The following is a 56,176-nucleotide window of genomic DNA, read 5'->3' as shown; positions in this document are numbered from 1 at the left end:
AGTTCGTGAGAAACCTGAAGGGAACCGACTCCGACATCGAGTACGGCAACCTGCTGACCGTGCCGCTGGAGGGGGGCTTCCTCTACATCGAGCCGGTGTACACCCGCGGTGGCACGCAGAACTATCCGCTGCTGCGCAAGGTCGCCGCCTCGTACGGGTCGAAGACCGTCTTCGAGAACAGCCTCGGAGAGGCGCTCAACGCGGTCTTCGGGGTGACGGACTCCGGCACCACCCCGCCGGAGACCACCAGACCGCCGGGCACCACGGAGCCGCCGGCCACCGGTGACGCGGCGCTGAAGAAGGCGATCGCGGACGCGCAGAAGGCCTACTCCGAGGGCGAAGCCGCCCTGAAGGAGCAGGACTGGTCCGCCTACGGCAAGGCTCAGGCGGATCTGCAGGACGCCTTGCAGCGTGCGGCGGCCGCCCAGCCCAAGTCGGGCAGTGCGAACGGCGCGGGCGGCGCGAAGGACAGCGCGAAGGACGGCGCGAAGGACGGCGCGAAGGCCACGGACAGTGCGACCGGCTCGGACGAGAAGGGCAAACCGGCCGGCACCGACACCAGTGGCTGAGTAACCCGGTAAAGGCTCACCCCCGCGTCGTGGTACGGTTTCCACACAACGACGCGGGGTGGAGCAGCTCGGTAGCTCGCTGGGCTCATAACCCAGAGGTCGCAGGTTCAAATCCTGTCCCCGCTACTGAAAGACGAAGGCCCGGATCCTTTCGAGGATCCGGGCCTTCGTCGTGCTGTGGTGACTTTCTTGTGCAAGGTGCGTGAAGTGCGGTTCGCGGGGCACGAGTTGGCTCCGAACGTGTTTGACTTATCTCTCTGTGGGCATGTCGACAAAACGCTGAAGTGACCTCACTGGCCGCGATATACCAGGTGTACGCGGGTTGCAGGTGGTGCGACGATGGTATTTATGGGGGACAGGGCAACTCTGTTGGAGACAGGGCGGTTTGTGCAACATCGCGTTGATCGACCATTCAATGCGATGAATGCGGCTTTTGGTGGTGCTGCCGCGGGGAACAACGAGACCACTGACACACCTGAGGCACCCGATACACCTGAGATCATCAAGGCGACCGAGACTGCCGAGACTGCGGGGTGTGCCGCGACCGTCGAGAGCACGGAGTTCACAGAGAACACGGGAAGCGCTGGGGCCGACGGGAACACCGGGGCCGCAGGGGCCACGGCGACTTCCGGGAGCGCCGAGAGCGAGGAGAGCGAGGAGAGCGCCGAGAGCGAGGAGAGCGCCGAGAGCGAGGCGCGTCACCGCCGCGCCGCCGACGCCGGGGACACCGCATCGATGAGCGTCCTCGGCGCTCTGCTGCTGCGCCGGGGCGACCTGGACGGCGCCGAACCCTACCTGCGCGGGGCCACCGCGGACGGTGACCGGGCCGCGGCCAACAACCTGGGCGTCCTCCTCCACCAGCGCGGATACGTCGACGACGCGGCCGGCTGGTGGCGCATCGCCGCCGTCGCGGGCTCCGCCGCCGCCGCGCACGCCCTGGGCCGTCACTACCGCGAGCGCGGCGACGAGCCCGGTGCCGAGTACTGGCTGCGGCAGTCCGCCGAGCAGGGTCATGCGCTGGGTGCGTACGCCCTCGCCGACCTGCTGGAACACCGCAGCGACGTCGGTGCGGAGCGCTGGCTGCGGGCCGCAGCCGAGCAGGGGCACCGGGAAGCCGCGTACCGCCTCGCGCGCATGCTGGACCGCAACGCCGGCGACGACCCGCACGACGCCTTCGGCCGCCCGGGACTGGGCCCCGGCGCGGGCGAGCGGCCCGGTGCGTCCGGCCGTTCCGCGGTCCGCAGGGACGACGGCCCGGTGGCGGGCCCGGCGACCGGGCGCGTGGGCGAGGCCGAGCAGTGGTACCGGCAGGCCGCCGCGCGGGGCCACCGGCGGGCCGCCCTGCACCTCGGCGCCATCCTCGAACAGCGCGGCGAGCCCAAGGAGGCCGGCCGCTGGTACCTCATCTCCGCGAAGGCGGGCGAGGCGCGCGCCGCCTGCGCGCTCGGCTTCCTGATGCGTGACGCGGGTGACGAGGAGAGCGCCGCCGTGTGGTGGCTGCGCGCCGCCCAGGACGGCGACGGCAACGCCGCCAACGCCCTGGGCGCCCTGCACGCGGCCAGGGGCGAGCAACAGACCGCCGAACGCTGGTACCGCGCCGCCATGGACGCGGGCGATGTCAACGGCGCCTACAACCTCGGCCTGCTGTGCGCGGCCCAGGACCGTACGCCGCAGGCCGAGCAGTGGTACCGCCGTGCCGCGTACGCGGGCCACCGCGAGGCGGCCAACGCGCTGGCCGTGCTCCTGCTGCAGGCGGGCGACGCGACCGGCGCCGAGCCCTGGTTCTCCAAGGCGGCCGAGGCGGGCAGCGTCGACGCGGCCTTCAACCTCGGCATCCTGTACGCCGGGCGCGACGAGGACCGTGCGGCCCTGATCTGGTACGAGCGGGCCGCGGCGGCCGGCCACACCGAGGCCGCCCTCCAGGTCGGCATGGCCCTGCTGCACCGGGGCGAGGAACAGGAGGCGGAGCGCCATCTGCGCTGCGCGGCGGGCGGCGGCAGCGCGGAGGCCGCATTCCGGCTGGCCGGGGTGCTGGACTCGCGGCAGCCGCCGCCCGGCCCGCCCGCGCTCGGTGAGCCGATGCCGGAGAAGACCGAGTGCGAGGAGTGGTACGAGCGGGCCGCCGAGCAGGGGCACCGCCGCGCCCAGGTGCGGGTCGGGATGCTCGCGGCCGCCCGGGGCGACGTGGACAGCGCCGCCCGCTGGTACCGCGAGGCCGCCGAGTCGGGCAGCCGCAACGGCGCCTTCAACCTCGGGCTGCTGCTCGCCCGCGAGGGCAGCGAGCGCGAGGCCGCGCTGTGGTGGAGCCGGGCCGCGAACGACGGGCATGGGCGGGCCGCCCTGCGCCTCGCTCTGCTGGCCGCCCGCCGCGGCGAACTCACCGAGGGGCAGCGCTGGTGTGCGCGGGCGGTCGAGCTGGGCCCGGCGGAGGTCGCGGAGCGGGCGGCCCGGCTGCGGGAAGCGCTGCACCAGGAACTGACCGCGTAGGGGAGAAACCGGCCGGGACGGCCGCCGGGGCATCGTGCGAACGGTGCTCCGGCGGCCGTCCCCGCGGGCCGCCGGAATCGATTTGCGCTGGTCGGCAGCGGTGACGTACAGTTCTAAACACAACGACGCGGGGTGGAGCAGCTCGGTAGCTCGCTGGGCTCATAACCCAGAGGTCGCAGGTTCAAATCCTGTCCCCGCTACTGAAGACAGAAGGCCGGATCCTTTCAGAGGATCCGGCCTTCTGTGTATACGTCGTATGCGTCAGAGCTTGTGGCCCACAGCCTCCGCGTACATCGCCCGGTCGACGGCCTTCGCCTCCGGCACCGGGGCGCCCTTCGAGACGCCGGAGTCGGCGTACGCCTCCTGCAGCCGGTCCGTCGTGCCCTTCCGTATCTCCCAGTCCATCCGCATCGACGGGGTCGACCGCAGCGTGGTCTCGTCGGTCTTCATCAGCCTCGCCAGCTCGGTGACGAAGCCGGGATCGGACTTGTAGTCGCCGGCGAAGTAGGTGTTCACGGTCCGGATGTAGGCGCGGAGGAAGGCGACACCCGCGTCCGGGTCCTTGTTCAGCAGTGTCGGCCCGAAGAGCAGGCCGCCGAGCGGCTCACCGACGGGCTGGCCCCCCAGGAACGCGTACCTCCTGTCGCCGTCCACCTTGCGCCAGATCGGGTCGAGCAGCCAGGCCGAGTCCACGCCGCCGTTCTGCAGCGCGGTCAGCACGTCCGCGGAACCGAGCTGCTGGAAGCTGATCCTGTCGAGGCCGCCGCCGTGCTTCTTCAGGGAGGTGTCCATCGGGTACGCGATGACCGACCCCTTGCCGATCATGGTGCCCAGCTTCCGGCCCGCCATCTCGACGTGATCGGCGTTCTCACCGTCCTTGAGACGCACCCACAGGCCGCTCTTCGAGGTGGGGTCGGGGGAGAAGTTCCCCGCGACCCACTTGATGTCGAAGCCGCCGTTGATGCCGTTCATCACGGCTGCCTCGGGAGCCGCCCACTGGGCGTCCACGTCGCCCTTGGCCAGCAGCGGCAGGGCGTCCGGGGTGGGCAGCACCTTCAGTTCGACGTCCAGCCCCTCCTTCGCGAACTCGCCCTTCGCCACCGCGACCTGGAGCGGAGCCACGTACTCCGCGCTCAAGGTGCCGGTGGCCACGGTGATCTTCCGTCGCTTCGCCAGGGGCCGGGCCGCCGGGGCGCCCTTGTCGCAGCGGGCCGCCTTCCGGTCGGGGGCGAGTTCGGCCGGGTCGGTCCAGCTGCCGGCGCCACAGCCCGCGACGGGCGTGACGGCGCGCGGCGCGGCGGCGGCACCGTCGCCGCCGGAGTCGGGCCCGGCGCAGCCCGCCGCGCCGAGCAGGGATGCCGTGACGAGCACGACGATGCGGGTCAAGGGGGTGTGTGTACGCACAGTGCCTCCGTACGAAGAGCGTGGGGAGCCGTTCAGGAGCGGCCGGGGCCGCGGTCGCGCGGGGCCCATGGCGTGAGCAGCCGCCCGGCGATCCGCACCACTTCGGAGAAGACGACACCGAGGACCGCCACACACACGATGCCGACGAACATCACGTCGTTCCGGAACAGCGCCCGGGAGTCGAAGATCAGATGGCCGAGACCGTCGGCCGCGGCGATCTGCTCGGAGGCGACGATGACGAGCACCGCCACTCCCGCCGCGATCCGTGCCCCGACCAGGACCGCCGGCAGCGACGCGGGCAGCAGCACATGGCGGAACATCTGCCAGGTCGAGGCGCCGAAGACCTGACCGGCATCACGGTGGCCGGCCGGCACGGCGAGCACGGCCGCCATGGTGGAGATCCAGACGAAGAAGAAGACGGTCGCGGCGACCAGGGCGATCTGCGGGCCTTCGCCGAGGCCGAACATATTGAGGAAGACCGGCAGCAGGGCCAGCTTCGGCACGACGTACAGGGCGTCGAGCAACGGCTCCAGCGCCGCCCGTACGAGGGAGAGCGAGCCCATCAGCAGGCCGAGCGCGTATCCCGCGACGGTGCCGATCGCATAGCCGCCGAGGACCCGCTTGAGCGTGGCCCATACGTCCGGCCACAGTTCACCGGCGCCCGCCCGGTCCCAGCCGTCCGCCAGGATGGTGGAGGGGGCGGGGTAGACCCGGGCGTCGATCCAGGACTGCGCGGCGGCCAGCTGCCAGAGCAGCACGAGGAGCAGCGGTACGGCGACGGCGAGCGCGATCTCCAGGGCGCGGCGCCTGCGGTGGGTGCGTGCCGGATGCAGCTCCTGCGGGCCCGGTCTGCGGACCAGGACGCCCTCGTCGGGCTTCGTGGCGTTCGCGGTGACGGTCATGCCGGGACCGCCTCCCGGTGCACCTCGCCGCGCAGAAGCTCCCACAACTCGCTCTTCAGCGCGGTGAACTCGGGTGCCGACCGGACCGTGCCGGTGCGCGGCCGGCCGAACGGCGGGCGGCGCTCGGCGATGATCCGCCCCGGTCTGGCGGACATCACCAGCACCCTGTCCCCGAGCACGATCGCCTCTTCGAGGCTGTGGGTGATGAAGAGGGTGGTGGTACGGGTGGTCTGGGTGAGGTCGAGCAGCTCGTCCTGGAGGATGGTGCGCAGCTGGGCGTCGAGCGCCGCGAACGGCTCGTCCATCAGCAGTATCTCGGGTTCGACGGCGAGGGCGCGGGCGATCGCGACCCGTTGCCGCATCCCGCCGGAGAGGGCGGCCGGATACGCCCCGGCGAAGTCGGAGAGGCCCATCCGGGCCAGCCAGTCGTGCGCCCTGGCATCGGCCTCCTTGCGCGGTACGCGCTGGATGTCGAGGCCGAACCGGACATTGGCGAGCACGGTCTTCCAGTCGTAGATGCCGTAGTCCTGGAAGATCATCGCCGCCGGGCGGGACGCGCCCGTACGGATGGACAGCTCGCCGGAGCTGGGACGGAGCAGCCCGGCGGCGATCCTGAGCAGGGTGGACTTGCCGCAGCCCGACGGGCCGACGACGCAGGTGAACTCGCCCGGTGCGATGCGGAGATCGAGCGGGCCGAGGGCGGGCAGGGCCTTGGCGCCGCGCCCGAACGAGCGGGTGAGTGCGTCGGCGCGGAGTTTGGGGCTGGTGGCTGCGGTGGCGGGCGGGGTCGGGTGCGGATCTCCCACGGGTCTCTCCTCGCGCGTATCGAGGTGCGGATCCGCCGCGGGGCGGACGTGATCGCCGCAGACGATATGACTACCCGTCAGATTCGGGAAGGGGGTGCGCATGTGCCGGTGGCGGGGAGGGGTGTCGTCCGCTGCGGGGATCCATGCGGAAGGCCCCGGTGCGGAAGGTGTCCGCGCCGGGGCCTTTGTTGCTCGCTCGGATCAGCTTGTCGCCGCGCAGGTGGGGCAGATACCTCGGTAGGTGACCTCGACGTCGGACACCGTGAAGCCGAAGCGTTCGTCGCTCGGCAGGTCCGCCATCGGGTCGCCGGCCGGGTGCACGTCGCGGATCGTGCCGCAGAGCGCGCAGACGAGGTGGTGGTGGGGGCGGTGTGCGTTCGGGTCGTACCGCTTGGCGCGGCGGTCCGTGGAGACCTCGATGACCTCACCGAGCGACACCATCTCGCCCAGTGTGTTGTAGACGGTGGCGCGGGAGATCTCGGGCAGCTTGGCCACGGCCCGCGCGTGGACCTCGTCGGCCGTCAGGTGCACATGGTCCCCGTCGAGGACCTCGGCCACGACGCGTCGCTGCGCAGTCATGCGCCAGCCGCGTCCGCGAAGTCGTTCCAACAGGTCACTCATAGAAACAAGCCTAACAGTGAAGGGACCAGGTCCCGAACGGGTGTGACTTTGGATGTTCACTTGACTTGGACTAAGTCCATTGTAGGATCGACATCGGCATAAGCCAAGGGACAGGCTGTGCAGGACAAGACGAATGTGCAGGAACGACGCAGGAGGCGCACGTGACGCAGGGACCGCTCACCACGGAGGCCGGCGCGCCGGTCGCCGACAACCAGAACAGCCAGACCGCGGGCGTCGGCGGTCCCGTCCTGGTGCAGGACCAGTCGCTGCTGGAGAAGCTCGCGCACTTCAACCGTGAGCGCATCCCGGAGCGCATCGTGCACGCCCGCGGCGCCGGCGCGTACGGCACGTTCACGCTGACCCGCGACGTCTCGCAGTGGACCCGGGCGAAGTTCCTCTCCGAGGTCGGCAAGCAGACCGAGACCTTCCTGCGCTTCTCGACCGTGGCCGGCAACCTCGGCTCGGCCGACGCGGTGCGCGACCCCCGCGGTTTCGCGCTGAAGTTCTACACCGAGGAGGGCAACTACGACCTCGTCGGCAACAACACCCCGGTGTTCTTCATCAAGGACGCCATCAAGTTCCCGGACTTCATCCACACCCAGAAGCGCGACCCGTACACCGGCTCGCAGGAGGCGGACAACGTCTGGGACTTCTGGGGTCTGTCGCCCGAGTCCACCCACCAGGTGACCTGGCTCTTCGGTGACCGCGGCATCCCGGCGACGCTGCGCCACATGAACGGCTACGGCTCGCACACCTACCAGTGGAGCAACGAGGCCGGCGAGGTCTTCTGGGTCAAGTACCACTTCAAGACCGACCAGGGCATCGAGAACCTCACCCAGGACGAGGCCAACAAGCTCGCCGGTGAGGACCCGGACAGCCACCAGCGCGATCTGCGCGAGGCGATCGAGCGCGGCGACTTCCCGTCCTGGACGGTGCAGGTCCAGATCATGCCGGCGGCCGAGGCGGCCGCGTACCGCTTCAACCCGTTCGACCTCACCAAGGTGTGGCCGCACGCGGACTACCCGCCGATCGAGATCGGGAAGCTGGAGCTCAACCGCAACCCGGAGAACATCTTCGCCGAGGTCGAGCAGTCGATCTTCAGCCCCGCGCACTTCGTGCCGGGCATCGGCCCGTCGCCCGACAAGATGCTCCAGGGCCGCCTCTTCGCCTACGGGGACGCCCACCGCTACCGCGTCGGCATCAACGCCGACCACCTGCCGGTGAACCGTCCGCACGCCACCGAGGCGCGCACCAACAGCCGGGACGGCTACCTGTACGACGGCCGTCACAAGGGCGCGAAGAACTACGAGCCGAACAGCTTCGGCGGTCCGGCCCAGACCGACCGCCCGCTGTGGGAGGCCACCACCGTCTCCGGCGAGGTCGCCACGCACGTGGCCCCGAGCCACGCCGAGGACAACGACTTCGTACAGGCCGGAAACCTCTACCGGCTCTACTCCGACGACGAGAAGGCCCGGCTGATCGACAACCTCGCCGGGTTCATCGCCAAGGTCTCGCGCGACGACATCGCCGAGCGCGCGATCAACAACTTCCGCCAGGCGGACGGCGACTTCGGCAAGCGTCTGGAGGCCGCGGTCCAGGCCCTTCGCGGCTGATCCGGACGGCTGTCGTCGGCGGTGGGCCGGTCTCCTCTCCGGGGGAGACCGGCCCACCGGTCGTTCACCGGGGGCTCAGACGATGAGTTCCGCCTGGTGGCGGCGCCTGGCGGGCGCCCAGCAGCGCAGGATGTCACGGACGGAGACGATGCCCACGGGCCCGTGGTCGTCCAGCACGATCAGGTGGCGGAACCCGCCGTGTGTCATGGCCTCCGCGGCCTCGGCCAGGGTCCAGGTGGGTGCGGCGAAGACCACGTCGGTGGTGGTGTGGGTGGCGGCGGTCTCGACGTCCGGATCCTGTCCGGAGCCGACCGCGTTGAGGATGTCGCGTTCGGTGAGGATGCCGAGCCCGCTGTTGTCCTTGTCGAGGACGACCGCGGCCCCGATGTGGCGGACCGACATCAGCCGGGCGGCCTGGCGGAGCGTATGGGCGGGCCCGATGGTGAGGACCAGTGTGCTCATGGCGTCTCGGACGAGCATGAAGGGAGCCACCTCCTTGGTGAAAGGGCGCGTGAGCCGATTCACAAATTCACAAGCGGGGGGACTCTCAGAGTTGCACCGATGCGCGGACGGGACAAGAGGGGTGAACCGCCCGAAAGGCGTGCGCCGGTGCGCGACGCCTTTCGGTGACGGGGTGCGGCCGGGCGGGCCGGTTCGGCGACGCCGGTTCGGTCGCGCCGTTCAGCAACGCCGTTCAGCAGTGCCGGTTCAGTAGCGCTGGTTCAGATAACCGAGCAGCTCGTGGTGGAGCAGTCCGTTCGAGGCCGCGGCGTTGCCGCCGCCCGGACCGGAGACCCCGTCCAGGCTGGTGAACTGCCCGCCCGCCTCCTGGACGATGATCGCGTTGGCGGCCATGTCCCAGAGCGAGAGCTCCGGCTCCGCACAGATGTCCACCGAACCCTCGGCGACCATCATGTACGGCCAGAAGTCGCCGTACCCGCGCGTGCGCCAGCAGGCCCTGGTCAGATCCAGGAAGCCGTCGAGCCGGCCCTGCTCCTCCCAGCCGCTCAGCGACGCGTAGGCGAACGAGGAGTCCGCGATCCGCTCCACCTTCGAGACCTGCATCCGGGTCGCGGAGGTCAGGCTGCGGCCGGAGAACGCGCCCGCCCCCTTCGCCGCCCACCAGCGCCGGTTCAGCGCGGGGGCCGAGACCACGCCGACCACCGGCTGGAAGCCGTCCTCGCCGGCCTCCATCAGCGAGATCAGCGTCGCCCAGACCGGGACGCCGCGTACGTAGTTCTTGGTGCCGTCGATCGGGTCGACGACCCAGCGCCGGGGGCCGGTGCCCTCGATCCCGAATTCCTCGCCCAGAATCGCGTCGCGCGGGCGGGCCCGATGGAGGTGGCCGCGGATCAGCTCCTCGGCGGCCTTGTCGGCCTCGCTCACCGGCGTCATGTCCGGCTTGGTCTCGACCTTGAGGTCGAGAGCCTTGAACCGGTCCATCGTCGCCGCGTCGGCGGCGTCCGCCAGCACATGGGCAAGGCGCAGATCATCGTGGTAATCGGGCATGCCGTCACAGTATCGACCGAAGGTGAACGGAGCCATACGTCCCGGAGCCGCGCGGACCATTGACAGTCCCCGGCAGCGGGCCGACGCTGGGACGCGGAGCCCTCGGCGCGGGAGGCGACGATGCCCACAGCGCGGGAAGCACTGCTGGACGCCGCCCTCTCGGCGCTGGCGACCCTGCCCTGGACCTCGGTGCGCATGGTCGACGTGGCGCACGCCGCGGGCGTCTCCCGGCAGACCCTCTACAACGAGTTCGGCGGCAAGGAAGGCCTGGCCCGTGCCCTGGTCCGGGACGCCGCCGACCGCTATCTGACCGGTGTCGAGCAGGCCCTGGGATCGGCCGACGGCACGGAGGACAGGCTGGCCGCCACCGCCGCCTGGACCATCCGGATCGTGCGCACGAACGCGCTGATCAGGGCCTTGCTCACCGGATGCTGGCACGAACGGTTACCCCGCCCCGCACACCGCACGGCCGGGGGCGCGTCCTCGGCGCCCGGCCGGCGCCGCGCCGAACCCGGGCCGCCGACCCCCGCCGAGCTGCTCCATCGGGCCGGTGAACGGGCGATGGCCGCCCTCGACGGGGAAGGCCGACCGTGCGACCCGGAGACCCTGGCCGTGACCTGCGAGATCGCGCTGCGGCTCGCCCTGAGCTACGCGCTGGTCCCCGCATCCGAGGAGGCGGCGCAGGGAGAGGCGGCACCACTGGTCCGCCTCGTGGCGGGGAGGGGAGCGGTCAGTGGGACGAGCCCGAGAGCTGGAGCCCGATCACCCCGATGATCACCAGGGAGATCGAGATCAGCTTGAGGGTGGAGACCACGTCGTCGAGGAAGACCATGCCGTAGATCGCGGTGCCCGCCGCACCGATGCCGGTCCACACCGCGTAGGCGGGACCCACGTCGAGCTTCTTCAGCGACATCGTCAGCAGACCGAAGGAGCCGAGCGCGAAGACGCAGAACGCGATGGTCGGCCAGAGCCGGGTGAAGCCGTGCGAGAGCTTCAGACAGACGGCGAAGCCGGTCTCCAGAAGTCCTGCGACCACGACCAGCAGCCACGCCATCGTCAGTGCCCTCCCGCGTCGGTGACCGCCTTGCCACACTGGGTGTGATTATGCATTTACCTGCGGCGCCGGATCGCAAACGTGCCCCGGTCAGTCGCCTTCGCGCCGCTCCCGCGTGGACAGCAGCCGGTGCAGCGAGTCCAGCCGGGCCGGATCGGCATGGCCGTCCGCCACCCAGGCGACCAGGGCGCATTCCGGTTCATGGCTGTCGTGGGTGCAGCCGCGCGGGCACTCCTCGGTGCCGGGCTCCAGGTCGGGGAAGGCGTGGATCACCCGGGACGGGTCGATGTGGTTGAGCCCGAAGGAGCGGACGCCGGGGGTGTCGATCACCCAGCCGCGGTAGTCCGGCAGCGGCAGCGCCAGCGCCGAGGTGGTGGTGTGCCGGCCGCGGCCGGTGACCGCGTTGACCACGCCCGTCGTACGCCGCCGGTCCTTCGGCACCAGCGCGTTGACCAGCGTGGTCTTGCCCACTCCGGAGTGCCCGACGAAGGCGGTGACCCGGTCGTTCAGCTGCTCGCGGACCCGGTCGGCCGCGTCGCCGTTCTCCAGCTCCTCGCGGCTGGTCACGATGAACGGGACGCCCAGCGGGGTGTATGCCTCCAGCAGCTTGTCCGGGGAGGCCAGATCCGACTTGGTGAGGACCAGGAGCGGGGAGAGCCCGCCGTCGTACGCGGCGACCAGACAGCGGTCGATCATCCGCGGCCGGGGTTCCGGATCGGCCAGTGCGGTGACGATCGCCAGCTGGTCGGCGTTGGCGACGACCACCCGCTCGTACGGATCGTCGTCGTCCGCCGTCCGGCGCAGCACCGAGCGGCGCTCACCGATGCGGACGATGCGGGCGAGGGTGTCCTTGTCACCGGAGAGATCCCCGACGAGGGAGACCGTGTCACCCACCACGGCGGCCTTCCGGCCCAGCTCACGGGCCTTCATCGCCATGACCGTACGACCCTCGACAAGACAGGTGAGACGGCCCCGGTCGACGGTGAGGACCATGCCCTCCTCGGCGTCCTCGTGCTTGGGCCGGATGTTGGTACGGGGCCGGTTTCCCTTGCGGTTCGGGCGGACCCGGATGTCGTCCTCGTCGGGGTTCTTGCCGTAGCGGCGCATGTCTCAGGCCCCGAGCATTCCGGTCCACATCTGCGGGAAGTCCGGCAGGGTCTTGGCGGTGGTCGCCACGTTCTCGATCTCCACTCCGGGGACGGCGAGGCCGATGATCGACCCCGCGGTGGCCATCCGGTGGTCGTCGTACGTATGGAAGGTACCGCCGTGCAGCGGCCGGGGCCGGATGTGGAGGCCGTCGGCGGTCTCGGTGACATCGCCGCCGAGCTCGTTGATCTCCTTGGTGAGCGCGGCCAGCCGGTCCGTCTCGTGCAGCCGCAGATGGGCGACACCGCTCAGGGTGGACGGGGAGTCGGCCAGCGCCGCGACCGCCGCGATGCCCGGGGTCAGCTCGCCGACCTCGCCGAGGTCGACGTCGATGCCGTGGATACGGCCCGAACCGGTGAAGGTGAGGCCGTGCTCGGTCAGCTCGCAGCTGCCGCCCATCGCCGTGAAGATCTCCCGCAGCGCGTCGCCCGGCTGGGTGGTGCGCTCGGGCCAGTCCGGGATCGTGACCCGGCCGCCGGTGACCAGCGCGGCCGCGAGGAACGGCTGGGCGTTGGAGAGATCGGGCTCGATGGTCAGATCACGGCCGAGCAGGGCGGAGTGGGAGACCCGCCAGACGTTCGGCTCGCCGCCCGTCTCCGGCTCGTCGACCTGTGCGCCGACCGCCCGCAGCATGTCGACGGTCATCCGGATGTGCGGCATGGAGGGGAGCCTGGCGCCGGTGTGGCGCACCTCCACCCCCTGGTTGAAGCGCGGCGCCGACAGCAGCAGCGCCGAGACGAACTGGGAGGACGAGGAGGCGTCGATCGCCACCGGGCCGCCGTCCAGCGCACCGCCGCCGTGCACCGTCATCGGCAGCGAGCCGCGCCCCTCGTCGTCGATCCGGGCGCCGAGCACCCGCAGCGCGTCGATCACACCGGTCAGCGGGCGCTCGTACGAACGCGGGTCGCCGTCGAAGCGGATCGGGCCGTCGGCGAGCGCCGCGACCGGCGGCAGGAAGCGCATGACCGTGCCCGCGTTGCCGACGTCGACCGTGGTCGGGCCGTGCAGACCGGCCGGGATGACCCGCCAGGCCTCGCCGGAGCCGTCCGGGCCCACGCCCTCCTCGATGCCGACGCCCATCGCGCGCAGCGCCTCGGCCATCAGCAGGGTGTCTCGGGAACGCAGCGGGCGGCGCAGCCAGCCGGGCTCGGCGGCCAGCGCGGCGAGGACGAGCGCGCGGTTGGTGACCGACTTCGATCCGGGCACGGTGACCGTCGCGTCGACGGCCCCGGTCGCATGCGGGGCGGGCCAGAGAGCGGGGTGCACGGAGCTTTCGGTCATGGACCTCACTTTAGAGCGTCCGGCGAGCACGGCAGCTTTCGCGGGGCCCCGCCGCCACCGGCCCTCACATGCCGAGCAGCCAGCGCCCGCCCCCGATCAGTGAACAGAGGGACACCGCGTGGAAGAGGAAGAGCCAGAGCGCGGCCGGTACGTCCGTCAGCCGCGACAGCTGGTCCGCGTCCGAGTCCGGCGCACCGCCGTACCGCCGCTTGGACTGGAGCTCGAAGGGCGGGCGCACGCCGCCGAGCAGCAGGAACCAGACCACGGTGTACGCGAACAGCGCCTGCCAGGCGGGTGAGGCCAGCCAGGACACCAGCAGGAAGGCCGAGCCGGTGAGGATCACCGTCAGCGCCCCGTACACATTGCGGATCATCACCAGCATCACCGCGAGCAGCGCGGTGGACACCCACAGCAGCAGGGTGATCCTGCCGTCGACCAGCAGCCACGCGCCGCCCAGGCCCAGCAGCGGCGCCGCGGTGTAGCCGGCGGCCGCGGTGAGGATCATGCCGATCCCGGTCGGCTTGCCGCGGCTGACGGTCAGGCCGCTGGTGTCCGAGTGCAGCCGGATGCCGGACAGCTTGCGTCCGGTGAGCAGCGCGATCAGCCCGTGCCCGCCCTCGTGCGCGATGGTGATCGCGTTGCGGGACAGCCGCCATATCGGGTTCGGCACGACGGCGATCAGCGCGAGTGTGCCGGTCACCACCACGAGCCACTGCTCGGGGGCGGGCTGGGTACCGAACACGCGGTCCCACAGATTGCCCAGATCGGTGCTGTTCATGACGTGGGCGTCTCCTTGCGGTTCGGCTTGCGGTATCGGGTCCGGCCGGCGTGGCGGTCGTGGCAGTCTGGCACTTATGTGCGGACGGTATGCAGCGAGTCGGCGGCCCGAGGACCTGACCGGACTCTTCCGGGTCGAGAAGTGGGAACCGGCCGAGGCCCTGGCGCCCGACTGGAACGTGGCGCCCACCAAGGAGGTCTACGCCGTACTTGAGCGTCCTGTGAAAGACGCAGACGACCCGCGTCCGGTTCGCCAGATGCGGGCACTGAAGTGGGGACTCGTACCGTCCTGGGCGAAGTCCCCGGAGGGCGCCGCGCGGATGATCAACGCCCGTGCGGAGACCGTCCACGAGAAGCCGTCCTTCCGCCGCCCCTTCGTCTCCCGGCGCTGCATCCTGCCCGCCGACGGCTACTACGAGTGGGTCACCGGCGCGGACGAACGGCAGCTGGAGGAGAAGGGGAAGAAGAAGCGCCCGCGCAAGCAGCCGTACTTCGTGACGCCCGCCGACGGATCGGTCTTCGCGATGGCCGGGCTGTACGAGTTCTGGCGCGACCGGACGCTGCCGGACGACCACCCGATGGCCTGGTGGGTGACCTGCACGGTGATCACGACCGAGGCGGAGACCACCCCGCTCGCCGTGGCCCCCGCCGACGGCCCCGCCACGCTCGCCGACATCCACCCGCGGATGCCGCTGATGCTGACCCCGGACCGCTGGGACGCCTGGCTCGACCCCTCGCGCACCGACGCCGAGGAGCTGAAGGGGCTGCTCGCACCGTCGCCGGGCGGGCTGATGCGGGCCTATCCGGTGGCCACGGCCGTCAGCAACGTCCGCAACAACGGCCCCGAACTGCTGGAAGAGCTGGCCGCGCCGGAGGTGGGCACACTCTTCTGAGCCCCGGGCGGGGAGGATGGGGCACGTGAGTACTACGGAGACGGGCCGCCGGCCCGAGGCGGAAACGGTCGAAACGGTCGACACCGATGCCGGACCGGCCAGGATCAGCTGGTTCCCCGCGACGGGCACGGCGAAGACCGGGAGCGCGCGGCTGGTGCTGGCCCTCGGCCATGGCGCGGGCGGCGGCATCGAGGCCCGCGACCTCCAGGCCCTGGCCGCCGCGCTGCCCGCCCACGGGGTCACCGTGGCCCTGGTGGAGCAGCCGTGGCGGGTCGCCGGGAAGCGGCTCGCGCCCGCCCCGAAGACCCTGGACACCGGATGGCGGGGGCTGTGGCCCGCGCTCACCGCCGCAGGGGCGCCCGTCGTCGCGGGCGGGCGGAGCGCCGGGGCCCGGGTGGCCTGCCGGACCGCCGCGGAGCTCGGTGCCCACGCCGTCCTCGCGCTCGGCTTCCCGCTGCACCCGCCGGGCAGGCCCGAGAAGTCCCGCGAGGACGAGCTGCTCGGCACCGGCGTGCCCACGCTCGTCGTGCAGGGCGGCCACGACCCGTTCGGGCGGCCCGCCGAATTCCCGCCGGGGGAGTACGAGATCGCCGAAGTGCCCTACGGCGACCACGGGTTCGCCGTGCCGAAGAAAGCCGGTCCGGGCCAGGACGAGGCGATGGCCATCCTGACCTCCGCCGTGACCGGCTGGCTGGCCGCCCTCGTGTGACGTACACCCCGGGAATGTTGCGCGGGGGGCCACTGTTGTCGGTGTCATCGGTACATCAACGTCGTACGTGGAGAGGGAGTCCGTCGCATGGGTTCGACCATCTGCCCGCGCCGCTCGAACGCCGCTGACCTGGAGTGGACGGTGCTGCATGCGGCCAGGACCACTCCCGAGCGGGGCCCGGGCGGATCGGAACGACAGCCCGTCTCGAAGCAAGGTCGACTATTCTCCGATTCGAGCGGGTCCGGTTTCGGCTCCGCCACAGCGTTGGAGGAGGTGGGTCCGGTCACTGGGACCGACACAGGGACCGACGACGGCCGTGCACAGGAGACGCCCGCCGAGCGCAACGCGCGCTTCGAGCGGGACGCGCTCGGTTACCTCGACCAGATGTACTCGGCCGCGCTGCGCATGACGCGCAACCCCGCGGACGCCGAGGACCTGGTCCAGGAGACCTATGCCAAGGCGTACGGCTCCTTCCACCAGTTCCGTGAGGGCACCAACCTCAAGGCGTGGATGTACCGCATCCTCACCAACACGTTCATCAACTCGTATCGCAAGAAGCAGCGCGAACCCCAGCGCAGCGCCGCCGAGGAGATCGAGGACTGGCAGCTGGCGCGTGCCGAGTCGCACATGTCGACCGGTCTGCGCTCCGCGGAGTCGCAGGCGCTCGACCACCTGCCCGACTCCGACGTGAAGTCCGCACTGCAGGCGATCCCCGAAGAGTTCCGCATCGCCGTGTATCTCGCCGATGTCGAGGGCTTTGCCTACAAGGAGATCGCGGACATCATGGGGACTCCCATCGGTACGGTGATGTCCCGACTGCACCGGGGCCGCCGCCAGCTGCGCGGCATGCTGGAGGACTACGCCCGTGAGCGCGGGCTCGTCCCGGCCGGTGCCGGAGAGTCGGACGATCGGAAAGGCTCGGGCTCATGAGCTGCGGAGAGCCGCACGAGACGGACTGCTCGGAAGTCCTCGATCATCTCTATGAGTTCCTCGACCACGAGATGCCCGACAGCGACTGCACCAAGTTCGAGGTGCACTTCGAGGAGTGCTCCCCGTGCCTGGAGAAGTACGGCCTGGAGCAGGCGGTCAAGAAGCTGGTGAAGCGCTGCTGCGGCCAGGACGACGTGCCCAGCGATCTGCGGTCCAAGGTCATGGGCCGGATCGATCTGATCCGCTCGGGGCAGGCCGTGCCCGAGCAGGACGTGACGGCCGCGGCGAGCGAACAGCCGACCGCCGCCAAGGAGTGACACCCGGCGGCCCGGCCGTACCGGCCACCACCGCAGAATCACCCGAATGTGCTAATCGGGCTCATTGAAGCTCGACTGCTCGCGCAACTCGCTAGCGTGGCGCCTCCATTGACCATGTCGGAGGGCGGGCCGAGCGGGTGAGAGCCACACGCGGGGCGGCGCGCGCGTACATTCCGGCGGTCGCGGGGGGCGCCCTGTGGTGCGTGCTCCCCGCCCTGCACAGCGGCGGGGGGACTCCGTGGGTCACCGTCGCACTGCTCACCGGGCTCTACCTGGTCTGTGAACTCCCGGGCCGTCGGCCCTTCTTCGGCAGCTCCGTGCCGATCCGTGCCGGATCGTTCTTTCCGCTGCTGCTCGCCGCCGCCTTCCTGCTGCCGCCCGCTGCCGCAGCCCTGGTCGCCGTGCCCGGTTCGCTGGTCGGCCGGGTGGAGCGGCCGCCCGCCACCGCGCGGCGCGTCTGGCGGGCCGCGCAGCTCGCCGTCACGGTCTGGGCGGCCTCGTCCGTCCACGGACTCCTCGGCGGCGCCGCCACGCTCGGCGGCCCCGGCCGGCTCCCCGACCTGCCCCGCGCGATCCTGCCCGCCTGCGGCGCCGCTCTGGCCTTCAGCCTCGTACTGACCGCGCTGGACGGCTCCATCCTGGCCGCGGCCGAACGGCTGCCCCTGCGGCGGGCCTGGAGCGGGCTGCTGCCCCGCTCGCTGGGAGCGCACCTGGTGCACGGACTGGCCGGGCTGATGATGGCGGTCCTGTGGCGCGGTCCGTACGGTCCGCTCTCCGCGCTCATCGTCCTGCTGCCGATGTACATCTCCTGCTGGGTCTTCGCCCAGTACCACCGCGAGCACGCCGCCCACCGCGCCACGATCAGGGCGCTGGTGCAGGCCGTCGACATCAAGGACACGTACACCCGCGGTCACAGCGAACGGGTCGGGCGGGCCTCCGTCCTCATCGCCCGCGAGCTGGGCATGGACCAGGACCGCCTGGAGGTCGTCCGCTTCGCCGGCATCCTCCACGACGTCGGCAAGCTCGGCGTCCCCACCCGGGTGCTCCGCAAGGACGGGCCGCTCACGCCCCAGGAGCGACAGGTGATCGAGCTGCATCCGGAGTACGGGCACGAGATCGTCCGCGGCATCGGCTTCCTCGGCGAGGCGAGGGCCGCGATCCTGCACCACCACGAACGGCTCGACGGCAGCGGCTATCCGTACGGGCTCAGCGGGCGCGAGATCCCTGAGTTCGCCCGGGTGGTCGCGGTGGCGGACGCCTTCGACGCGATGACCTCGACCCGGTCGTACCGGCGGGGGAGACCGGTGCCGGCCGCGCTGGAGGAGCTCGAGCGGTGCGCGGGCACGCAGTTCGACCCGCAGATGGTCCGGGCGCTGGCGCGCGGTCTCGAACGGCACGGCTGGTCGGCGGCGACGCGGTCCGTGACGGCGGACGAGCCGGGGCTCCCGGGGCCCCGGAGCGGGAGCGCGAAGGCCGTCCCGGGCCACCCCCGGCCGTCCGGCCGACTCGACCGCGTACCCCCTCCGCAGCCGCCGGCCGACGGGCTCGGCGCGGCGCCCGGTCCGCAGTCGGCCGCGGACCGCCGCGGATGACCCGGGCCGGGACACAGCAGCCCGCCGTCCTCGGCGTCCGCGCCGCCGCGGCCCTCCTCGCCGCCGCCGGACTCGCGCACACCTTCTGGTACGGCCTCCACGACCCCGGCCACGCCCTCGCCTTCGGGGTGCTCATCACGGTGGGCGAACTGGCCCGCTGGGGCGCGCTGCCCGGGGAGCGCGAGCCCGCACCGCTCGGAGCCGCCGGAGCGCTCGCGTACGCCCTGCTCGGCCGCAGCGGCGGCGGACCGACCTCGCACGGCGTCCTCCAGGTGGTCGCCGTGCTCGTCGCGGCCCAGCTGGTCGCCTGTGTGCCCCATGTGGCGCGCGGCGCCGGACCGGCACTCGACCGGGTGGCCCGCCGCATCCTCACCGTCGCCTTCGCCGCCGTCTGCTTCCAGCCCCTGTACAACAGCGGCCGCGCCGGGAGCCGGTTCGGCGAGGGTCCGTCGTACGTGCTCGTGCTGCTCCTGATCCTCGTCCTGACCGCGCTGTGCGACGCCGTGCTCGCGGCCCTGCTGCTGCGCTCGCGCACCCGCCACCCCTACCCGCCGCTCCTGCGGGACGAGCTGCGCGGTCTTCTCGGCATCGGGTCGGCGGTCTGCGCGACCGGGGTGGTGATGGCCCTCGGGGTGGCCGTCGCCGGGCTGTGGGCGCTGCCCGTCCTGTGCGTACCGCTGCTGCTGACCCAGGTCTCGTTCCGCCGGTTCGCCGCCGTGCGCACCACCTACCGGCAGACCATCGCCTCGCTCGCCAGGTCCACCGAGATCGCCGGGTACACCCCGCACGGGCACGCCCGCAGGGTCGCGGTGCTCTGCCGGGCCGTCGGCCGCGAGCTGGGGCTCTCCGGGAGCCGGCTGACCGTGCTGGAGCACGCCGCCCTCATGCACGACATCGGCCAGCTCTCGCTGGTCGACCCGGTCCCGGACGGGGCGACGGCCACCCTGCCCGCCGCCGAGCAGCGCCGCATCGCGCTGCTCGGCGGGGCCGTGGTCCGCCAGACCGGGGTGGACACCGAGGTCGCCGTCGTCGTCGAACGGCAGGCCGACCCCTATCGCGAGCAGCCGTTGTCCGCCAGGATCGTCAGGGTCGTCAACGCATACGACGACCTGTGCGGGGAAAGTCTCACCGGGCCGCTGGGCGCACTGGAACAACTCAGGCTCGGGACCGCCCACGACTATCAGCCCGAAGTCGTGGAATCACTGGCCAGGGTCCTGGCCCGGGGCGCTCCGGCCCCGGTCCTGCCCGGGTAACCCATGGGTAATGAGCGGGCGTCCGGCCCGGCATGGTTGGATGCGAAGAAGAGCGGAAAACGAGGGTGTCCAGTCGGGACAGGCGGGAATCGTGAGGATCTTCGGGAAGGTACGGCATCGGCCCTCCGCCTCTTGGCGGCAGGCCACGGACCGCGCGTTCACGCTGATCGGCGACGGCCGGTACGAGGACGCGGGCGCGCTGCTGACACGTGCGGCGGACCTGGAACCCTGGCTCTCGGAGTCGTGGTTCAACCTGGCGCTGCTGCACAAGTTCCGGCATGACTGGGAACAGGCGAGAGCCGCCGGCCTGCGGGCCGTCGCGCTGCTCGACAAGGAATCCGGCGCTCCCGACTGGTGGAACGTCGGGATCGCCGCCACCGCGCTGCAGGACTGGCCGCTGGCCCGCCGGGCCTGGCAGGCGTACGGCCTGAAGGTGCCCGGCGCCGGCCAGCACACCTCGGCGGCCAACAGCGAGCCGGTCGGCATGGAGCTGGGCAGTGCCGCGGTACGGCTGTCGCCGGAGGGCGAGGCCGAGGTGGTCTGGGGCCGCAGGCTCGATCCGGCCCGGATGGAGGTGCTCTCCATTCCGCTGCCGTCGTCCGGCCGCCGCTGGGGCGAGGTGGTCCTGCACGACGGGGTGCCGCACGGCGAGCGGGTCACCGCGGCCGGGCCCTCGTACCCCGTCTTCGACGAGATCGAGCTGTGGGCGCCGTCCCCCGTGCCGACCTGGGTGGTGCTGCTCGAAGCGGCCACCGAGGCGGACCGGGACGCGCTGGAGCAGCTGGCCTCCGACGCCGGGTTCGCCGCCGAGGACTGGTCGTCCTCCGTGCGGCTGCTCTGCCGGGCCTGCTCGGAGAGCCGGATGGAGAGCGACGAGGGCGACGGCGAGCACCTCGACCCGCACGACCACAGCGAGCCGGGGCATCCGGGCCCGCTGGGCCACCGCACCTCCGGTGAGCTGTGGGTGCCCGAGCGGGAGTGCGGGATAGCGGCGCCGGCCGGGCTGGTGCGCGGTCTGCTGGACGGCTGGGTGGCGGACAGCCCGGACAGCCGCGAGTGGCGGGATCTCGAAGAAGTCTGCTGACCGGTGCCCGTAGGCTGTACGGGCACCGGTCGCGGTGCTCGGGTGCCCGGCCCCGGACGAGTGGACGGCCGGGTTTCAGGTAGGGCCGGGCTTCAGGCCCAGGGCCCGGTTTCAGGTTTGAGGAAGGCGTACTGCGGACATGGCGCAGCAGGAGACGGACGAGCAGATCAGCGTCGACGACGAGGGTTTCGTCGTGGACACCGAGGACTGCGAGGCGCGCGAGGCGGCGCATCGCGAGCGCGGCACCTCCCGTCCGATCACGGTCGTGGGCAACCCGGTGCTCCACAAGGAGTGCAAGGACGTCACCGAGTTCGACGACGAGCTGGCCCGGCTGATCGACGACATGTTCGCGAGCCAGCGGACGGCGGAGGGCGTGGGCCTGGCCGCCAACCAGATCGGTGTCGACCTCAAGGTCTTCGTCTACGACTGCCCGGACGACGAGGGCGTGCGGCACGTGGGCGCGGTCTGCAACCCGGTGCTGGAGGAGCTGGCGCCCGAGGACCGGATCCTCGACGACTCCAACGAGGGCTGCCTCTCCGTCCCGACGGCGTACGCCTCGCTGGCCCGCCCGGACTACGCGGTGGTCCGCGGACAGGACGCCGAGGGCAACCCGGTCAAGGTCCGGGGCAGCGGCTACTTCGCCCGCTGCCTCCAGCACGAGACGGACCACCTGTACGGCTACCTGTACATCGACCGGCTCTCCAAGCGGGACCGCAAGGACGCGCTGCGGCAGATGGCGGAGAACACGCCGCGCTACGAGGTCGTGCCGAACGACTGAGCGCACACCCGGCCTCACCGGTGGGCCCGGCCTCCTCGCTGTCCCGCGAGGGGCCGGGCCCATCGGTTTTCCTTCCCGGGCGCCGCGTCAACTGCCATTCATCCGTGGGCAGTTGACGCGCGTCGACTCGTCCGACAAGCTCTCTGACCACACTTCCGTCACAGCGGGGAGCCCCACATGATCAGACGTACCGCACGACTCCTGCTCGGCCTTGTCATGACCATGGCATTCGCCTTGGGTGGTGCCGTGGTGACCGCCGGCACCGCACAGGCCGACGGCTGCTACACCTGGACCCGCACCATGTCCCCCGGCGCCACCGGCAACGACGTCGTCCAGCTCCAGATCCGGGTGGCCGGCTACCCCGGCTACAACTCCGTGCTCGCCATCGACGGCTCGTACGGACCGGCCACCACCGCCGCCGTCAAGCGCTTCCAGGCCGCCTACGGCCTCGCCGCCGACGGCATCGCGGGCCCGGCCACCCAGGCCAAGATCTACGAGCTCCAGGACAACGACTGCACCCCGGCCCACTTCACCTACGCCGAGCTCAACCACTGCAACAGCACCTGGGCGGGTGGTGCCGTCGCTGCGGGAACGGCCAAGGCCAACGCGCTGAGCACCATGTGGAAGCTGGAGGCGCTGCGCCACGCGCTCGGTGACCGCCCGATCACCGTCAACAGCGGCTTCCGTTCGACGTCCTGCAACAGCGCGGTCGGCGGGGCCTCGAACAGCCGTCATCTGTACGGCGACGCGGCCGACCTGGGCGGGATCGCCTTCTGCACCCTGGCCCAGCAGGCCCGCAACCACGGGTTCAACGGGATCCTCGGCCCGGGTTACCCGGACCACAACGACCACGTCCACGTGAACCAGGGCCCCAGCCACTTCTGGTCCGCGCCCAACTGCGGCATCTGACACACGGGTGGGGCCCGCCGGCACCGGCGGGCCCCACCTCTGTGCGGGACGGTCAGGAGGACTTCACCGTCAGCCGCGTACCGCCCGTCGTCTGGACCGCGGCGCCGTCCCCGGCCCGCTCCGTCAGGTGCAGCTGCGAGATGGCGTTGCGCAGGGTCAGCGCCCCGGCCGAGGCGTCCAGCTGCCAGCGCTGCGTACGCGCCGTCGCCGAGCAGCCGGCCAGCGACAGCTCGGCCCCGACCTCCAGCGGGGCGCCCAGGTACTTCTTGCCGCGCACCGCGTCCAGGCACTGGTCCGTCCCGGCCGGGCGCACCGTGTAGTACCCGTCGGCGGTGGCCGTCAGCGTCCAGGAGGCCGTGCCGCCACGGACCAGGAAGACTCCTGAATCCGCCCCCGGGGCGAGGCCCTTGGCGCCCGCGGTCAGCCGGTACGTGCCGTCGGGGAGCGGGGTGCGGTCGGTGTTCGACCACCCCGGCGCATGGCCGATCCGCCGCGCCAGCGCCTCGAAACCGTCGTACGTCGCGCTCGGCCTGGGGCCGCCCCAGGTGGCCTGGGCCAGGAACCGCAGCGGCATGAAGGTCTTCGCCTCCACCTCGTTCTCGGTCTCGGCCGCGGCGCTGTCCGGCCACAGGCTGATCTTGGCCCCGGTGAGGTTCGCCGCCGTCGCGGGCAGGGTCTCGCCCTCGAAGCGCAGCGGGGTCCAGTCGCTCTCGTAGAGCTCCCGGGTCCGCGTGGTGTAGCCGCCGCGCACCAGGTAGAGCGCGTAGGCGGAGTTCATGACCGGCCGGCCCTCGGCGAGCAGCGCGGAGGGCTTCTGGATGCTGCCGCCGCCCAGCCAGTGCTCGACGGTGATGTCACGGTTCAGCGGGACCACACCGTTCCTGCCCGCCAGGCCGTCGTTCCAGATCCGCAGCGACCGGCCGCCGGCCCTCACATGCTCGTCGACCTGGTTGATGAAGTCGACGAAGAGGTCGTCGGGGGTCGCCTTCGCGCCGAACCTCGCGGTCGCGGCGGTCTGCAGCTGCGGATAGTCCGGGTAGGAGGAGCCGATCATGTACTCGTCCGCGCCCATGTGCCAGGAGCGGGTGCCCCACACCTCCAGCGCCTCGTCGACCATCGAGGTGTAGTACGCGAGCGCCTCGGGCCGGGAGATGTCGAGCCGGGGTGGGGAAGAGACCCCGTTCCTGTCCTTGAGCTGGAGCTCCGGGTGGTTCTCCAGATAGGTGTCCATGTGGCCGGGGGAGTTGATCTCCGGCACCAGCTCGATGTGGTACTTCTTCGCCAGCGCCGCCAGGGCGCGTACCTGTGGCTTGGTGTAGTAGCCCCAGAACGCCGACGCCGGGTCGGTGTCGCTCCTGACCTTGGCCTCGATCCACAGCTGGTTGAGCTTCTGGGACGCCATGTCCTTCATCAGCCGCTCGAACCACGGGAGCGACACGTTGATGTAGCAGGCGCAGACGCCCACACCGCGCTCCCGGTACGCCGGCACGTCGGTGGCCGAACCGCGCGCGGCCCTGCCGTCGTCGTTCAGCAGCTGGAGGACCGTCCGGGAGCCGTAGAAGACACCGGTGGAGGTCGCGGCCGTGACCGTGACCCGGTCGCCGACATCGAGCCGGTAGCCCTCCGCGCCCAACGATCCCTTCAGGGACGGGTCCTGGCGCAGCACGACATCGCCGGGACGGGCCGCCGCGAGGCCCCGGGACACCGAGGCCCGCCCGGTGGCCAGCTCACCGGCGAAACGGCGCGCGTCGGCGGTCGTACGGCTGTCGCGCACGCCCTCCAGCACGATCCGCGCCCGGTCGGTCAGGGTGAACTCGCCCTCCCCGGGCTGCCACTGCCGCAGCGAGGGCAGCACTTCGGGCGGGGGCGCTGCGGCGGGGGTGGTCTCGGCCGAGGCGCTCTGCCAGGGCAGCAGCGCGGCGGTGAGCGCGGCCACCACGGCCCCTGTGGTCCTTCGCCCGGTCCTTCGTCCTGTCTTCCGTATGTCCATGCGACCGACCCTGCTGGGCCGGCCGGGCCGCGGTCCATGGACGGGAGTGGCGAGCGGTTGGACGATTGATCCGACGTCAGATCTGCTGCGGCTCAGGCCGCTTCGACGATAGCGCCTGGACCGCGGAAGGTGCGGCGGTACGCGTTCGGCGTGGTGCCCAGGGAGCGTACGAACTGGTGGCGCAGTGCGGCGGCGGTCCCGAAGCCGGTGCGCCCGGCGATCGTATCCACGGTGTCATCGGATGTCTCCAGCAGATGCTGGGCCAGTAGCACCCGCTGGCGCAGCAGCCAGCGGTACGGAGTGGTACCCGTCTCCTGCTGGAAGCGTCGGGCGAAGGTGCGCGGCGACATGTGTGCCTGGGCGGCGAGCTGCTCGACGGTCATCTCCTGGTCGAGGTGGCGCTCCATCCAGACGAGCGTCTCGCCGACGGTGTCGCAGGGGGTGCGGGGCAGCGGCCGCTCGATGTACTGGGCCTGGCCGCCGTCCCGGTGCGGCGGCACCACCATGCGGCGGGCGAGCGCGTTCGCGGCGTCGGGGCCGTACTCCTGCCGGATCAGGTGCAGACAGGCGTCGATCCCGGCCGCCGTGCCCGCCGAGCTGATGACCTGGCCCTCGTCCACGTACAGCACATCGGGCTCGACGACGGCCCGCGGGTAGCGGCGGGCCAGCTCCGCGGCGTGGCGCCAGTGGGTGGTGCAGCGGCGCCCGTCCAGCAGTCCGGCCGCGCCGAGGACGTACGCGCCGGAGCAGACACTCATCACCCGGGCACCCCGGTCCACGGCCCGGCGCAGGGCGTCGAGGGCCTCTTCGGGGTACTCCCGGTCCGCGAAGTGGCTGCCGGCCGGCACGGCGATGAGGTCGGCCTCCTCCAGGCGGTCGAGGCCGTACGGCGTACTGATGGTGAAGCCGGCGTGGGTCCGGAGCACCGGGCCCTCGGCGGAGACCACGGCGAAGTCGTGGACCGGCAGGCCCTGGTCGCTGCGGTCGAGTCCGAACACCTCGCACAGCACGCCCAGTTCGAAGGGGTGGACCTCGTCGAGCAGCAGAACGGCGACATTTTTCAGCATGGCGCCAGTGTGGCAGTAATTCGATGCTCCATGACAGTCCTGCCACTGCCGCGATCCGTCCGCGCGGACGAGAGTAGAGCCATGAACACATTCCAGAACGTCCTGGGCATAGCCGCACTTATCGCCCTCGTCCTGCTGCCCGCCCTCGCCGGGCTCGCCCGCGAGCGCCGCATCGACCGCGAGCTGCGCGCCGCGGAACGGGCCAGGAGCGACGGACCCCCGGAAACGGCGGACGCCGCGCGGCCGGTCACGGCTGCGCGGCGCCCCCACCTCGGAAGCTGGGCCAGGATCTAGGCCCTACGGACTAGAAGTCGTCGTCGAAGGCGACCGAGCCCTCCACCGCCACCTGGTACGCGGACGGCCGGCGCTCGAAGAAGTTCGTCAGCTCCTGCACGCCCTGGAGCTCCATGAACGAGAACGGGTTCTCGGAGCCGTAGATCGCCGGGAAGCCCAGCCGGGTGAGCCGCTGGTCGGCGACGCACTCCAGGTACTGCCGCATCGACTCGGTGTTCATGCCGGGCAGCCCGTCGCCGCACAGATCGCGGCCGAACTGCAGCTCCGCGGCCACGGCCTCCTTCAGCATGTCGGTGACCTGCTGCTGGAGCTCGTCGTCGAAGAGGTCCGGCTCCTCCTTGCGGACGGTGTCCACGACCTCGAACGCGAAGTTCATGTGCATCGTCTCGTCACGGAACACCCAGTTGGTGCCCGTGGCGAGACCGTGCAGCAGACCCCGCGAGCGGAACCAGTAGACGTAGGCGAACGCGCCGTAGAAGAACAGCCCCTCGATGCACGCCGCGAAGCAGATCAGGTTCAGCAGGAACCGGCGGCGGTCGGCCTTCGTCTCCAGCCGCTCGATCTTCTCGACCGAGTCCATCCACTTGAAGCAGAACTGCGCCTTCTCACGGATGGAGGGGATCTCCTCGACCGCGTCGAACGCGGCGGCGCGGTCCTCCGGGTCGGGCAGATAGGTGTCCAGCAGCGTCAGATAGAACTGGACGTGCACGGCCTCCTCGAAGAGCTGCCGCGACAGGTACAGCCGCGCCTCGGGGGAGTTGATGTGCTTGTACAGCGTCAGCACGAGGTTGTTGGAGACGATCGAGTCGCCCGTCGCGAAGAACGCGACCAGCCGGCCGATCATGTGCTGCTCGCCGGGGGACAGCTTGGCGAGGTCGGCGACGTCGGAGTGCAGGTCGACCTCCTCCACCGTCCAGGTGTTCTTGATCGCGTCGCGGTAGCGCTCGTAGAAGTCCGGGTAGCGCATGGGCCGCAGGGTCAGTTCGAAGCCCGGGTCGAGCAGGTTCTTCTCGGAGTTGGTGGTGCTCATTACTGGCAGGCCTCGCAGGACTCGGGGTTTTCGAGGGAGCAGGCGATCGCGTCCGCGTCGGGCGCCGAAGCCTGCTGTACGGGAATGGGGGCGGCGGTCGCGGCCTGGCCGGAGGCGGCACGGGCGATCCGGGTCGCCGGGCGCGAGCGCAGGTAGTACGTCGTCTTCAGCCCCTGCTTCCAGGCGTACGCGTACATCGAGGAGAGCTTGCCGATCGTCGGCGTCTCCAGGAACAGGTTCAGCGACTGGCTCTGGTCCAGGAACGGCGTACGGGCCGCCGCCATGTCGATCAGACCGCGCTGCGGGATCTCCCACGCAGTGCGGTACAGCGCCCGTACCTCCTCCGGGATCCAGGCGAAGCCCTGCACCGAGCCGCTGGCGTCGCGCAGCGCCTCACGGGTCCGCGCGTCCCACACCCCGAGCTGCTTCAGCTCATCGACCAGATACGCGTTGACCTGGAGGAACTCACCGCTGAGCGTCTCGCGCTTGAAGAGGTTGGAGACCTGCGGCTCGATGCACTCGTAGACCCCCGCGATCGAGGCGATCGTCGCCGTCGGCGCGATGGCGAGCAGCAGCGAGTTGCGCATCCCGCTCTTCGCGACGCGGGCGCGCAGCGCCTCCCACCGCTCGGGCCAGTTCAGCTCGGTGTCGTAGTGGTCGGGGTGCAGCACACCGCGCGCCGCCCGCGTCTGCGACCAGGCGGGCAGCGGTCCGGACCGCTCGGCGAGCTCGCAGGACGACTCGTACGCGGCGAGCATGATCCGCTCGGAGATCTTCGTGGAGAGCGCGCGGGCCTCGGGGGAGTCGAAGGGCAGCCGCAGCTTGAAGAAGACGTCCTGGAGGCCCATGGCGCCCAGACCCACCGGGCGCCACTTCGCGTTGGAGCGGCCGGCCTGCTCGGTCGGGTAGAAGTTGATGTCGACGACCCGGTCCAGGAAGGTCACGGCGGTGCGGACGGTGGCGTCCAGACGCTCCCAGTCGATGGAGTCGTCGGCGACGAACGCGCCGAGGTTGACCGAGCCCAGGTTGCAGACCGCCGTCTCGCCGTCGTCGGTGACTTCGAGGATCTCGGTGCACAGGTTCGAGGAGTGGACGACGGTGCCCGGCTCGGCGGTCTGGTTCGCGGTCCGGTTGGAGGCGTCCTTGAACGTCATCCAGCCCTGGCCGGTCTGCGCGAGGGTGCGCATCATCCGGCCGTACAGCTCGCGGGCCGGGATCGACTTGCGGGCCAGCCCCTGGGCCTCGGCGGCCCGGTACGCGGCGTCGAACTCGTCGCCCCACAGGTCGACGAGGCCGGGTACGTCGGCGGGCGAGAACAGCGACCAGTCGCCGTCCGCGTCGACCCGGCGCATGAACTCGTCCGGGATCCAGTGCGCCAGGTTGAGGTTGTGCGTACGCCGCTGGTCCTCGCCCGTGTTGTCGCGCAGCTCCAGGAACTCCTCGATGTCCGCGTGCCAGGTCTCCAGGTAGACGGCGGCGGCGCCCTTGCGGCGGCCCCCCTGGTTGACCGCGGCGACGGAGGCGTCGAGCGTCTTCAGGAACGGCACGATGCCGTTGGAGTGCCCGTTGGTGCCGCGGATCAGCGAACCGCGCGAGCGGATGCGGGAGTACGAAAGGCCGATGCCGCCCGCGTGCTTGGAGAGCCGGGCCACCTGGTGGTAGCGGTCGTAGATCGAGTCGAGCTCGTCCAGCGGGGAGTCCAGCAGATAGCAGGAGGACATCTGCGGGTGCCGGGTGCCGGAGTTGAAGAGCGTGGGGGAGGAGGGGAGGTAGTCGAGCCGGCTCATCAGCCCGTACAGCGCCGCCACTTCGTCCACGGCGCGCTGCGAGTCGTCCTCGGCGAGCCCGGACGCGACCCGCAGCATGAAGTGCTGGGGCGTCTCGACGACCTGGCGGGTGTGCGGGTGGCGCAGCAGATAGCGGCTGTGCAGGGTCCGCAGTCCGAAGTAGCCGAAGCGGTCGTCCGCGCCGTCGGCGAGCGAACGCTCCACCAGCGCGTCGAGGGCGGCCGCGTGGCGGGCGACGAACCCGGCGGTACGGTCGGCGATCAGGCCCTCGCGGTGCCCGACGGCGACCGAGGCGGAGAAGGAGACCGCGCCCTGGCCGGCCGCCTCGTCCGCGATGGTGAGGGTCAGGAGCCGGGCGGCGAGCCGGGAGTAGGCGGGGTCCTCGGAGATCAGGCCCGCGGCGGCCTCGGTGGCCAGTGAACGCAGCTCCGCCTCGTCCGCCCGGGCGCTGCGGCCGCGCAGCGCGGCGGCGGCGACCCGGCCGGGGTCGGTGTCGGGCAGATCGGCGGTGAGGGCGGTCAGGGTCCGCAGCAGCGCGGTCCCCGGTCCGTCCTGTGCGACTGCCTCGGACTCGGCTGCTGCGGACGCGGCGACTGAAGCCGGATCGGCTGGCGCGATGGTCACGTGGTGCTCTCCCTCGCTCGGCTCGGGGCCGGCGGGGAACGGGGCAGCCCTGCGGACGCGCAGACCCGGGGCAGGGCAGCGCTCCGCACGGCGTCCACCGGCCCAACCGCGAGGCCCGGACGTCTGGGCATCCGGTTCGGTCGAGCCGGATGCGCTGCCGGCAGGTCATCGGACTGACTCGGGGGTGCACAAAAGCGCACTGAATACACCGTTGCGGGACAGTTCCGGATTCGCACCGGATTCCCCTGCGGCGACAGCGAGGAAGAGCATACATGTGGGGGCTGCCCGATGAGGCAGCCCCCACATGTTGTGTCGCACCGACCGGGTCGGGCCCACAGAACGAGCCGTAAGGCCCTTTCCCGGGCCGGCCGACCCGATCACGCCGACGGCCCGCCGCGCCCCGCTGGAGGGGGCTCGACGGGCCGTCGACGGGCCGTGGGCGCGGGTCGTCAGTGGCCGCCCGGCGCCCCCGCCGTGGCCGGCGGGAGTTCCTTCTCGACGCCCGGGTCGCCCGCGTCGGCGGTGTAGTCGGCCGGGGAGGTCTCGTCGATCCCGGCGGGCGCCTTCATGGCGTTCAGGACGAAGGTCAGCACCACCGTCACGACCACGTTCAGCACGAACGCGGTGAGGCCGATGTAGCCGATCTCGCCGATGCCGGGGATCTCCGCGGACGAGCCGCCGAAGTGCTTCTGGGTCGGCGAGGCGACCCCGTACGCGGCCACCGTCCCGTACACCATGCCGACCGCCCAGCCCGCGAGCAGCGCCCAGCGGTGGAACCAGCGGGTGAACAGGCCGCCGACCAGGGCCGGCATCGTCTGGAGGATCCAGATGCCGCCGAGCAGCTGGAAGTTGATCGCGACCGTCTTGTCCATCGTGAGGACGAAGGCGAGCGCGCCGACCTTGACCAGCAGCGAGACCAGCTTGGAGACCTTGGTCTCCTGTTCCGGGGTCGCGTCCGGCTTCAGGAAGTCCTTGTAGATGTTGCGGGTGAAGAGGTTCGCCGCGGCGATCGACATGATCGCGGCGGGCACCAGCGCGCCGATGCCGATGGCGGCGAACGCGACGCCCGCGAACCAGTCCGGGAACATGGTCTCGAACAGCTGCGGGATGGCCAGCTGCCCGTTGTCCACCTTGATCCCGGCGGCGATGGCCATGAAGCCGAGCAGCGCCAGCAGACCCAGCATCAGCGAGTACAGCGGCAGGATCGTGGTGTTGCGCCGGATCACGTTGCGGCTGCGGCTGGAGAGCGTCGCCGTGATCGAGTGCGGATACATGAACAGCGCCAGCGCCGAGCCCAGCGCCAGGGTGGCGTAACCCCACTGGCCCGCCTCGCCCGGCGCGAGCGCGCCACGCGGTTTGCCGGTGGCCGGGTTGGTCTGCGAGAACGCCTCGCCCGCCTTGGCGAAGATGTCGTCGAAGCCGCCCAGCTTGATCGGGATGTAGATGATCGCCACCGCGATGACCAGGTAGATCAGCCCGTCCTTGACGAAGGCGATCAGCGCGGGTGCCCGCAGCCCGGACGAGTAGGTGTACGCGGCGAGCACCGCGAACGCGATCAGCAGCGGCAGGTCCTTGACGAACCAGTGGGTGTTCTCGCCGCCGCCGACGCCCATCACGTCCAGCACCGCCTGGATGCCGACGAGCTGGAGCGCGATGTACGGCATCGTGGCGAGGATGCCCGTGACGGCGACCGCCAGCGACAGGCCCTTCGAGCCGAAGCGCCCGCGCACGAAGTCCGAGGTGGTGACGTACCCGTGCTTGTGCGAGACCGACCAGAGCCGCGGCAGGAAGGTGAAGATCAGCGGGTACACCAGGATGGTGTACGGCACGGCGAAGAAGCCGGCCGCGCCCGCCGCGTAGATCGCCGCCGGAACGGCGACGAAGGTGTACGCGGTGTACAGGTCGCCGCCGAGCAGGAACCAGGTGACCCAGGTGCCGAACGACCGTCCGCCCAGGCCCCATTCGTCGAGGCTCGCCTCGTTCTCGGCCTTGCGCCAGCGCGCCGCCAGGAAGCCCATGACCGTGACGGCCACGAAGAAGAAGATGAAGACGCCGAGCGCGACGCCGTTCACGCCGTCCTTCACGCCGGCTCACCTCCCTTGCGGGCGCGCTGGTCACGCTGCCACAGCTTGTACGCGGTCATCGTGAGCGCGGTGGAGATCAGCACCCAGAGCATCTGGTACCAGTAGAAGAACGGAATGCCGATGAAGGTGGGGTCCACCTTCGCGTACGAACTCACCCAGAGCATCGCCACGAACGGCGCGACGAGACAGAGGGCGATGACTACCCGCACCGGTGTGACGGCGGGCGGTTTTCCTTCTGGGCCTGCTGGCATGCGGCGACTCCGTCCCCTCGCTGATCACCTTGTAATGCGCAGGAAATCTAGGGGAGGCTTCCGGTCACCGTCACCCCCTGTCCGCATTGCGGTCCGGCAACGGTCCCCTGAGCGGGTACTTCTGTTCGTGATCCCGCCAGGTGTACGGCAGTTGGTCCGTACTGGGATGTGCGAAAGGCCCCCGCGGAGAGATGCGTTCCGCGGGGGCCCCGGGGGGTGGTCCGGGTTCAGTCGGTGGGCCGCTTCAAACGCGCCACGAACTTGTACCGGTCGCCCCGGTAGACCGAACGCACCCACTCCACCGGCTCGCCCTGTCCGTCGAGCGAGTGCCGGGAGAGCATCAGCATCGGCAGGCCCACGTCCGTGCCGAGCAGACCGGCCTCGCGCGGGGTGGCGAGGGAGGTCTCGATGGTCTCCTCGGCCTCGGCCAGCCGCACGTCGTACACCTCCGACAGGGCGGTGTAGAGGGAGGTGTACTTCACCAGCGAACGGCGCAGCGCGGGGAAGCGTTTGGCCGAAAGGTGTGTGGTCTCGATCGCCATCGGCTCGCCGCTGGCGAGCCTCAGCCGCTCGATCCGCAGTACCCGGCCGCCGGTGGTGATGCCGAGCAGCCCGGCGAGGGTGTCGTCGGCCGTCACATAGCCGATGTCCAGCAGCTGGGAGGTCGGTTCGAGACCCTGGGCGCGCATGTCCTCGGTGTACGAGGTGAGTTGCAGGGCCTGCGAGACCTTCGGCTTGGCGACGAAGGTGCCCTTGCCCTGGATGCGCTCCAGCCGGCCCTCGACGACCAGCTCCTGGAGCGCCTGGCGCACGGTGGTGCGCGAGGTGTCGAACTCGGCGGCCAGGGTCCGCTCCGGCGGCACGGGGGTGCCCGGCGGCATGGTGTCCGTCATGTCGAGCAGATGTCGCTTCAGCCGGTAGTACTTCGGGACGCGCGCCGTACGCGTGGCCGCGCCCGTCTCGTTCTCCGTACTGCCCCCGTCGGCACCCATGGTCCGCCTTCCCGACGCTTGCGTTGCTGCCGTCACCGGCTCCTCCGTCTGTCGCGGCTCACATGGTGGCACGGTCCGGTCACGGCTGGTCGCCCTCCCTTAGGTGTCGGTCCTATAACGGACGCGAGTGCACTTCTTATACACCCTTGACACCCCTAAAGGTCTAGGCCAAGCTCCCGGTACTGGTCTAAACCATTAAAGACCAGGTCCAGCCCCAGCAGTACTCGTCGAATGTCTTCGCGGTGGGCGGGGTTGCAGTATCCCTGAGGAGGGTTTGGCGTGAAGCGCAAGCTCATCGCGGCGATCGGCGTCGCGGGCATGATGATCGGCCTTGCGGCGTGCGGGTCCGACGACGGCGGTGACAGCGGCAAGAAGGCCGGTCCGGACGCGTACAAGGGCCAGACCCTGACCGTGTGGACGATGTCCGGCTCGAACCCGGACGGGTGGACCAAGACGGTCACCGAGGAGTTCGAGAAGAAGACCAAGGCCAAGCTGAAGATCGAAGTCCAGGACTGGAACGGCATCCAGCAGAAGGTCACCACGGCCCTCTCCGAGTCCAACCCGCCGGACGTCCTGGAGATCGGCAACACCCAGACCCCGGCGTACGCCAAGACCGGCGGTCTCGCCGACCTCGGTGACCTGAAGAAGGAGATCGGCTCCGCCTGGGCCGACGGCGTCAACCAGCCCTCCATCTACGACGGCAAGCAGTACGCCCTGCCGTGGTACGTGGGCAACCGCGTCGTCATGTACAACAAGAAGGTCTTCAAGGACGCCGGTATCACCGAGACGCCGAAGACCCGCGCCGACCTCTTCAAGGCCTTCGAGGCCATCGAGAAGAAGGGCGCCGCCGAGCCGATCTACCTGCCCGGCCAGAACTGGTACTTCTTCGACGGCCTGCTCGTCGGCAAGGACGTCTCGCCGGTCAAGAAGGAAGGCGACAAGTACGTCTCCAACCTGGCCGACCCCAAGGTCGCCGAGGCCATGGACGTCTACAAGCAGTACCAGGCCTTCTCCAAGGCCCCCAAGGACAAGGACGAGGCCACCCCGCAGCAGGCCGAGGTCTTCGCCAAGGGCAAGACCGGCGCCATCATCGCGATGGGCTACGAGGCCGGCACGGCCATCAAGGCCAACCCGAAGATCAAGGACGACATCGGCTTCTTCACCATCCCCGGTGAGACGGCCGACAAGCCCGAGGGCGTCTTCCTCGGCGGCTCCAACCTCGCCGTGGCCGCGGGCAGCAAGAAGCAGGACCTGGCCAAGGAGTTCCTGAAGATCGCGCTCTCCGAGCAGAACGACGGCGCGCTCATCAAGGAGGCCGGCTGGTCCCCGAAGAACGACGCCATGCAGAAGTACACCGTCGGCCAGCCCGCCGCCGAGGCCGCCGGTCCGGCCGCCGCCAAGTCCGGTGGCACCACGCCGCTGATCCCGGAGTGGGCGCCGGTCGAGAACCCGCCGAACCCGATCAAGACCTACATGACGCTGGTTCTCCAGGGCAAGTCGCCCGCCGAGGCCGCCAAGCAGGTCGAGGGCGAGCTCAACAAGCGCCTCAGCCAGCAGCAGTAGTCGCAAGCAGCGCGTCCCGCGCCGGGGCGGCGGGTCCCGACCCGCCGCCCCGGTCGTACGCACCGTTCCGTGTAGGGCTTTGTTGGAAGAGATGGCGAGCATGGCAGTGCAGACCGATCCCTCGGATGTGGCCAAGACGGCCGCAGTCCGCGGGCAGGACGGGAAACCACCCGTCGGGCAGCACGGGGGAAGCAAGCGGAAGCCGGGTATCGGCGCCGCGCCGTACCTGTTGATGATTCCCGCACTCGCGGTGACGGCGCTCTTCCTCGGGTACCCCCTGGTGAAGAACGCCATGCTGTCGTTCCAGAACCTCAATATGGGACAGCTGATCCAGCATGTCACCGAGTGGAACGGCTTCAAGAACTACCAGGAGATCCTCACCGGTGAGGACTTCTGGAAAGTCACGCTCCGCACGATCGTCTTCACCGGCGTCAACGTCGTCCTGATCATGGTCCTCGGCACCCTGGTCGGACTGCTGCTCGCCCGGCTCGGCAAGAAGATGCGGCTCACCCTGATGGTCGGCCTGGTGCTCGCCTGGGCGATGCCGATCGTGGCCGCGTCCACCGTCTTCCAGTGGCTGTTCGCCTCGCGCTTCGGCGTGGTCAACTACGTGCTGGACAAGCTCGGCTGGCACTCGATGGCCGACTTCAACTGGACCGGATCGCAGTTCTCCACCTTCTTCGTGGTCACGCTGATGATCGTCTGGCAGTCCATCCCGTTCGTGGCGATCAACCTGTACGCGGCGACCACGACGATCGCCAAGGAACTGTACGAGGCCGCCTCGCTCGACGGCGCCGGCGTCTGGAAGAGCTTCACCTCGGTGACGTTCCCGTTCCTGCGGCCCTTCCTCTACGCCACGACCTTCCTCGAAGTCATCTGGGTCTTCAAGGCATTCCCGCAGATCTTCACCATCAGTGAGGGCGGCCCCAACCGTCTCACCGAGACCCTGCCGATCTACGCCTTCGTCGAGGGCGTCGGCAACCAGCACTACGGCATGGGCGCGGCGATCTCGCTGCTGACCATCCTGATCATGCTGGGGCTGACCTCCTACTACCTCCGCATCGTTCTCAAGCAAGAGGAGGACGAGCTGTGAAGCGCTCACTGTTCGGCCGCATCTGGCCCAACGCGACGGCGATCGTCCTCTTCGCCGCCCTGGTCTTCCCCGTCTACTGGATGTTCAGTACGGCGTTCAAGCCGACCGGCGACATCATCACCGAGACGCCGGTCTGGTTCCCGACCGAGGTCACGTTCGAGCACTTCAAGACGGCGTACCACGCACCGAACTTCCTGACCCTGGTGAGGAACTCGCTCACCGTCACCCTGGTCGCGGTGGCGTTCTCGCTGATCATCGCGCTCTTCGCGTCGTTCGCGCTGGCCCGGATGCGGTTCAAGGGCCGCAAGGGCATGATCCTGGTCTTCATGATCGCCCAGATGGCGCCGTGGGAAGTCATGGTCATCGCGATCTACATGCTGGTCCGCGACGCGGACATGCTCAACAGCCTGGTCCCGCTGACCCTCTTCTACATGGTGATGGTGCTCCCCTTCACGATCCTCACGCTGCGCGGCTACGTTGCCGCGGTGCCCAAGGAACTGGAGGAGTCCGCCATGGTCGACGGCTGTACCCGCCCGCAGGCCTTCGTCAAGGTGATCCTGCCGCTGCTCGCCCCCGGCCTGATGGCCACCTCGCTCTTCGGCTTCATCACCGCCTGGAACGAATTCCCGTTGGTCCTGATCCTCAACAAGGACCCCGAGGCCAAGACGCTCCCGCTCTGGCTCTCCCAGTTCCAGAGCCAGTTCGGCGACGACTGGGGCGCCACCATGGCGGCGGCCTCGATCTTCGCCATCCCGATCCTCATCCTGTTCGTCTTCCTGCAGCGCAAGGCCGTCAGCGGCCTCACCGACGGTGCCGTGAAGGGATAACGCCGCCCATGACCACCCTGATATCCGCCACGGACACCGTCACCCGCGACGCACTCGCCGTCCTGCAGCCCGGATTCACCGGCACCACCGCCCCGGACTGGGTGCTGCGCCGGGTCGACGAGGGCCTCGCCTCCGTCGCCCTGTTCGGCCGCAACATCCGCACGCCCGAGCAGGTCACCGCGCTCACCGCCCAGCTCAGGGCCGAGCGCGAGGACCTCCTCGTCGCGATCGACGAGGAGGGCGGTGACGTCACCCGCCTGGAGGTGCGCACCGGCTCCTCGTTCCCCGGCAACCTCGCCCTCGGCCACGTCGACGACCTCGACCTGACCCGCGCGGTCGCCCGGGAGCTCGGCCGCCGGCTCGCCGAGTGCGGCGTCAACCTCAACTGGGCGCCGTCCGCGGACGTCAACTCCAACCCGGGCAACCCGGTCATCGGCGTACGGTCCTTCGGCGCCGACACCGAGCTCGTGGCCCGGCACACCGCCGCGTACGTCGAGGGCCTCCAGGCCGCCGGGGTCGCCGCCTGCACCAAGCACTTCCCGGGGCACGGCGACACCGCGATCGACTCGCACCACGCGATGCCGCGCATCGACGTGGACCTGGAGACCCTGCACGCCCGTGAGCTGGTGCCCTTCCGGGCGGCCATCGCGGCGGGCACCAAGAGTGTGATGAGCGCGCACATCCTGCTGCCGGCGCTCGACCCGGACCGCCCCGCCACGGTGAGTCCGCGGATCCTCACCGGTCTGCTCCGCGAGGAGCTGGGCTACGACGGCCTGATCGTCACCGACGCCGTGGAGATGCAGGCCATCGCCGCGACGTACGGCATCGAGCACGGCTCCGTCCTCGCGATCGCCGCCGGGGCCGACGCGCTGTGCGTCGGCGGCGGCCTGGAGGACGACGGCACGGTGCTCCGGCTGCGCGACGCGCTGGTGCGGGCCGTGCGCAGCGGTGAACTCGCCGAGGAGCGGCTCGCGGACGCGGCCGCCCGGGTACGCGCCCTCGCGTCCTGGACGCAGGAGGCCGGGAAGGCCGGACCGGGGCCGGGCGCGGCACGGCAGGAGGGAACCGCGTCCGGCACCGGAACCGGTTCCGACATCGGCCTGGTCGCCGCCCGCCGGGCGGTGCGGACGACCGGCTCCGCCGCACCGCTGACCGAGCCCGCGTACGTCGCCGCGTTCGCCTCCGCGTCGAACATCGCCGTCGGCGACGAGACCCCGTGGGGCGTCGCCGCCGAGCTGGGCCGGCTGCTGCCGGGCACGGAGACCGGCACGTACGGCAGCGAGACCGAGGCGCCCGTCGCCGCGGTGCTGCGGGCGGCGGGGGAGCGGCGCATCGTCGTGGTCGTCCGCGACGTCCACCGTCACGCCTGGATGGGCGAGGCGCTCGACGCCCTGGTGGCCGAGCGCCCCGACACGGTCGTGGTCGAGATGGGCGTCCCGCAGGCGGCCCCCAGGGGCGGCCTGCACATCGCCACCCATGGCGCGGCCCGCGTCTGCGGCCTCGCGGCGGCGGAGATCGTCGTCAGGGGCACCGGCGGCCCGACGGCCTGAGTACCGGGCGTGATGCGGGGCCGGGGGGCCGCATCACGCCCGGCCGGGCCCACGACGGCGCAGGAGAGGGCCGGGACACCCAGCGTGGGTGTCCCGGCCCTCTCGTGCGTGCCCGGGGGTGCTACAGCCCCTGCCACGCGGGCTTCGCCGCATACGTGGCGCGGAAGTAGTCCGCCAGCTTCAGCTTCGACGCGGCGGCCTCGTCCACCACCACCGTCGCGTGCGGGTGCAGCTGGAGGGCCGAGGCGGGCACGATCGAGGCGACCGGCCCCTCCACCGTCTGCGCCACGGCGTCCGCCTTGCCCTCGCCGGTGGCGAGCAGGATCGGGTGGCGGGACTCCAGGATGGTGCCGATGCCCTGGGTGATCACGTGGTGCGGCACCTGCGTGATGTCGTCGTCGAAGAAGCGCGCGTTGTCGATCCGGGTCTGCTCGGTGAGCGTCTTGATCCGGGTGCGGGAGGCGAGCGAGGAGCACGGCTCGTTGAAGCCGATGTGCCCGTCGGTGCCGATGCCGAGGAGCTGCAGGTCGACCCCGCCGGCCTCGGCGAGCGCCTTGTCGTACGCCAGGCACGCCGCCTGGACGTCCTCGGCGGAGCCGTCGGGGCCCATGAAGGACTCCTCGGACAGACCGAGCGGTTCGACGACCTCGCGCAGCACCACGGAGCGGTAGGACTCCGGGTGGCCCGCGGGCAGACCGACGTACTCGTCGAGCTGGCAGATGCGGGCGCGCGAGGCGTCGACGGCACCGGAGCGGACCTTGGCCGCCAGCGCCTGGTAGATGGGCAGCGGGGTCGAGCCGGTGGCAACGCCGAGAAGGGCGTCGGGCTTGCGGCTCAGGAGGGCGCCGATGGCCTCCGCGATGAGTTCGCCGCCTGCCTTGGCGTCCGGGACGATGACAACTTCCACGCGGGGCCTGCCGATCTGAAGAGTTGAGTCAGGTGGTATAGACCAATCGGTCTCCAATCTAGCAGACCCCGGCAACCCGGGCACGGGGGTGTTCCCATCGTGGACGCGGTCCGCTGGCGGCCGTCCGGCGCACCGTGGTCGACTGGTCCGGACGGCGCCGCCGACGCGCCGGGACCCCGCTGGGAGGCACTCGACATGTCCGCCACATCTCCGGCCGGGGAGAGCGAGCAGCCGGGTCGGATCATGTCCCGCGAGATGGCCGAGCAGCCCGCGGTGCTCCGGCGCATCCTCGACCGGGGCGCCCCCGCGATCCGCGAGGCGGCCGCAGCCGTCGCGGCGCGCGGGCCGCGCTTCGTACTGCTCACCGCCCGGGGCACCTCGGACAACGCCGCGCTGTACGCCAAGTACCTGCTGGAGATCCGGCTCGGCCTGCCCTGTGGTCTCGCCTCGATGTCGACCACCACCGCGTACGGCGCGAAGCCGGACCTCCGGGACGTCCTCGTCGTCACCGTCAGCCAGTCCGGCGGCTCGCCCGACCTGGTGGCCTCCACGAGGGCGGCGCGCGAGGCCGGTGCGATCACCCTGGCCGTGACCAACAACCGGGACTCGCCGCTGTCCGCGGTCTCCGAGCACCACATCGACATCCTGGCCGGCCCGGAGAAGGCCCTCCCGGCCACCAAGACGTACACCGCCTCGCTCCTGTCCCTCTACCTCTTCGTGGAGGGGCTGGCCGGCGGCGACGGCTCGGCCGCCGCACTCCTGCCGGAGCGGGCCGAGGAGATCCTGGCCCGCAAGGACGAGATCAGGGCCCTGGCATCCCGCTACCGCTTCGCCGAGCGGATGGTCATCACCTCGCGCGGCTACGGCTACCCCACCGCCAAGGAGGCCGCCCTGAAGCTGATGGAGACCAGCTACATCCCGGCCCTCTCCTACTCGGGCGCCGACCTGCTGCACGGCCCGCTCGCCATGGTCGACAACATCTCCCCGGTGATCGCCGTGGTCACCGACGGCCGGGGCGGCGAGGCCCTCCAGCCCGTCCTGGACCGGCTGCGCGGCCGGGGCGCCGATCTCTTCGTGGTCGGCCCGGAGGCCCAGGTCGAGGCGGCGTCCGCGGGATTCGTGCTGCCGACGGCCGGGGTCGCCGAGGAGGTCCAGCCGGTCCTGGAGATCCTGCCGCTGCAGATGCTGGCGTACGAGGTGACGATCGCCCGCGGCCAGGACCCGGACGCGCCCCGCGCCCTGGCCAAGGTCACCGAGACCCGCTGAACACGGCGAACACCCCCGGGAACACCCGCGGGCCACGGCGCCGGGACGGGACCCTCAGCCCGTCCGGCACCGCAGCCCGGAGTAAGACCGGCCATCACGGACGGTCTGTTCGGCCGGCGGTGTGCGGTGCCCCCGGCCGGGGAGAGGTACCTGCGCGGTCAGGGCAGAGAGCGCGGGTACCTCGATCCGCTCTCCTGTGCGGGGAGAGCGGAAGCTCTGTCCGTAGCATTGTGGACTAGACCATTCGCCCGTGTCCATCCATGCGGCAGCCGCAATTTTCCGGCCACCTTCCCTTGCACGCACGGGCCGGTCGTCCGGTTCGGAACCATCGGCCCTCCGCGGGTACGCTCGCACACGTGCCCTCCATGAACGACCTCGTCCGCCAGCACACAGCCCTCAGCGACACCGACCTGGAGTGGCTGCATCTGCTGGTCTCGGAGTGGCAGCTGCTCTCCGACCTCTCCTTCGCCGACCTGGTGCTCTGGGTCCCCACCCGCGACGGCACCCGCTATGTCTCCGTGGCGCAGATGCGCCCCAACACCGGCCCCACCTCCTACCAGGACGACATGGTCGGGCACCTGGTGCCGCGCGGCCGCCGCCCGCTGCTGGACGCGGCGCTGGACGAGGGCCGGATCGTGCGCGAGGGCGACCCGGAGTGGCGCGAGGAGGTGCCGGTACGGGTCGAGTCGATCCCCGTGCGCAGGGAGGGCAGGGTCCTCGGGGTCATCGCCCGCAACACCAACCTCCTCACCGTCCGCACCCCGTCCAGGCTGGAGCTCACCTACCTCCAGTCGGCCTCGGACCTGGCCCAGATGATCGCCGCCGGGTCCTTCCCCTTCCCCGGCCAGCAGGTCGACATGGATGCCTCGCCGCGCGTCGGCGACGGGCTGATCCGGCTCGACGCCGACGGGGTCGTCCAGTACGCCAGCCCGAACGGCCTCTCCGCCTACCACCGGCTCGGCCTCGCCTCCGATCTGGTCGGCCAGCACCTGGGCGGCATCACCGCCGAACTCGCCCCCTCCCGGGGACCCGTGGACGAGGCCCTGGTCAAGCTGGCCAGCGGCTACGCGCCCCGGGAGTTCGAGGTCGAGTGCGCGGGCGGGGTGATCCAGCTCAGGGCGATCCCGCTCAAGCCCAAGGGTGTCCGCATCGGCTCCCTGGTCCTGCTCCGGGACGTCACCGAACTGCGCCGCCGCGAACGCGAGTTGATCACCAAGGACGCCACCATCCGGGAGATCCACCACCGGGTGAAGAACAACCTCCAGACCGTTGCCGCCCTGTTGCGGCTCCAGGCCCGGCGGATGGACTCCGTACGGGGCCGCGAGGCGCTCAACGAGGCGGTGCGGCGCGTCGGTTCGATCGCCATCGTCCATGAGACGCTGTCCCAGAATCTGGACGAGCGGGTGGAGTTCGACGAGATCGCCGACCGCGTCATCGCGATGGTCGCCGAGATCTCGCCGGGCAAGGTCACCTGCCGGAGGGCGGGACGCTTCGGCATCCTCGACGCCGAAGTGGCCACGCCCCTGGCGATGGTGCTCACGGAGGTCCTGCAGAACGCGCTGGAACACGCCTTCACGCTCGCCGAGTCCGGCACGGTGGAGGTGTCCGCGGTGTGCGGCGGTTCCTCCGCCGGGGCGCGGCTGCTGATCACGGTCCAGGACGACGGGTGCGGACTGCCCGAGGGATTCGATCCGCAGCGCGCCGGCAACCTGGGTCTGCAGATCGTCCGGACGCTGGTGGAAGGCGAGTTGGGCGGAACCTTCGGCATGGTCCCGGCCCCCGAGCGCGGCACCCAGGTCGTGCTCGACATTCCCGTCCGGCCCCAGAAGTAGCCCCGCCGGTCAGCCCGTTCACCGCGGTGGACCGGTGCCGGGGCACGAACGCAGCAGTGAGCCCGGACCGTTGTCACGGTCCGGGCTCACTGTTCATGCATGCGCTTCGGGGGTACTGCGCGCTGCGAGTCGGGGGGCGGGGTTGTGCGTACGCTCTGTACGCGCCGCCCGGCTGAGGCTCGTAGCGGTGGCGTCGGTCAGGCGCTGGCGTTACGCGCCCGGTTGCGAGCGGCGCGGCGCTTCATCGCGCGGCGCTCGTCCTCGCTGAGGCCACCCCAGACGCCGGAGTCCTGGCCGGACTCGAGCGCCCACTGCAGGCACTGCTCCATGACGGGGCAGCGACGGCAGACGGCCTTGGCTTCCTCGATCTGCAGCAGCGCAGGACCGGTGTTGCCGATGGGGAAGAACAGCTCGGGGTCTTCCTCACGACAAACGGCGTTGTGACGCCAGTCCATGGCTGCTACCTCTCCTTGGTATTACATACTGTTGCTTGTGAATGTGAACGCTTTCACGAATCCCCCCGCAGGTGACGGGCCGACGCCCAGATGAACTGGTTGTGGTCCTGTGCAAGTGAGGAGGGGTTCTGGCTTTCAGTGGAGGCTGGTGTTGCGGGCCGTCCCGATCGCCATGTAGAGATTCGCAAACCTCAGCGGCGGATACAACCCCTTCTGGAAACTTTTTTTTGATTCCTCGGTGTCGACTAGGTCACAGCCGTACTTCTATGGGGTGGAGCCCAGCCCAAACGTTCGAGTTAAAGGACTTTGGACCCTTCCACTCACACAATCACACGCAGTGCACGGCGTACGCCTGTGAACGTCACACTTGTGCGCACTCCCAGGTGGTCGCCGTCCATCTGGAAGGGCAGTGGAACCTTTGAATGCAAGGTGAAGTCCGTGAGGTCATGAAGTGAAACGGCGTGCTTTCCGGACGGGCCCTTCTCCGGGCTCGAAGTGAGCAGCTGGGTGCCGTAACGGGCGACCGCCCCGGTGGAGAGACGCTTCAGTCCGAGCACGTCCAGGCCGGTGTCGAACGTGGCCTTCGGGGACGCGTACAGAGGGCGATTGCCCAGGTAGGACCAGGGGGCGGTGTTGGAGATTATGGACAGCGCCAGGTCGGTGACCGGTTCGTGCCCGGGGGTCTCCAGGGTCATCACGCCGTGCCTGCGGTGCGGCTCGTCGATGAACTGCCGGAGCACCTGTCGTACGTAGAGCGCGTGCGTGGAGCGCTTGCCGCGTTCGCGTTGCTGTTCGACCCGGCCGACCACGCCCGCGTCGAAACCGAGCCCGGCGCAGAAGGTGAACCAGCGTTCCGGGACGGATTCGTCCTCGGTGCCGGGGGTGCCGGCCGCCAGTCCCAGGCCGACCGTGCGTTCGGTCCGGTGGGCGAGCGCGTCCAGGATCGCTCCGGTCGCCTCCACCGCGTCGTTGGGCAGGCCCAGGGCGCGTGCGAACACATTGGTGGAGCCGCCGGGAACCACCGCGAGGCGCGGGAGGCTGTCCAGGTCGGGGCCGTTGTGGAGGAGGCCGTTGACGACCTCGTTGACCGTGCCGTCGCCGCCCAGGGCGACCACGAGATCGATGTCGTCGTCGTCCGCGGCCCGTCGCCCCAGGTCCCGGGCGTGGCCCCGGTATTCCGTGGTCACGGCCTCCAGCTTCATCTCGCTGGCCAGCGCATGGATGAGCACGTCACGGGTCCGCGCACTGGTGGTGGTAGCAGCTGGATTGACCACGAGGAGTGCGCGCATGACCGCCAGACTACCTACCGCGCGGTATCGCTCTGAAGTCCCGCCCCCCGACCTTCACGCTCGGTGACGGTCCGGATGCTGCGGGGCGGACCGACCGCCCGTCCCGTGCCGATTCCGGCATCCGTTCCGGTACCGGTTTCGACCCCGGCTTCGCTTTCGCGGCCCCGGGATGCCAACCTGCAAGGGTGAGTACTCAGCAGAACACGCCCGCCTCGTCGCCCTCGCCGAGGCTCGAACCGGCGAAGCCGAGCAGGATCACTCTCGTTGCCGGACTCACCGCCCTGGAAGGGGCGGCGCTGGCCATCGGCGGGATCTACATGCTGGTCATGGGGCTGCTCGGCCGCCCCGAGAGCCCGCAGCAGGCGGAGATGGGCGGTCTGACGCTGATCGCGCTCGCCCTGATCCCGCTGTTCGCCGCCCGCGGCCTGCTGCTGCGGCGCAGCTGGAGCCGCGGCCCCGCGCTCATCACGCAGATCATCGCGCTCCCGGTGGCCTGGACGCTGCTGCGGTCGCACGGCGTGCTGATCCCGGCCGGGATCGTCCTTGCCGCGGTGACCCTGACGGCGCTCTACCAGCTGGTCAGGCCCACGACGGTCGAGGCGCTCGGCATCCGCCGGCCGGGCACCACCCCGGAGAACTGAATCCGCCCCGCCCGGCGACCGGGCGGGGCGGACCGGCGGCGCCGGGCACGGGCAAGGACCGCGCCCGCGCGCGGCCCCGCGCTACTCCTCGACGAGCAGCCGCTCGCGCAGCTGCGCCAGCGTGCGGGCCAGCAGCCGCGAGACGTGCATCTGCGAGATGCCGACCTCCTGCGCGATCTGCGACTGGGTCATGTTGCCGAAGAAGCGCAGCAGCAGGATCCGCTTCTCGCGCGGCGGCAGGTCCTCCAGCAGCGGCTTGAGCGACTCGCGGTACTCGACGCCCTCCAGCGCCTCGTCCTCGGAGCCCAGCGTGTCGGCGACCGCGGGGGACTCGTCGTCCGTGTCCGGCACGTCCAGTGAGAGCGTGCTGTAGGCGTTGGCCGATTCCAGGCCCTCCAGGACCTCTTCCTCGGAGATGCCCAGCCGCTCCGCCAGCTCGTGGACCGTCGGCGAGCGCCCGTGCTGCTGGGAGAGCTCGGCGGTGGCCGTGGTCAGCGAGAGCCGCAGCTCCTGGAGCCGGCGCGGCACCCGGACCGCCCAGCCCTTGTCACGGAAGTGGCGCTTGATCTCGCCCACGACCGTCGGGGTCGCGTACGTCGAGAACTCGACGCCGCGGTCCGGGTCGAACCGGTCCACCGACTTGATCAGGCCGATCGTGGCGACCTGGGTCAGGTCGTCCAGCGGCTCGCCGCGGTTGCGGAACCGGCGGGCCAGGTGCTCCACGAGGGGCAGGTGCATCCGCACCAGCCGATTGCGCAGCTCCGCCTTCTCGGGCGACCCGTCGGGCAGCGCGCGCAGTTCGACGAAGAGCGCCCGCGCCCCGCTGCGGTCGTGTGGATCGTGGTGCCCGTGCTCGCTCATCTGGCCTGCCCGCTCCGCCTGCGACTGCTCCACCGCGACCGTACGGCCCACCGGCCCGTCCGCCCCGTCCACCGGATGGGGCAGGGCCTGCTGTTCCGGGATGCCTGCTGCGCGCACCACCCCTGGTCGCATCGTTTCGTCCCGCACAGGACCGTCCCCGTTCCCGTTGCTCACGCCGGCCCGGGTCCCGCGCCGCGCTGTTTGTAGAGGCTGATGCTGACCGTACGGTCGTCGGCCACCGAGGAGTCCACCTTCCCGGCCAGTGCGGAGAGCACCGTCCAGGCGAAGGTGTCGCGCTCCGGTGCCCGGCCGTCCGTCGTGGGGGCGGCCACCGTGACCTCGAGAGAATCCTCGACGAGCCGGAAGACGCAGCTGAGGACGGAGCCCGGCACGGCCTGCTGAAGCAGGATCGCGCAGGCCTCGTCGACCGCGATGCGAAGATCCTCGATCTCGTCGAGGGTGAAGTCCAAGCGCGCTGCGAGACCGGCCGTGGCCGTACGCAGCACCGACAGGTAGGCACCCGCAGCGGGCAGCCGGACCTCTACGAAGTCCTGATTCCCGGGCTCGCCTGCGATCTGGGACACCCTCACCTCCAAGGTGGCACAAACTCTTTCGAGGATCCGGGAAGGGTGCCCCGGAGCCATGCGGTACGTCTTCGGTTCTGGTCCGCGACGCTATCGCGACCCATGATGCCGTGTCGCCAGAGCCCCAGCCCATGGCTGTCACTCATGGTAAGCCCATGAGTACACACAGTGGGTAGGGGTCTGCGGCGGTCAATTACGAACAACCGGCGCCGGTTTGACGTACCCAGGCCTCAGACGATCGAACCGTCCTCGAAGCACCAGCGCCAGTTCTCGCCCGGCTCGAAGCTCCGCATCACCGGATGGCCGGTCTCCTTGAAGTGCCCCGTGGCGTGCTGCAGGGGTGACGAATCGCAGCAGCCGACATGGCCGCAGACCAGGCAGAGCCGCAGCTGCACGGGGTGGGTGCCCGCCGCGAGGCAGCCGGGGCACGTCGCGCTGAGCGGAGCCGGTTCGGGGCGCGGCAGTACGGACACGTGAGAGCAGTCACTCATGATTGTCAGGTTACGACGGATACGTGGACCGTGAACTGATGCGAGGACCGTGGAATGGACGTACTGCCGCTGGTGGGACTGGTCGCGGCCAGTGCGGCGGTGGCGGGGGCGGCACGCCGCACGCCCGTGCCGGCCCCGCTGCTGCTCGTCACCGTGGGCCTGATCGCCTCCTATCTGCCCGGGGTGCCCACGTACACCCTGGACGCGCACGTCGTGCTGCCGCTGCTGCTGCCACCGTTGCTCTACACGGCGGCCGTCGACAGCTCGTACCTCGATCTGCGGGCCAATCTCCGGCCGGTCGCGCTGCTGTCGGTCGGTTACGTGCTGTTCGCGACCGTCGCGGTCGGCTGGCTGGCGTACCGCCTCGTGCCCGACCTGCCGCTGACCGCCGCGCTGGTGCTCGGCGCGGTCGTCGCCCCGCCGGACGCGGTCACGGCCGCCGCGATCGCGCGCCGGGTCGGGCTGCCCGGCCGGGTCACGACGGTCCTGCAGGGCGAGTCCCTGGTGAACGATGCAACGGCGATCACCGCCTACAAGGTGGCGATCGCGGCCGCGGTGGGTGAGGGGATGAGCTGGGGCGCGGGGATCGGGGAGTTCTTCCTCGCCGCGGTCGGCGGTGTCGTGGTCGGTCTGGCGCTGATGGTGCCGCTGCACTGGCTGCGCACCCACCTGAAGGAGGCGCTGCTGCAGAACACGCTGTCGCTGCTGATTCCCTTCGTGGCGTACGCGGCGGCCGAGCGGGTGCACGCCTCCGGGGTGCTCGCCGTGGTCGTCGTGGCGCTCTATCTGGGGCACCGGTCCTGGCAGGTGGACTTCGCGACCCGGCTCCAGGAGGCGGCCGTCTGGAAGATGGTCGCGTTCATTCTGGAGTCCGCGGTCTTCGCGCTGATCGGGCTCCAGCTGCCCTTCGTACTGAAGGGGCTCGGCGCGTACGCCGTGGGCGAAGCCGTCCGGTACGCGGTCGTCGTCTTCCTCGCCGTGGTCGTGGTCCGCTTCGTCTGGGTCTACCCGGCGACGTATCTGCCCCGGTGGCTGTCGAAACGGATCAGGGAACGCGAGCCCGACACCGACTGGACGGCGCCGCTGATCGTCGGATGGGCCGGGATGCGCGGTGTCGTCTCGCTCGCCATCGCCTTCTCCATCCCGTTCGCCATGTCCGACGGGAGTCCCTTCCCGGCCCGCAACCTGGTGCTGTTCCTGACGTTCACCACGGTCATCGGCACCCTGGTCGTCCAGGGGCTCAGCCTGCCCCTGCTGGTGCGGGTCCTGAAGCTGCCCGGGCGTGACGCGAAGGCCGAGACCCTGGCCGAGGCGCAGGCCCAGAGCGAGGCCTCCGCGGCCGCCGAGGCGCGGCTGGACGAGCTGCTGGCCGATCGCCGCAACCAGCTGCCCGGACCCCTCGCCGACCGGCTGCGCACCGTGCTGGAACGCCGCCGCAACGCCGTGTGGGAGCGGCTGGGCGCGGCCAATGAGCTGACCGGGGAGTCGGCGGACGACACCTACCGGCGCCTGGCCAGGGAGATGATCGAGGCCGAGCGCGCGGTCTTCGTGACGCTGCGGGACGAGCGGCGGATCGACGACGAGATGCTGCGGACGCTGCTCAGACGGCTCGACCTGGAGGAGGCGGCGGCCTACCGGGAGGAGTCGGACGCCGCCTGAGGGCTGCCCGTGACGACCGCCGCGACCGTGGTTCCCGCAGGGAACGCACCCTCCCCGGCCAGCTCGGTGAGCGCGTACAGCAGCTTGGCGACGTAGAGCCGCTCGACGGGCAGGCCGTGCCGCTGCTCGAAGTCGTCGGCGAAGGCGTGCAGGGCCGGGGTCGTACGGGCGTAGCCGCCGAAGTGGAAGCGCTCGTCCAGGGACCAAGACCCGGCCGGTCCGCCGAAGGCCTCCCGCTGCAGTTCGCGCACCGCCTCCCCGAGGAAGCCGCCGCGCAGCACCGGGACACCGAGGGCGCGCTGCCCGGGCGCGAGGCCGGCGGCGAGACCGGCGAGGGTGCCCCCGGTGCCGCAGGCCACCGCGACCGTGCCGGCCCGGCCGCGCAGCTCGCGCCCCAGCTCTGTACAGCCCTGTGCCGCCAGGGAGTTGCTGCCGCCCTCCGGGATGACACAGCACTCCCCGAAGGCGCTCAGCAGCCCCGCCAGGACCGCTGGATCGCCCTTCGCCCGGTAGGTCGCGCGGTCCATGAAGTGCAGGGTCATCCCGTCGGCGGCGCATTGGGCCAGCGAGGGGTTCAGCGGCCGGTCCGCCAGTTCGTCACCGCGCACCACCCCGACGGTGCGGAAGCCGAGCAGCCGCCCGGCGGCGGCGGTGGCCCGCAGATGGTTGGAGTACGCGCCGCCGAAGGTCAGCACGGTGCGCCCGGCGGCGGCCCGCAGATTGAGGGAGAGCTTGCGCCATTTGTTGCCGGGCAGATCCGGGTGGATCAGATCGTCACGCTTGAGCAGCAGCCGTACGCCGTGCCGCGCGAAGCGCCCGTCCTCGACCGGCTGCAGGGGCGAGGGGAGCACCGGCTGCAGCCGGGAGAGGTCGAGCGCTTCGAAGGGCATGCCGCAATTGTCGCCGGACCGTACTCAGTCCTGCGCCAGCCACATGTCGGGGCCGAAGACCTCGTAGTGGATGTCGGATGCCGGGACGCCCTTGGCCAGCAGCTGGGTGCGCACGGCGCGCATGAAGGGCAGGGGGCCGCAGAGGTAGGCGTGGGTGCCGGGGGCGACGGCGAGGCCGCTCAGATCGACCTGGCCGGTGCGGTCGGCGGGGTGGTCCGGCTCGGGGTCCTCGTACCAGAAGTGGGCGGCGGCGTCGGGGAGCTTGGCGGTGAGCTGGGCGTGGTCGGTGCGCATCGCGTGGGCGGCGGGGGAGCGGTCGCCGTGCACGACGGTGACCGGGGCCCGGTGGCCGGTCGCCGCGAGGTGGTCCAGCATCGAGAGCATCGGGGTGCAGCCGATGCCCGCGGAGGCGAGCAGGAGCGGCGCGTCGGTGGACTCCAGCACGAGATCGCCGTACGGGGCGGAGACCCGCAGCAGGTCGCCGGCCCCGACCTCGGTGTGCAGATGGCGCGAGACCTCGCCGTCCGGCGAGCCGCCGCCGTGCACCCGCTTGACGGTGATGGAGCGGAGCCGCGAGCCGGGGGCGCAGGAGAGGCTGTACTGGCGTATCTGGCGGGCCCCGTCGGGGAGTTCCACCTGTACGGAGACGTACTGGCCGGGCCGGAAGGCGGGTGCGGGGGCGCCGTCGGCCGGGCGGAGCTGGAAGGTGGCGACATCGGCGGTCTCCTCGATCCGGGCGGCCACCTCCCACTCGCGCCACACGTCGCCGGCGACGACACCCTGCTGTGCGTACAGCCGCTCCTCGATCGAGATCAGGGCGCCGGCCATCAGCCAGTAGACCTCGTCCCAGGCGGCCGCGACCTCCGGGGTGACCGCGTCGCCGAGCACCTCGGCGATCGCGGCGAACAGATGGGTGTGCACGATGTCGTACTGGGCGGCGGTGACGCCGAGGGAGGCGTGCTTGTGGGCGATCCGGCCGAGCATCACGTCCGGGCGGGTGTCCGGGTGCTCGATCAGATGGGTCGCGAAGGCGGCGATGGAGCCCGCGAGGGCCTGCCGCTGGGCACCGGAGGACTGGTTGCCGCGGTTGAAGAGGTCGCGCAGCAGCTCGGGGTGGGCCTCGAAGAGCTTGCGGTAGAAGAGGTCGGCGATGTCTCCGATGGCCGCGCCAACGGCGGGGAGGGTGGCACGGACGGTGGCGGTCGACGTCTCGGAGAGCATCGGGACTCCTCGTTCTGAATTGGTATTTGAGATTCGTATTTTTGGGCAGTGTGGAACCGGGCAGCGCGAAGCCGGGCGGCGCGAAGCCGGGTGGCACGGGATCGGGCGGTGGGGCCCGTGGTGTGGTGTGCGGCGGCTCAGCCGGTGTCCGGGCGGGTGCTGCTGATGCCGATCAGCAGCGGCCCGGTGGGGGATGCGACCAGTTCGGCGACGGTGAGCGGATCGAGTGAGGCGTAGAAGGCCTCTTCCGCGCGGCGCAGTGCGCCGCGCAGCCGGCAGGCCGAGCGCAGGGGGCAGGGGGTGGCGCCCTCGCACTCGACGACGTCGCCGGGGCCTTCGAGTTCCCGGACGAGCTCGCCGATCGAGGCGGAGCGGCCCGCCCCGGTGAGGCTGAGCCCCCCGCCGCGACCCCGTCGCGCCTCGATCAGTCCGAGGTGCTGGAGCCTGGCGACGACCTTCGCGGCGTGGGTGTACGGCACCTGCATGGTGGCCGCCACCTCCCGGGTGGTCGGCGGATCCTCGTTCTCCGCGACGGCGAGGCGCATCAGCACGCGCAGCGCCACGTCGGTGAATTTCGTCAGCCGCATGACAGTAACCGTAGATAAGTTGCATCGAGGATGCAACTTAAGTTGGTCCGTGGACATTGCTGAGCGTTGTGCCCAGCCCAAAGCTGATTAGTCACACTCTTTTGTGTAATGGTGCGACCGCTCTCCGTGCTGAAAGGCTTCTTCTCGAAGGTCGGCCGAAGATGGAGAGGACGTCAGATGTCCGTTGGTGAAGAGGTTCAGAACGCGTCGTTGCCGCCGCAGCAGAGTCTGGGGACGGCAGCGGCGCGGAACCTCGCGACGACCACCAAGTCCGCCCCGCAGATGCAGGAGATCACCTCGCGGTGGCTGCTGAAGACGCTGCCGTGGGTGCAGGTGCAAGGTGGTACCTACCGGGTGAACCGCAGGCTGAGCTACTCGGTCGGGGACGGCAGGGTGACCTTTGTACAGACCGGTGACCGGGTCGCGGTCATCCCCGCCGAGCTCGGAGAGCTCCCCGCCCTGCGGGACTTCGGCGACGAAGAAGTGCTGGGCGAGCTGGCCCGGCGGTGCGAGCAGCGCGAGATCGCGGCGGGGCAGGTGCTGGCCGCGTCGGGGGACGCGGCGGACAGCGTCTATCTGCTGGCGCACGGCAAGGTCGAGAAGGTCGGCACCGGTCCGTACGGGGACGAGACGGTGCTCGGGGTCCACGCCGACGGGGCCTATTTCGGGGACCAGGCCCTGGTCGACGGCGACGCCGTCTGGGAGTACACGGCCCGTGCCGTCACCGCCTGCACGGTGCTGACGCTGAGCCGGGCGGACGTGCTGAACCTCGCCGAGCGCGCGGACTCGCTCCGCGACCACCTCGCCGGGCTGCTCAGCATTCCGGAACAGCGCACCAACAAGTACGGCGAAGCGGCGATCGACCTCTCCGCCGGCCATGTCGGCGAGGCCGTCGTCCCGCACACATACGTCGACTACGACGCGTCCCCCCGCGAGTACGAGCTGAGCGTCGCCCAGACCGTGCTCAAGGTCCACAGCCGGGTCGCCGACCTCTACAACCAGCCGATGAACCAGACCGAGCAGCAGTTGCGGCTCACGGTCGAGGCGCTGCGCGAGCGCCAGGAGCACGAGCTGATCAACAACCGCGAGTTCGGGCTGCTCAACAACTGCGACTACGGGCAGCGCCTCCAGCCGCACGACGGTGCGCCCAGCCCCGACGACATGGACGAGCTGCTCTCGCGCCGCCGCGGCTCGAAGCTCTTCCTCGCCCACCCGAGGGCCATCGCCGCGTTCGGCCGCGAGTGCAACAAGCGCGGTCTGGTGCCGGAGAGCGTCGATGTCGGCGGACACCATGTCCCGGCCTGGCGAGGGGTGCCGATCTTCCCGTGCAACAAGATCCCGGTCACCGACGCCCGGACCACGTCGATCATCTGCATGAGGACGGGTGAGGCCGAGCAGGGCGTCATCGGACTCCAGCAGTCCGGCATCCCCGACGAGATCGAGCCCAGCCTCTCGGTCCGCTTCATGGGGATCGACGAGCAGGCGATCATCTCCTATCTGGTGACGGCCTACTACTCCGCGGCAATCCTCGTGCCGGACGCCCTGGGCGTACTGGAAAACGTCGAGGTCAGCCGCTGGCGGTAGCCCCTCGGGGGTCCGGACGGCGATGTCCGGACCCCCGTCAACCTCCGCCGCCGGGCAGCCGTGCCCGGGGCGGCCTCGGGAGGACGGCCCAGTGAAGACCCATCACGTACCCCAACCACCCACGCCCCGCATCCCGGGCGACGACGCCCCGCGCGTACCCGTGGCGCAGGGCCCCGACGACCCGCCCGCCACGGCCTTCGCCCCGGCCGCCGCGGCACAGGGCCAGGAGGCCGAGGTGCTCCTGGAGCGGACCCGGGCTCTCGTCGATCCGCAACTGCGCGCCGCAGTCGAGTCGTTGCCCGGATCCATCCGTCGCGTGGCGATGTACCACTTCGGCTGGCAGGAGGCCGACGGCAGCCCGTCCTCGGGTCCGGCCGGCAAGGCCATCAGACCCGCACTGGTCCTCGCCGCCGCCCGCGCGCTCGACGGCGACCAGGAACGGGCGGTGCGGGCAGCCGTCGCCGTGGAGCTGGCCCACAACTTCACCCTGCTGCACGACGACGTCATCGACGAGGACCGGACGCGCCGTCACCGCCCCACCGCCTGGGCGGTCTTCGGCATCCCGGACGCGATCATCGCGGGCGACGCCATGTTCGCCCTCGCCCAGCGGCTGCTCACCGAGGACCCGTCCCCGGCCGGGGCCCGCGCCTCGGCCCGGCTCTCGGCCTGCGTCATCGAACTGTGCGCGGGCCAGCAGGCCGACTGCGCCTTCGAGGACCGGGGCCCCGACGAGGTCACGCTGGACGAGTGCCTGACCATGGCCACCGCCAAGACCGGCGCCCTGCTCGGCTGCGCCTGCGCACTGGGGGCACTGTACGCGGGCGCGGGGGAGCGCTCGGTCGGCGCGCTGGACGGATTCGGCCGGGAGGCGGGCCTCGCCTTCCAGCTCATCGACGACCTGATCGGCATCTGGGGGGACCCGGCGCGGACCGGGAAGCCGGTCGGCGCGGATCTCGTCGCCCACAAGAAGTCCCTGCCCGTCGTCGCCGCACTGACCTCCGGCACCCCGGCGGCGGCCGAACTCGCCACGCTGTACCGGGGATCGATGAACACACCCGGCGAGGTGAGCCGCGCCGCCGACGCCGTCGAACGGGCCGGCGGCCGCGACTGGGCGCAGATCGCCGCGGCGGACCGGATGGCCCGCGCGGTCCATCACCTCGCCCGGGCGGTCCCCGACCTGGCCCGGGCGGGCGACCTCCTGACACTCGCGGAGTTCGTCACCCGACGGACGCACTGACCACGGAGCGGAGGAAGCGGAACGGGGACAAGGCGCCGAGGTCACAAGGCCCGTGAGAGGAAACGGAGGGCGAGCGGGCGACTGTCATGGGCACGGGCTACAGTCCGTGCCCATGACAGATGAGTCATGGGCAGGGTGGTACCGGGACCGACAGGGTTCCGATGCCGTCGTCCTCACCACCGACGGACAGCAACTACGCCTCCGCACACGAGGCATCGACTTCGAGGGCACGAGCTTCGACGGCCTCACCCCGGCCGTCGGCACGCCACCGGCCGACGACCGGTTCACCCTGGTGGACGGTGCGCTGAGCGACTGCGTGCTGGAGTGGGACCTGCCGCTCCCGGTCATCTGGGACGGAGCCGTTCACCAGGCCACGCTCAGCTGCCTGTTGTCGCTGCGCCGCCCCGATTCCTACCTCGGCCTGGAGCTGCAGTTCGGCGGCGCGGCCTACACGTCCCATCGCGCCGAGAGCGACTTCGCGTCCGCGCTCGCCACGATCCAGCGCGCCCTGCCGCCCGGCGTGCGGCTCCAGACCTGCATAGCCTGCGCCTTCTCGGACTACTTCCCGGCCCCGGCCGCGGTGCGCGGACTGTCCGGCGGCCTCGCGTGCTTCCGGGGCGCCAAGGACGCCTACCGGGGGGCGGCCGGTGAGGGCGATGTCCGGGACCTGTGGGACCGGCGCACCGGGTTCGTCCAGGAGATCTGGAGCTGTCGCGAGTTCGAGCCCCGCCCGGAGCAGGGCGCCGGTACGGGCCACCGCGGCGCCTTCCCGCTGGAACTCGCCTGACCGTCCGGCCCCGGCCGGATCCCGTGCCCGGTCCGTGAACCGGCCCGCGGACCCGGTCCCGTCCGCACCGGCGGGCCGCAGCGGGGCCACCCCGTCCTACGAGGTGGCCCCGGTGGTGCGACGCGTCCGGACCGGGGAGGGTCAGGAGGCGCTGCGCGCGAGAGAAGCCGCGAAGCCGTTCTGCCACAGGTAGTTGACCTGGCTGCGCTCGTTCGCGTTGGGGTACGGGTTGGTGCAGGACGTGCCGGGGCCGCCGCCCGACATCAGCTCGCTGCACGGGCCGGAGTAGTGGTCCGGCAGTCCGAGCACATGACCGGTCTCGTGTGCGGTGACACGGGTCGAGTTGTACTGCTGGTTCTGCGCGTAGTCCAGGAAGATGTACCCGTTGCCGTGCCCGTCGGTGCTCGCGTACGAGCCCCGGGAGTCATTGCCCTCGTAGTAGGCGAAGTCGGCGTTCGAGCCCTCCTGCAGGCGGACGTTGGAGACGGAGCTGTTCCAGATCTGCGCGCTGCTGGCTATCTGGGAACGGAAGCTGGGCGCGTTGGAGGTGCTGTAGACGACGGTGACCGACTGGGCGCCGGGGTTCGCCGCCCGCTTCTTCGCCACGGACTTGGCGACCGCCTCGAAGAACGCCTTGTTCGCGGCGGCGTTCTCGTGCGATCCGGCGTAGGCGGTGTAGCCGGCGCGGGCGTCCGACGTGGTGGTGGGTGCCGCGGCGGGGGCCGAGGAGGCGATCGCCGGTGCCGTGCCCAGCGCGGCCGCGAGGCCGAAGCCGAGGCCGACCACGGCCGACATGACGGTCCTGGGGTGTCTCATGGGGGGTCTCCTACCGTTACCGGTCCGATGAACCCGTCCGATGATCGGACTCGGACGGGTGCGGTACGGAGAGAGTGTCGGGGAGCACGAGCCGCGGCGGATGATGTCAACCGGCGATAGCGCCGGGCTATCGCCATCCCGGGTACCGCCGCCGAAGAGTCCGCCAACTCCAGGTGAATTAAAGGGCTTTGATGTGGTTGGGGAGTCTGGTGCGACCGCCGCCCGCCGCCCTACGCTCGACCGTATGGAGCTTGAGGTGAGACACCTCAGGGCGCTGTGCGCCATCGCGGACACGGGCAGCCTGCACCAAGCCGCCCGCAGACTGGGCGTGAGCCAGCCCTCCCTGACCACCCAGCTGCGCCGGATCGAGAACACCCTGGGCGCCGAGCTGTTCCGCCGCGAACGGACCGGCTGCCGGCCGACGTTGCTCGGCCGCTCCGTCCTCAGCCGGGCCCGCCCCCTGGTCGACGGGATGACCGCCCTGGTCAGCGACGCGAAGGCGGAGGCCGACGCGGTCCGGGCCTCCGGGCCCCGGCTGCGCATCGGCTGCACGGCGAGCCGGGTCATCGGCGGCTGGCTGAGAAGGCTGCGGCTCCGGCTCCCCGGCACGGACATCTCGCTGCGGGTCGACGTGTCGGCCCGCGCACTGCTCCGCGACGTCGGGGCGGGCGGGCTCGACGTCGCCTTCGTGCACGAGGTCGAAGGCTGCCCGCTGGCCGTCCCCGACGGCCTGGAACAGCGCGTACTCCTGGACCGCGAACCGCAGTTCATCTCCATGGCCAGGGACCACCCGGCCGCCGGCCGGCCGGTCGTCGACCTCGTCGACCTGGCCGCCGACCGGTGGATGGTCGACCCCACCGTGGACGGCGAATGGGACGGGCTGCGCCGGGTGTTCGACGAGGCCGGTCTCGCGCCGGCCGTGCTGCACGGCGACTACCTCACCGCCGCCTCCCTCATCGTGCTCGGCGAGGCGGTCGCCCCCTGCCAGCCCACCTCCGGACCGCGCGACGACATGGCGATCCGCCCGCTGCGCGACGACCCCCTCGCCGTACGGCTGCTGCTGGTGTCCCGGCCCGGCGTCGACACGGCGACGGTGTACGGGGAGCTGGAGGCGGCCTACCGGGAGGCGGCCCGGCGCGCGGCCGGGTACCACCAGTGGCTGCTGCGCAATCGCAGCCCGCTCGCCCGCATGCCGTGAGGCACGGGTTCCCGATTCCGCCGAGAGCGAGGACCGGTTCCCACCGGGCCGCCCGGCGGGCAGAGTCGGTGCCATGAGGCTTCTG

At 70.9% G+C, this 56,176-nt stretch carries 53 protein-coding genes, 2 tRNA genes and 1 riboswitch (1 of these 56 only partly in view); of the genes, 28 read left to right on the top strand and 27 right to left on the bottom strand.

The genetic code is table 11. The features are described 5' to 3' along the window. The 4 genes from AB0D53_RS01515 to AB0D53_RS01500 form a co-directional block, all read left to right on the top strand. On the top strand, positions 1-569 hold the 3' portion of the coding sequence (locus tag AB0D53_RS01515; protein ID WP_362438818.1) for a UPF0182 family protein. Its footprint begins 2,419 nt before the window's first position; 569 of the gene's 2,988 nt are visible here — the last part of the coding sequence; the start codon falls outside the window, past its left edge; it ends in the stop codon at positions 567-569. 52 nt (positions 570-621) lie between these two features. Continuing rightward, positions 622-695 (top strand) — tRNA-Met (locus AB0D53_RS01510). A gap of 213 nt (positions 696-908) precedes the next feature. Beyond that, on the top strand, positions 909-3,056 hold the full coding sequence (locus AB0D53_RS01505) for a tetratricopeptide repeat protein (protein ID WP_362438316.1): 2,148 nt from the start codon (positions 909-911) through the stop codon (positions 3,054-3,056). A 126-nt stretch (positions 3,057-3,182) separates the two neighbouring features. Continuing rightward, positions 3,183-3,256: transfer RNA gene (locus AB0D53_RS01500), tRNA-Met, on the top strand. 61 nt (positions 3,257-3,317) lie between these two features. Here the strand turns inward: AB0D53_RS01500 and AB0D53_RS01495 are convergent. The 4 genes from AB0D53_RS01495 to AB0D53_RS01480 form a co-directional block, all read right to left on the bottom strand. Beyond that, positions 3,318-4,442 (bottom strand): ABC transporter substrate-binding protein, encoded by a 1,125-nt coding sequence (locus AB0D53_RS01495; RefSeq protein WP_362438313.1) that lies wholly within the window; start codon positions 4,440-4,442, stop codon positions 3,318-3,320. 50 nt (positions 4,443-4,492) lie between these two features. Continuing rightward, complete coding sequence (locus AB0D53_RS01490) at positions 4,493-5,362, bottom strand: ABC transporter permease (protein ID WP_362438310.1); 870 nt, start codon at positions 5,360-5,362, stop codon at positions 4,493-4,495. Next, positions 5,359-6,168: an ABC transporter ATP-binding protein gene (locus AB0D53_RS01485; RefSeq protein WP_362438307.1), complete on the bottom strand. Its 810-nt coding sequence runs from the start codon at positions 6,166-6,168 to the stop codon at positions 5,359-5,361. The genes AB0D53_RS01490 and AB0D53_RS01485 overlap by 4 nt, the downstream gene beginning before the upstream one ends. A gap of 201 nt (positions 6,169-6,369) precedes the next feature. Continuing rightward, positions 6,370-6,789 carry a Fur family transcriptional regulator gene (locus AB0D53_RS01480; protein ID WP_329815919.1) on the bottom strand — a complete coding sequence of 140 codons (420 nt, stop codon included), beginning with the start codon at positions 6,787-6,789 and terminating at the stop codon, positions 6,370-6,372. 161 nt (positions 6,790-6,950) lie between these two features. Here AB0D53_RS01480 and AB0D53_RS01475 point away from each other — a divergent pair, with 161 nt between their 5' ends. Continuing rightward, positions 6,951-8,402 (top strand): catalase, encoded by a 1,452-nt coding sequence (locus AB0D53_RS01475; protein ID WP_362438303.1) that lies wholly within the window; start codon positions 6,951-6,953, stop codon positions 8,400-8,402. 75 nt (positions 8,403-8,477) lie between these two features. Here AB0D53_RS01475 and AB0D53_RS01470 read toward each other — a convergent pair whose 3' ends face one another. Beyond that, positions 8,478-8,882: a CBS domain-containing protein gene (locus AB0D53_RS01470; RefSeq protein WP_329815921.1), complete on the bottom strand. Its 405-nt coding sequence runs from the start codon at positions 8,880-8,882 to the stop codon at positions 8,478-8,480. Between the two features lie 228 nt (positions 8,883-9,110). After that, positions 9,111-9,911: a histidinol-phosphatase gene (gene hisN, locus AB0D53_RS01465; protein ID WP_362438298.1), complete on the bottom strand. Its 801-nt coding sequence runs from the start codon at positions 9,909-9,911 to the stop codon at positions 9,111-9,113. 120 nt (positions 9,912-10,031) lie between these two features. Here hisN and AB0D53_RS01460 point away from each other — a divergent pair, with 120 nt between their 5' ends. Continuing rightward, positions 10,032-10,685: a TetR/AcrR family transcriptional regulator gene (locus AB0D53_RS01460; protein ID WP_362438295.1), complete on the top strand. Its 654-nt coding sequence runs from the start codon at positions 10,032-10,034 to the stop codon at positions 10,683-10,685. On the opposite strand, the gene AB0D53_RS01455 is transcribed toward AB0D53_RS01460, so the two are convergent. The 4 genes from AB0D53_RS01455 to AB0D53_RS01440 form a co-directional block, all read right to left on the bottom strand. Further along, positions 10,642-10,965, bottom strand: coding sequence for a multidrug efflux SMR transporter (locus AB0D53_RS01455; protein WP_072483837.1), 324 nt, complete (start codon positions 10,963-10,965; stop codon positions 10,642-10,644). The genes AB0D53_RS01460 and AB0D53_RS01455 overlap by 44 nt on opposite strands. Positions 10,966-11,055: 90 nt before the next feature. Beyond that, positions 11,056-12,072, bottom strand: coding sequence for a ribosome small subunit-dependent GTPase A (rsgA, locus tag AB0D53_RS01450; RefSeq protein WP_362438290.1), 1,017 nt, complete (start codon positions 12,070-12,072; stop codon positions 11,056-11,058). Between the two features lie 3 nt (positions 12,073-12,075). Then, entirely contained in the window at positions 12,076-13,392 is a 1,317-nt protein-coding gene (gene aroA, locus AB0D53_RS01445; protein ID WP_362438287.1) for a 3-phosphoshikimate 1-carboxyvinyltransferase, read from the bottom strand. 64 nt (positions 13,393-13,456) lie between these two features. Continuing rightward, positions 13,457-14,170, bottom strand: a complete 714-nt coding sequence (locus AB0D53_RS01440) for a M50 family metallopeptidase (RefSeq protein ID WP_362438284.1) — start codon at positions 14,168-14,170, stop codon at positions 13,457-13,459. 76 nt (positions 14,171-14,246) lie between these two features. On the opposite strand from AB0D53_RS01440, the gene AB0D53_RS01435 reads away from it, so the two are divergent. The 9 genes from AB0D53_RS01435 to AB0D53_RS01395 all read left to right on the top strand — a co-directional run bounded on the left by AB0D53_RS01435 (position 14,247) and on the right by AB0D53_RS01395 (position 22,634). Further along, on the top strand, positions 14,247-15,062 hold the full coding sequence (locus AB0D53_RS01435; protein WP_362438280.1) for an SOS response-associated peptidase: 816 nt from the start codon (positions 14,247-14,249) through the stop codon (positions 15,060-15,062). Between the two features lie 16 nt (positions 15,063-15,078). Further along, positions 15,079-15,771 carry an alpha/beta family hydrolase gene (locus tag AB0D53_RS01430; protein ID WP_362438277.1) on the top strand — a complete coding sequence of 231 codons (693 nt, stop codon included), beginning with the start codon at positions 15,079-15,081 and terminating at the stop codon, positions 15,769-15,771. Between the two features lie 273 nt (positions 15,772-16,044). Beyond that, positions 16,045-16,701, top strand: coding sequence for a sigma-70 family RNA polymerase sigma factor (locus tag AB0D53_RS01425; RefSeq protein WP_189542902.1), 657 nt, complete (start codon positions 16,045-16,047; stop codon positions 16,699-16,701). After that, entirely contained in the window at positions 16,698-17,018 is a 321-nt protein-coding gene (gene rsrA, locus AB0D53_RS01420; protein ID WP_072483830.1) for a mycothiol system anti-sigma-R factor, read from the top strand. The genes AB0D53_RS01425 and rsrA overlap by 4 nt, the downstream gene beginning before the upstream one ends. Positions 17,019-17,155: 137 nt before the next feature. Beyond that, the gene (locus AB0D53_RS01415) at positions 17,156-18,610 is read left to right on the top strand and encodes an HD-GYP domain-containing protein (RefSeq protein WP_362438272.1); all 1,455 of its coding nucleotides are present in this window, start codon (positions 17,156-17,158) and stop codon (positions 18,608-18,610) included. After that, positions 18,607-19,863 (top strand): HD domain-containing protein, encoded by a 1,257-nt coding sequence (locus tag AB0D53_RS01410; protein ID WP_362438269.1) that lies wholly within the window; start codon positions 18,607-18,609, stop codon positions 19,861-19,863. The genes AB0D53_RS01415 and AB0D53_RS01410 overlap by 4 nt, the downstream gene beginning before the upstream one ends. Positions 19,864-19,954: 91 nt before the next feature. Then, positions 19,955-20,947, top strand: coding sequence for a hypothetical protein (locus tag AB0D53_RS01405; protein ID WP_329815930.1), 993 nt, complete (start codon positions 19,955-19,957; stop codon positions 20,945-20,947). A gap of 139 nt (positions 20,948-21,086) precedes the next feature. Further along, on the top strand, positions 21,087-21,725 hold the full coding sequence (gene def / locus AB0D53_RS01400; RefSeq protein ID WP_362438265.1) for a peptide deformylase: 639 nt from the start codon (positions 21,087-21,089) through the stop codon (positions 21,723-21,725). Positions 21,726-21,902: 177 nt separating this feature from the next. Beyond that, a complete protein-coding gene (locus AB0D53_RS01395; protein WP_362438262.1) occupies positions 21,903-22,634 on the top strand; it encodes a D-Ala-D-Ala carboxypeptidase family metallohydrolase in 732 nt (243 codons plus the stop codon). A 52-nt stretch (positions 22,635-22,686) separates the two neighbouring features. Here the strand turns inward: AB0D53_RS01395 and AB0D53_RS01390 are convergent, their stop codons facing one another. Continuing rightward, positions 22,687-24,573: a family 20 glycosylhydrolase gene (locus AB0D53_RS01390; RefSeq protein WP_362438259.1), complete on the bottom strand. Its 1,887-nt coding sequence runs from the start codon at positions 24,571-24,573 to the stop codon at positions 22,687-22,689. A gap of 143 nt (positions 24,574-24,716) precedes the next feature. Further along, a complete protein-coding gene (locus tag AB0D53_RS01385) occupies positions 24,717-25,691 on the bottom strand; it encodes a helix-turn-helix domain-containing protein (RefSeq protein ID WP_362438256.1) in 975 nt (324 codons plus the stop codon). An 81-nt stretch (positions 25,692-25,772) separates the two neighbouring features. Here AB0D53_RS01385 and AB0D53_RS01380 point away from each other — a divergent pair, with 81 nt between their 5' ends. Continuing rightward, complete coding sequence (locus AB0D53_RS01380) at positions 25,773-25,985, top strand: hypothetical protein (protein WP_362438253.1); 213 nt, start codon at positions 25,773-25,775, stop codon at positions 25,983-25,985. A gap of 10 nt (positions 25,986-25,995) precedes the next feature. Here the strand turns inward: AB0D53_RS01380 and AB0D53_RS01375 are convergent, their stop codons facing one another. From AB0D53_RS01375 to AB0D53_RS01355, 5 genes are all read right to left on the bottom strand, one after another. Then, complete coding sequence (locus AB0D53_RS01375) at positions 25,996-27,015, bottom strand: ribonucleotide-diphosphate reductase subunit beta (protein ID WP_329815935.1); 1,020 nt, start codon at positions 27,013-27,015, stop codon at positions 25,996-25,998. Next, positions 27,015-29,426 carry a ribonucleoside-diphosphate reductase subunit alpha gene (locus AB0D53_RS01370; protein ID WP_362438249.1) on the bottom strand — a complete coding sequence of 804 codons (2,412 nt, stop codon included), beginning with the start codon at positions 29,424-29,426 and terminating at the stop codon, positions 27,015-27,017. Before AB0D53_RS01370 ends, AB0D53_RS01375 begins: the two co-directional genes overlap by 1 nt. Positions 29,427-29,567: 141 nt before the next feature. Next, positions 29,568-29,699, bottom strand: a riboswitch (cobalamin riboswitch). Between the two features lie 176 nt (positions 29,700-29,875). Continuing rightward, positions 29,876-31,510, bottom strand: a complete 1,635-nt coding sequence (gene mctP, locus AB0D53_RS01365) for a monocarboxylate uptake permease MctP (protein WP_362438246.1) — start codon at positions 31,508-31,510, stop codon at positions 29,876-29,878. Beyond that, positions 31,507-31,761: a DUF3311 domain-containing protein gene (locus tag AB0D53_RS01360; protein ID WP_362438243.1), complete on the bottom strand. Its 255-nt coding sequence runs from the start codon at positions 31,759-31,761 to the stop codon at positions 31,507-31,509. Before AB0D53_RS01360 ends, mctP begins: the two co-directional genes overlap by 4 nt. A gap of 227 nt (positions 31,762-31,988) precedes the next feature. Next, complete coding sequence (locus AB0D53_RS01355) at positions 31,989-32,753, bottom strand: GntR family transcriptional regulator (protein ID WP_362438240.1); 765 nt, start codon at positions 32,751-32,753, stop codon at positions 31,989-31,991. Between the two features lie 279 nt (positions 32,754-33,032). On the opposite strand from AB0D53_RS01355, the gene AB0D53_RS01350 reads away from it, so the two are divergent. The 4 genes from AB0D53_RS01350 (at position 33,033) to AB0D53_RS01335 (ending at position 37,786) form a co-directional block, all read left to right on the top strand. Beyond that, complete coding sequence (locus tag AB0D53_RS01350; protein WP_329815940.1) at positions 33,033-34,316, top strand: extracellular solute-binding protein; 1,284 nt, start codon at positions 33,033-33,035, stop codon at positions 34,314-34,316. A 100-nt stretch (positions 34,317-34,416) separates the two neighbouring features. Continuing rightward, entirely contained in the window at positions 34,417-35,409 is a 993-nt protein-coding gene (locus AB0D53_RS01345) for a sugar ABC transporter permease (RefSeq protein WP_362438235.1), read from the top strand. Further along, a complete protein-coding gene (locus tag AB0D53_RS01340; RefSeq protein ID WP_362438232.1) occupies positions 35,406-36,236 on the top strand; it encodes a carbohydrate ABC transporter permease in 831 nt (276 codons plus the stop codon). The genes AB0D53_RS01345 and AB0D53_RS01340 overlap by 4 nt, the downstream gene beginning before the upstream one ends. An 8-nt stretch (positions 36,237-36,244) precedes the next feature. Beyond that, positions 36,245-37,786 (top strand): glycoside hydrolase family 3 protein, encoded by a 1,542-nt coding sequence (locus tag AB0D53_RS01335; protein ID WP_362438229.1) that lies wholly within the window; start codon positions 36,245-36,247, stop codon positions 37,784-37,786. A 121-nt stretch (positions 37,787-37,907) separates the two neighbouring features. Here the strand turns inward: AB0D53_RS01335 and nagB are convergent, their stop codons facing one another. Continuing rightward, positions 37,908-38,693, bottom strand: a complete 786-nt coding sequence (gene nagB, locus AB0D53_RS01330) for a glucosamine-6-phosphate deaminase (RefSeq protein ID WP_362438226.1) — start codon at positions 38,691-38,693, stop codon at positions 37,908-37,910. A gap of 195 nt (positions 38,694-38,888) precedes the next feature. Between nagB and AB0D53_RS01325 the strand changes: the two genes are divergently transcribed. Both AB0D53_RS01325 and AB0D53_RS01320 read left to right on the top strand, forming a co-directional pair. Beyond that, positions 38,889-39,959 (top strand): SIS domain-containing protein, encoded by a 1,071-nt coding sequence (locus AB0D53_RS01325; protein WP_362438223.1) that lies wholly within the window; start codon positions 38,889-38,891, stop codon positions 39,957-39,959. A 365-nt stretch (positions 39,960-40,324) separates the two neighbouring features. Next, on the top strand, positions 40,325-41,791 hold the full coding sequence (locus AB0D53_RS01320; protein ID WP_362438815.1) for a histidine kinase N-terminal domain-containing protein: 1,467 nt from the start codon (positions 40,325-40,327) through the stop codon (positions 41,789-41,791). Positions 41,792-41,988: 197 nt separating this feature from the next. Here the strand turns inward: AB0D53_RS01320 and AB0D53_RS01315 are convergent, their stop codons facing one another. Then, positions 41,989-42,246, bottom strand: coding sequence for a WhiB family transcriptional regulator (locus AB0D53_RS01315; RefSeq protein ID WP_003953983.1), 258 nt, complete (start codon positions 42,244-42,246; stop codon positions 41,989-41,991). Between the two features lie 320 nt (positions 42,247-42,566). Further along, the gene (locus AB0D53_RS01310; protein ID WP_362438220.1) at positions 42,567-43,535 is read right to left on the bottom strand and encodes a diacylglycerol kinase family protein; all 969 of its coding nucleotides are present in this window, start codon (positions 43,533-43,535) and stop codon (positions 42,567-42,569) included. A 185-nt stretch (positions 43,536-43,720) separates the two neighbouring features. Here AB0D53_RS01310 and AB0D53_RS01305 point away from each other — a divergent pair, with 185 nt between their 5' ends. Beyond that, complete coding sequence (locus tag AB0D53_RS01305) at positions 43,721-44,176, top strand: hypothetical protein (protein ID WP_362438217.1); 456 nt, start codon at positions 43,721-43,723, stop codon at positions 44,174-44,176. An 81-nt stretch (positions 44,177-44,257) separates the two neighbouring features. On the opposite strand, the gene AB0D53_RS01300 is transcribed toward AB0D53_RS01305, so the two are convergent. From AB0D53_RS01300 to AB0D53_RS01290, 3 genes are all read right to left on the bottom strand, one after another. Continuing rightward, positions 44,258-45,184 carry an RNA polymerase sigma factor SigF gene (locus tag AB0D53_RS01300; RefSeq protein WP_329815951.1) on the bottom strand — a complete coding sequence of 309 codons (927 nt, stop codon included), beginning with the start codon at positions 45,182-45,184 and terminating at the stop codon, positions 44,258-44,260. A gap of 23 nt (positions 45,185-45,207) precedes the next feature. Then, positions 45,208-45,621, bottom strand: a complete 414-nt coding sequence (locus AB0D53_RS01295) for an anti-sigma regulatory factor (protein WP_072483809.1) — start codon at positions 45,619-45,621, stop codon at positions 45,208-45,210. 230 nt (positions 45,622-45,851) lie between these two features. Continuing rightward, complete coding sequence (locus tag AB0D53_RS01290; RefSeq protein WP_362438214.1) at positions 45,852-46,112, bottom strand: UBP-type zinc finger domain-containing protein; 261 nt, start codon at positions 46,110-46,112, stop codon at positions 45,852-45,854. 54 nt (positions 46,113-46,166) lie between these two features. On the opposite strand from AB0D53_RS01290, the gene AB0D53_RS01285 reads away from it, so the two are divergent. Next, positions 46,167-47,771, top strand: a complete 1,605-nt coding sequence (locus AB0D53_RS01285; protein WP_362438211.1) for a Na+/H+ antiporter — start codon at positions 46,167-46,169, stop codon at positions 47,769-47,771. Here the strand turns inward: AB0D53_RS01285 and AB0D53_RS01280 are convergent. The 3 genes from AB0D53_RS01280 to AB0D53_RS01270 all read right to left on the bottom strand — a co-directional run bounded on the left by AB0D53_RS01280 (position 47,744) and on the right by AB0D53_RS01270 (position 50,469). Then, a complete protein-coding gene (locus tag AB0D53_RS01280) occupies positions 47,744-48,661 on the bottom strand; it encodes a pyridoxal-phosphate dependent enzyme (protein WP_362438208.1) in 918 nt (305 codons plus the stop codon). The two genes, AB0D53_RS01285 and AB0D53_RS01280, sit on opposite strands and share 28 nt — an antisense overlap. Positions 48,662-48,685: 24 nt before the next feature. After that, a complete protein-coding gene (locus AB0D53_RS01275; RefSeq protein WP_362438205.1) occupies positions 48,686-49,882 on the bottom strand; it encodes a globin domain-containing protein in 1,197 nt (398 codons plus the stop codon). Between the two features lie 137 nt (positions 49,883-50,019). Continuing rightward, on the bottom strand, positions 50,020-50,469 hold the full coding sequence (locus AB0D53_RS01270) for an Rrf2 family transcriptional regulator (protein WP_362438202.1): 450 nt from the start codon (positions 50,467-50,469) through the stop codon (positions 50,020-50,022). 177 nt (positions 50,470-50,646) lie between these two features. On the opposite strand from AB0D53_RS01270, the gene AB0D53_RS01265 reads away from it, so the two are divergent. From AB0D53_RS01265 to AB0D53_RS01255, 3 genes are all read left to right on the top strand, one after another. Continuing rightward, positions 50,647-52,053 (top strand): family 2B encapsulin nanocompartment shell protein, encoded by a 1,407-nt coding sequence (locus tag AB0D53_RS01265; protein WP_362438199.1) that lies wholly within the window; start codon positions 50,647-50,649, stop codon positions 52,051-52,053. Between the two features lie 91 nt (positions 52,054-52,144). Next, positions 52,145-53,290, top strand: coding sequence for a family 2 encapsulin nanocompartment cargo protein polyprenyl transferase (locus AB0D53_RS01260; RefSeq protein ID WP_362438196.1), 1,146 nt, complete (start codon positions 52,145-52,147; stop codon positions 53,288-53,290). A gap of 112 nt (positions 53,291-53,402) precedes the next feature. Further along, complete coding sequence (locus tag AB0D53_RS01255) at positions 53,403-54,077, top strand: DUF6304 family protein (RefSeq protein WP_072483803.1); 675 nt, start codon at positions 53,403-53,405, stop codon at positions 54,075-54,077. Between the two features lie 141 nt (positions 54,078-54,218). Here the strand turns inward: AB0D53_RS01255 and snpA are convergent, their stop codons facing one another. Beyond that, positions 54,219-54,893, bottom strand: coding sequence for a snapalysin (gene snpA, locus AB0D53_RS01250; RefSeq protein WP_362438191.1), 675 nt, complete (start codon positions 54,891-54,893; stop codon positions 54,219-54,221). A 244-nt stretch (positions 54,894-55,137) separates the two neighbouring features. On the opposite strand from snpA, the gene AB0D53_RS01245 reads away from it, so the two are divergent. Further along, positions 55,138-56,091: a LysR family transcriptional regulator gene (locus AB0D53_RS01245; RefSeq protein WP_362438188.1), complete on the top strand. Its 954-nt coding sequence runs from the start codon at positions 55,138-55,140 to the stop codon at positions 56,089-56,091. Positions 56,092-56,176 lie beyond the last annotated feature (85 nt).

This window comes from Streptomyces sp. NPDC048295 (genome assembly GCF_040652135.1).
Taxonomy (GTDB): domain Bacteria; phylum Actinomycetota; class Actinomycetes; order Streptomycetales; family Streptomycetaceae; genus Streptomyces.
Note: the sequence above shows the minus strand (reverse complement) of the source record. Positions and strands in the feature narration are given on the sequence as shown.

Excerpts from the sequence above, each read along its gene's own strand:
- snpA (WP_362438191.1), bottom strand. The coding sequence starts at position 54,893 with ATGAGACACCCCAGGACCGTCATGTCGGCCGTGGTCGGCCTCGGCTTC.
- AB0D53_RS01325 (WP_362438223.1), top strand. The coding sequence starts at position 38,889 with ATGTCCGCCACATCTCCGGCCGGGGAGAGCGAGCAGCCGGGTCGGATC.
- AB0D53_RS01360 (WP_362438243.1), bottom strand. The coding sequence starts at position 31,761 with ATGCCAGCAGGCCCAGAAGGAAAACCGCCCGCCGTCACACCGGTGCGG.
- AB0D53_RS01470 (WP_329815921.1), bottom strand. The coding sequence starts at position 8,882 with ATGCTCGTCCGAGACGCCATGAGCACACTGGTCCTCACCATCGGGCCC.
- AB0D53_RS01265 (WP_362438199.1), top strand. The coding sequence starts at position 50,647 with ATGTCCGTTGGTGAAGAGGTTCAGAACGCGTCGTTGCCGCCGCAGCAG.
- AB0D53_RS01245 (WP_362438188.1), top strand. The coding sequence starts at position 55,138 with ATGGAGCTTGAGGTGAGACACCTCAGGGCGCTGTGCGCCATCGCGGAC.
- AB0D53_RS01505 (WP_362438316.1), top strand. The coding sequence starts at position 909 with ATGGTATTTATGGGGGACAGGGCAACTCTGTTGGAGACAGGGCGGTTT.
- AB0D53_RS01480 (WP_329815919.1), bottom strand. The coding sequence starts at position 6,789 with ATGAGTGACCTGTTGGAACGACTTCGCGGACGCGGCTGGCGCATGACT.
- rsrA (WP_072483830.1), top strand. The coding sequence starts at position 16,698 with ATGAGCTGCGGAGAGCCGCACGAGACGGACTGCTCGGAAGTCCTCGAT.
- AB0D53_RS01375 (WP_329815935.1), bottom strand. The coding sequence starts at position 27,015 with ATGAGCACCACCAACTCCGAGAAGAACCTGCTCGACCCGGGCTTCGAA.
- AB0D53_RS01320 (WP_362438815.1), top strand. The coding sequence starts at position 40,325 with ATGAACGACCTCGTCCGCCAGCACACAGCCCTCAGCGACACCGACCTG.
- AB0D53_RS01460 (WP_362438295.1), top strand. The coding sequence starts at position 10,032 with ATGCCCACAGCGCGGGAAGCACTGCTGGACGCCGCCCTCTCGGCGCTG.
- AB0D53_RS01385 (WP_362438256.1), bottom strand. The coding sequence starts at position 25,691 with ATGCTGAAAAATGTCGCCGTTCTGCTGCTCGACGAGGTCCACCCCTTC.
- AB0D53_RS01315 (WP_003953983.1), bottom strand. The coding sequence starts at position 42,246 with ATGGACTGGCGTCACAACGCCGTTTGTCGTGAGGAAGACCCCGAGCTG.
- AB0D53_RS01345 (WP_362438235.1), top strand. The coding sequence starts at position 34,417 with ATGGCAGTGCAGACCGATCCCTCGGATGTGGCCAAGACGGCCGCAGTC.
- AB0D53_RS01310 (WP_362438220.1), bottom strand. The coding sequence starts at position 43,535 with ATGCGCGCACTCCTCGTGGTCAATCCAGCTGCTACCACCACCAGTGCG.
- AB0D53_RS01335 (WP_362438229.1), top strand. The coding sequence starts at position 36,245 with ATGACCACCCTGATATCCGCCACGGACACCGTCACCCGCGACGCACTC.
- def (WP_362438265.1), top strand. The coding sequence starts at position 21,087 with ATGGCGCAGCAGGAGACGGACGAGCAGATCAGCGTCGACGACGAGGGT.
- AB0D53_RS01435 (WP_362438280.1), top strand. The coding sequence starts at position 14,247 with ATGTGCGGACGGTATGCAGCGAGTCGGCGGCCCGAGGACCTGACCGGA.
- AB0D53_RS01380 (WP_362438253.1), top strand. The coding sequence starts at position 25,773 with ATGAACACATTCCAGAACGTCCTGGGCATAGCCGCACTTATCGCCCTC.
- AB0D53_RS01280 (WP_362438208.1), bottom strand. The coding sequence starts at position 48,661 with ATGCCCTTCGAAGCGCTCGACCTCTCCCGGCTGCAGCCGGTGCTCCCC.
- AB0D53_RS01285 (WP_362438211.1), top strand. The coding sequence starts at position 46,167 with ATGGACGTACTGCCGCTGGTGGGACTGGTCGCGGCCAGTGCGGCGGTG.
- AB0D53_RS01395 (WP_362438262.1), top strand. The coding sequence starts at position 21,903 with ATGATCAGACGTACCGCACGACTCCTGCTCGGCCTTGTCATGACCATG.
- AB0D53_RS01440 (WP_362438284.1), bottom strand. The coding sequence starts at position 14,170 with ATGAACAGCACCGATCTGGGCAATCTGTGGGACCGCGTGTTCGGTACC.
- rsgA (WP_362438290.1), bottom strand. The coding sequence starts at position 12,072 with ATGCGCCGCTACGGCAAGAACCCCGACGAGGACGACATCCGGGTCCGC.
- AB0D53_RS01410 (WP_362438269.1), top strand. The coding sequence starts at position 18,607 with ATGACCCGGGCCGGGACACAGCAGCCCGCCGTCCTCGGCGTCCGCGCC.
- AB0D53_RS01455 (WP_072483837.1), bottom strand. The coding sequence starts at position 10,965 with ATGGCGTGGCTGCTGGTCGTGGTCGCAGGACTTCTGGAGACCGGCTTC.
- AB0D53_RS01255 (WP_072483803.1), top strand. The coding sequence starts at position 53,403 with ATGACAGATGAGTCATGGGCAGGGTGGTACCGGGACCGACAGGGTTCC.
- AB0D53_RS01275 (WP_362438205.1), bottom strand. The coding sequence starts at position 49,882 with ATGCTCTCCGAGACGTCGACCGCCACCGTCCGTGCCACCCTCCCCGCC.
- hisN (WP_362438298.1), bottom strand. The coding sequence starts at position 9,911 with ATGCCCGATTACCACGATGATCTGCGCCTTGCCCATGTGCTGGCGGAC.
- aroA (WP_362438287.1), bottom strand. The coding sequence starts at position 13,392 with ATGACCGAAAGCTCCGTGCACCCCGCTCTCTGGCCCGCCCCGCATGCG.
- AB0D53_RS01270 (WP_362438202.1), bottom strand. The coding sequence starts at position 50,469 with ATGCGGCTGACGAAATTCACCGACGTGGCGCTGCGCGTGCTGATGCGC.
- AB0D53_RS01290 (WP_362438214.1), bottom strand. The coding sequence starts at position 46,112 with ATGAGTGACTGCTCTCACGTGTCCGTACTGCCGCGCCCCGAACCGGCT.
- AB0D53_RS01430 (WP_362438277.1), top strand. The coding sequence starts at position 15,079 with ATGGGGCACGTGAGTACTACGGAGACGGGCCGCCGGCCCGAGGCGGAA.
- AB0D53_RS01490 (WP_362438310.1), bottom strand. The coding sequence starts at position 5,362 with ATGACCGTCACCGCGAACGCCACGAAGCCCGACGAGGGCGTCCTGGTC.
- AB0D53_RS01355 (WP_362438240.1), bottom strand. The coding sequence starts at position 32,753 with ATGGGTGCCGACGGGGGCAGTACGGAGAACGAGACGGGCGCGGCCACG.